A 57671-nucleotide genomic window follows, 5' to 3' on the forward strand; every position below is an offset into this window, starting at 1 on the left:
AGTGTCGGCACAGCGGCGCCGTTGCCGCCGAGCGCTAACGGTCAGATGACCGACGCACAACAACGCCCTAAAGTGAGCGACCAACAGCGCGATGAAATGAGTCGCTTGCGTCAAGAGAACCAACGCCTCAAGTTGCAACTCAAAGAATCGCAAGCCGCCTCGCTGCAGGGCCTGTTCACTGAACAGCAACAGTGGTTCGTTGCGGGTGGCGGTGTAGCAACAATTGCCCTTCTCTGCGGTATCTTTGCCACAGGCTGGCGTCGACAACGTCGCCAGTGGCTAAATTGAGTGAGTCATGAGCGAACTGTTACTGATTGATGATGACGAAGAGCTGTGTGAGCTTCTGAGCAGTTGGCTGAGCCAGGAAGGCTTCCAGGTGCAGTCTTGCCACGATGGCAGCAGCGCCCGCCTGGCACTGGCGCAAACACCGCCGCCGGCCGCCGTGGTGCTGGACGTGATGCTGCCCGATGGCAGCGGCCTGGAGTTGCTAAAGCAACTGCGCACTGACCATCCGGACCTGCCGGTGCTGATGTTGTCAGCTCGGGGAGAACCGCTGGACCGTATCCTCGGCCTTGAGCTGGGAGCCGATGATTACCTGGCCAAACCGTGCGACCCTCGGGAACTCACTGCCCGGCTGCGCGCTGTGTTGCGGCGCAGCCACCCTTCAGCGGCCGCCAGTGTGCTGGAATTGGGCGATTTGTGTTTCAGCCCGGTGCGCGGCGTGGTCACCATCGACGAGCATGAATTCACCCTGACCGTGTCGGAAAGCCGCTTGCTTGAAGCACTGCTGCGTCAACCTGGCGAACCACTGGACAAGCAAGAACTGGCGCAACTGGCACTGGGTCGCAAATTGACCCTGTACGACCGCAGCCTGGACATGCACGTCAGCAACCTGCGCAAAAAAATCGGTCCTCACGCCGACGGCCGCCCAAGAATCGTCGCCTTGCGCAGCCGCGGTTATTACTACTGCGTGTGAGTGCCGGCCGGCCAACTATCTGTAGAAGCCAACGTGTTGGCGAGGCGTCCTGGCAGACCAGACGCGTCAAGCCTCTCGCCAACAGGTTGACGCCTACAGACTGTGTGTATCAATCATTTCACAGATATGTCAGGCCTCGACCGTTTTGTCTTTACCCAAGCTTTACCGTCAACTGACCGCCGTTGACCTTGTTCTCCCTACACTGGCCTCAACCGGTATCGAGCCGGATTCGAGACAAGGAGATTCACCATGCGTAAAACGTTAATCGCCCTGCTGTTTGCTGCTGCCCTCCCTACTGTCGCAATGGCAATGCCACCTGAAGACGGTGGTGGCCACGGTGGCGGCATGCATGGTCACAGCCCATACAGCCAACTGAACCTGACCCCGGATCAACGCCAACAAATCGGCCGGATCATGTTCGAGCAAAAACGTAGCCGTGACGAAACCACCCAACGCTACCTGCAAATGCTGCCCCCAGCTCAGCAGAAAAGCCTGCAGGATGAGCTAGAGGCGAAACACCTCAAGGCTCAAAGCGATGTCCGCGCGCTGCTCAAGCCTGATCAGCAGAAACAGTTCGACGTGATCCAACAGCGAGAAGCCCAACGTCGTGCCGACCATGCCGAGTTCCAGGCCTGGAAAGCACAAAAGGATCAACAAGCTAAATAATGATTGGTTTGTCCCCCCGCCCGGCGCATTAAAGTGCGCCGGGTTTTTACGTTTGAGGAATCCACGTGCGTTCATTGTTCTGGCGAATTCTAGCGAGCTTCTGGTTAGCCATAGCCCTGGTGGCTGGGCTCTCGATTTTGCTCGGGCATATGCTCAACCAGGACGCCTGGATTCTCAGCCGCCATCCGGGCATCGCCAAATTGGCGCAGAACTGGACCGAACTCTATGAAGACAAGGGTGAGGACGCCGCACAGGAATACTTGCAGCAACGTAAACGGCGTTATCACGTTGACGTTCAAGTGCTCAATGACAGCGGCGAAGCGGTAGTTCGTGGCACCTTCCCGCCCCGAGCCGCAGCGTTTGAAGCCCGTCAGCACAATGACCCCGAGCAGTTACCATGGCGTCGTTTAACCACCGAATACACCAGTCCGAAAACCAGCGAAACCTATCTGTTTATCTACCGAATTCCCCACCCGGAACTGAATGCCTGGCATCGGCAAAGTTTGCTATGGCCGCTCAGCGCGCTAGGCATTGCATTGGTGGTGCTGACGCTGTTCAGCTTATTGGTGACACTCTCCATCACTCGGCCTCTTAGCCGTTTGCGCGGCGCGGTGCATGATTTGGGACAGACCACCTACCAACAAAACAGCTTGGCGCAGCTGGCTAACCGTCGTGATGAATTTGGCGTATTAGCCACTGACTTCAACCGCATGGGCGCCCGCTTGCAAGCGCTGATCGGTAGTCAGCGTCAGTTACTGCGTGACGTCTCCCACGAACTGCGCTCACCCTTGGCGCGGCTGCGGATTGCACTGGCCCTGGCCGAACGTGCCGAACCGGCTGAGCGCGAGAAGCTTTGGCCGCGGCTGGCGCGGGAATGTGATCGACTGGAAGCGTTGATCAGCGAAATTCTGGTACTGGCGCGTCTGGATGCAGATTTCGGTGATGCCGAGCCGGTGGACCTGGACGAGATGCTACAGCACTTGAAAAACGACGCGTTGCTCAGCGCTGCGGACCAGCAGGTGCGTATCGATATTCACGATGACGTTGAGCTGCAAGGCTGGCCCGACATGCTTGAGCGAGCGCTGGATAACCTGCTGCGCAACGCGTTGCGCTTCAATCCGGAAGGGAAAACCATCGATTTTCTCGCACAGCGCGAGGGTGATCGATTGCTCATCAGCGTGCGTGACCATGGCCCCGGCGTCGCGCCCGAGTTTTTGCCGCAGCTAGGGGAGCCCTTTTACCGCGCGCCGGGCCAGACAACGCCGGGTTACGGCCTGGGACTGGCCATCGCCAAACGCGCCGCAGAACGTCATGGCGGTCACCTGACGCTGGCCAACCATCCCCAAGGCGGGTTTGTGGCCAGTATGGATTTACCCCTCGAACCGATTATTTCAGGGATATCCTGAGGCGCAGCTCGGTAAACCACACTCCATCTGTAGGAGCCAACTTGTTGGCGAGGCGATTAACCGGGTATCCCGCAAGGACCTCTCGCCAACAAGTTGGCTCCTACGGGATTTGTGGTTAAGCCCCCCATCCACGCACAAACTCTGCCGTATCCAGCTTCGGCGCTGGGCGTGGTTCGTTTTGTGGCGTGCCAAGGTAAAGGAAGGCAACGACTTCCTCGCCAGCTGTCAGCCCCAGGCCCTTGGCGACATGGGCTGAATACGCCAGTTCGCCGGTGCGCCACACGCCGCCTACCCCCAGTGCAAAGGCTGCATTCAGAATCGCGTGCGCTGCGCAGGCCGCTGTGATTCGTTGTTCTTGCTTGGGCACTTTGAAGTGATCCTGCAGTTTGGCGATCACCACCACCACCAACGGTGCGCGCAAGGGTCCCAGGCGGGCTTTTTCCAGCGCCTGGGCATTTGGCTCGGTGCCGCTGAGTTTCAATGCCTGTGCCAGCAACTCACCCATTTGCTCACGGGCCGCGCCTTCAACTGTCAGGAACCGAAACGGCCGCAACTGACCGTGATCAGGTGCGCGCAGTGCAGCCGCAAACATCACCTCCCGTTGCGCTGCGTCCGGTGCCGGATCAACCAGCCGAGGAACCGAAACACGGTTGAGCAAAGCGTCGAGCGCTTCCATGGGTTTCTCCTGAAAAAATGATCGGCCATTCTAGGGTGGGTACATCGTTAATAACGAGTGATCTGCAAATTTAATTAATACCATTTACATCCGAGCGCGGTATTCCCCGGGGGTTGCATCGAACCAGCGACGGAACGCGCGGAAGAAGTTGCTAGGGTCAGCGAAGCCTAACAGGTACGCGGTTTCCAACAGTGTCATCTGCGGTTGCGCCAAATATTGCTCAGCCAACTCACGGCGGGTGTCATCGAGCAACGCCTGAAAACTGGTGCCCTCGTCTTGCAGGCGGCGCTGCAAGGTGCGCTGTGACAAATGCAGGGACTGCGCCACCATTTCCCGCTTGGGCTCGCCTTGGGGCAATAACCGACACAACACCTGTCGAGCCTGATGTGTCACGCGGCTTCCGGAAAAGCGCGCCAAATACTCCCCGGCAAAACGATCATGCAACTGCGCCATGGCTTCATTGGCAGTGGGCAACGGCGCTTCCACGTCAGCGCGCTCGAATACCAGCGCGTCATACGGTGCATTGAAGGTCAACGGTGCATGAAAGGCCCTTTTGTAGGGTTCAAGATTCTTCGGTTGAACACCCTGAATCAGTACCTGGCGCGGTTGCAAGGTCCGTCCGCTCAGCCAACTGCAGAACGCCAGCGCCGAGGCCATTGATGCTTCAGCGCTTTGCCGGGTGGGCGGTAAATGATCGCCATGCACAGTCAGAATCAACGCATAGCCTTCCGGCAACAATCGAAAACTCAGGTCAGCGCTTTCCGAGATAATTCGCTGGTAGCGCACCAGCCGTGCAAACCCCTCTTTGAGCGTCTGGCTGGACATCAGCGCATAGCCAGCAACGCTGAACGAGCCAGGCCGCACGACCTTGGCCATGTTCAAACCAATCGCCGGATTACCGGACATTTCCACCGCCCGCTGCCACAGTCGGGTCATGCCGTCCTGCGGAAAGCGCGCGTCGGGGTTATCCAGGTCGGCATAGTCGAGCCCCAGTTCTTTGAACAGTACACGGCAGTCCAGGCCGTCCAGTTCCAGTGACTTGACGATACCCATTGCCCAGCCGGCAGAAGTCGTTCTTTCGCTCATGATTTCTTATTCTTGATTAGCGCGTCCCGCAGCTATTGCGGCCAAGGATACTATCGTGGCGCGCAATGTCACTGCCGGAAAATGTGTAGCGCCTAAACTAAGTCGGTCCGCTACTAATAACGACAGGACTGACGATGAACACTCATGCCCGTTTCACCCATATGCAGGACGGCACTCAAGAAGACTGGATGATAATTGCCAAGGATTTCGCCGCCTACGCCAAGCAATTACCGGGGCGAATCCTGACTCACTTGCGATTACTGGACGGTGACTTTGGCGGATTCCCGGTTGATCGCTTGACCCACTCGCTGCAAACGGCGACCCGGGCTCATGAAGATGGCCGCGACGAGGAATACGTGGTCTGCGCGCTGCTGCATGACATCGGCGATACCCTGGGATCCTATAATCATCCAGACATCGCGGCGGCTATTTTGAAACCCTTTGTCAGTGCAGAAAACCTGTGGATTGTGGAAAAGCATGGGGTGTTTCAGGGCTACTACTTCTTCCACCATTTAGGCATGGATCGACTGTTGCGTGAGCAGTTTGCCGAACATCCTCAGTATCTGCGGACCATCGAGTTTTGCGCGAAATATGACGCGGCAGCCTTTGACCCGGCCTACAAAAACCTACCCTTAAGCTTCTTCGAACCGATGCTGGAGCGGGTGTTTGCGTATCCGAAGAATTCGATTTATACCGCTGCGCAAACCGCCTCGTAACAGCTCCTACAAAGGTTTGCGGTCGTTGTGGCCTAGATCCCGTTGCGGGTCGATCTGATCCCGCACGCGTTGCTTGAGCACTTTGGCTTCGGGAAAACCACCGTCAGCCTTTCGTTCCCAGATTTGCACGCCATCGCAGGTAATGCGGAACGCGCCGCCGGTGGCAGGCTCCAGGGAAACCTTGCCCAAATCATCGGCAAAGGTGCTGAGCAACTCTTGGGCAAGCCAGGCGGCACGCAGTAGCCACTGGCACTGCGTGCAGTAAGTGATGACGATTTCAGGCTTGGTGGCAGGCATGCTCAGTCTCAGCTGATGGTGGCTAACAAATCCTGCGCAGTACGATGGTGTTCGTGGTCGCCATCCAGGAGCACTTCCTGTAACAACGCCCGGGCACGTTCCAGTTCACCGTCATCAATCAACAGCTGCGCCTGGTTGATTTTGCTCAGGGGCTCGTCCTCAACCAAGTCCAGCAAATCAAATTCAGACGAATCGCTCATGAAACCATCCAGAAAGTCGTCATCCAGGGAATCGCTGTTGGACTGAATAATCGGCCCGGGCTCAAGTTCCACCTCAGGCTCTGCAAAGTCGCTGAGGTATTGCTCATCGGGCATTTCGAAAACTTCAGGAAACTCCGTGAGGTTGGTAGCAAAGTCCGGCTCGATTTCGGGCGCCTGTTCAGGCTGTTTTTTGCTGCGCGCAGCCGGCTTGGTTTCGAACGGATCGACCAGATCCCAGTCGGCGTCCATCGACAGGTCATCCAGGTTCAAATGGAACTCGTCCACCGGTTGTGCGGTGGCTACCGGGGCTTCGGGTTCAATGAACCGTGAGTCAACGGGATCGGGCGTCAACCCAGGCGCGAGGACGACAGCGCTTGGCGCTTGTGTCGGCAGCCCGGCTGTCTGCCCAGGCGCGGACACAGGCTTGACCTCTAGTTTCGGGTAACGCTCGCGAATTTCTTGCACGGTTTCGGCGCTGATACCGTGACTTAGCAAGGCTTGCTCTTCGCGGGCAAAACCGTCGACGTCGCCTTGCTCGCCCAACAGTTCGAGAATTCTCAGCCGCAGGTCGGTGCGTTGCGGCTGTTTCACCGACGCATCGCGCAAAATGCCCAATGCCTCGGTAAAGCGACCGTAAGCGATGTAGATACTCGCACCGTCCAGCGCATCGGTCGCGGTACCGGCAAGGCGCTGGCCAGTGGATGTCGGGGCAACCGCGACCGGCGCTGCCGGGGCGACCACAACCCTCGGCGGCTCGACCACCGGAGCAACCTGAACAGGTGCAATCGTAGGCTCCACCGACCGAGAAACCGGCTGCGCAGAGGTCACGTTTTTCATTCGCTTGCGACGGACCGAATAGGCCAGTGCCAGCAGCAATAACAGTATCAAAACCGCCCCTAGCAGCAGAGGCATGCTGACCAACGAGTCATCCTCGGGTGCCGCCGCAGCCACCGGTGCAACCGCTACAGCCGGCGCTGGAGCAACCGCTGCAAGCGGCTTGTTGGCAACAGCTTTCATCTCAGCCAGGGCGGTTTGTAATTCGACGACTTGCTTGTCTTTACCAGCGACTTGTTCTTGCAGGCCCTGCAATTGCCCTTTCAGGTCGCCGACGGATTTGCTCAACTGTTGGTTTTCGATGGCATTGGCCGCCAGTTGCTCAGCGGTTTTTTGATCTTCGGCGGACAGCGGCAGCGCTGCCGGGGCTTCGGTAACAGGCAGCGGCGCAGGTGCAACCGCAGCGGCCGGCGCCGAAACCGCAGTCGGCAACACTGCCGTATCGGGCAATAACAGGCTTTGGCCGGCTTTCAGCCTGGTGGTGTTACCGTTGGGAAATGCCTGGGTATTAAGCGCTTGTATCCCTCGAGCAAGCTCTGCCGCTGAGGTTTTACCCCCTGGCCCCTGCAAGTGCCGGGCGATGGAGGCCAGATTATCGCCTTTGACGACGGTGTAATGATTACCTTGTACCGCCTGTGGTGGCGCAACTGGCATATGCGAGTCGGCAATAGTATGTGCCGCAGGCTCAATCCATCGGCCACGGGACGCAGCGATGCCTTGGGCCGAATCAGGCGGATCTATGAGCAGCGTGTAGGCATGCACCGAATCGCCGTTCGGACGGGCCAATCGCACCAGAAAACTCAGGTAAGGCTCGGTAACCGGCTTTCTTGACACAACATGTACAACCCCACGATTGCCATTGATGACAGTCGTGAAGCGCAGGTCATTGAAAAAGAACAGACGGTCGACGCCCGCGCGGCTGAACGCTTCCGGCGAGGCCAGGCCAACGTGGATTTCATCGGCGCTCAAGCCGGCTGTATCAATCAGCTCAATGTCGGCGTTGAATGGTTGTTCCAACGCGGAGTGCAGCGTGATCTCACCAAGGCCCAAGGCCGAAGCCAGTGCTGAGTACATGAGTGATGTCGCAGCCGCAGCCACGCACCAACGACGAACGAAGTGCCGCGACGGGCGCTTGGCCCGCGCGAGCGCTACCTGAGAACTCTTCAGCATGTAAATCCTTATAAAACCCAAAGCTGGCTTCTCGGCACACTCAACATCTACTCGTAGATGGCGCGAGTATGGGGGCAATTCGAGCGTGATGCTCGCACGCGTTCAAGAATATTGAAGCTTATAAGCCTCTGACTGTCGCTGAATACTCAATGCTCAGGATTTCTCGAGGTTTGCCAATATTTTTGAGTGAACCTGCATGCAGGTACGCAGTTCCGCTTCATCAATGCCCGCGAACAACTCGATGCGTAGCGCGGTAGCAATGGTTTCGATCTTGTCGATCAATGGGCGGGCCGTGGCACTTAGCAGAATCTTTTTTGCGCGACGGTCTTCAACTACGGCCTGGCGCCGAACCAACCCTTGGGTTTCCAGGCTATCGAGCAGGCGGGCCAGGGTGGGGCCTTCTACGCCGACGCTTTGCGCCAGTTCACGCTGGGTCGGCGGCTCGCCGAAACGCGCCAGGTGCAGCAGCACCAGCCAGCGCGCTTGCGATAACCCAAGGTCGGCCAGACGTCGGTCCAGTTCGGCGCGCCAGCCGCGGGACATGTGCGCCAGTTGCATACCGAAGCGATGTTGATCAGTTAAGGGCATAGGAAACTCATGGTTGAAGGCTTGTACTAATTATTAGTCAGCTAACCATGACCCTTGAATGTAGGCAAGTGCCTCGCTGTCGCAGGAAGGGAATTTCAAGATAGAGGATTTACCGGAATTTCGCGCCATGCCGAAATTCGGTGGGAACTAACGTGTTCGCGAGGGCAACAACGCGGTGTACCTGATACACCGCAAGGCACGCCTCGCCAACAAGAAATCGACAGGGATTCAGACTTCAAATTCGGATTGCAGCGCAGCCCGTACGCAATACAGCACGCCTTCGGGCACGCGACCGGTGAACTGCTCAGCCACGGCAGACACCGGCGGCAGTTCACCCTCACCATCGAGAAACGCATCTTGCACTTCGCTGAGCAAATCTTCAGGAAGGTCCAACGCCTGCTCCAGCGACAGTTGCTGCTTGCCGATAGCCTCGGCCAGCAGGGTGTAGACGTTTTTCTCCGAGCACTGCAACTGTCCGGCAATTTGCAGCGGGGTCATTCCGGCACGGGCCAGACTGATCAGCTCGTGACGCAGGTCAGCGACCACCCTCGGCGCCTCTGCCGTACCGCCGAGGACTTCAAGGAATGCTTCGCCGTAGCGCTCCAACTTGCGCGCACCAACGCCGCTGACCTGGGCCATTTCCGACAAAGAACCGGGCTTGCTGCGAAGCATTTCAAGCAGTGTCGAGTCGGGGAAGATGACGTAAGGCGGCACACCGTGTTCTTCGGCCAGTTTGCGCCGCAGGGCACGCAATGCTTCCCACTGCTCGCGCTCTTCGCCACGGACCAATTGACTGGCCGGACTCGAACCACTTTTCGCAGTGGTCTGTGGTTTCAGGTCCCGGCGTAACTCAAGGGTCACTTCACCGCGCAGCAACGGCCGGCAGGTATCGCTCAAACGCAAGCCACCGTAGCCTTCCAGATCGATATCAGCCAACCCTCGCGCCACCAATTGGCGGAACAGCGACCGCCATTCGTTTTCGGCGCGGGCCTTTCCAACCCCGAATACAGCCAGGTGCTGATGGCCAAAGCTTTTCACTTTGTCGTTGTCACGGCCCAACAGTACGTCGACCAAATGACCGACGCCGTAGCGCTGGCCGGTGCGGTAAATGGCCGACAACGCCTGACGCGCGGGCTCGGTGGCGTCCCAGGTCTGCACGCCGTCAACGCAGTTGTCGCAATGGCCGCAGGGCTTGGGCATGTCTTCATCGAAATACGCCAGCAGGGTCTGACGACGGCAACGGGTTTCTTCACACAGCGACAACATGGCGTCGAGCTTGTGCTGCTCAAGACGCTTGTGGCGCTCGTCGCCTTCGGAGTTCTGCAGCATCTGCTTGAGCATCAACACGTCTTGCAGACCGTAAGCCATCCACGCATCGGCTGGCAGACCATCACGACCCGAACGGCCGGTTTCCTGATAGTAGGCTTCCAGTGATTTAGGCAAATCCATGTGCGCGACGAAACGCACATTGGGTTTATCAATGCCCATGCCGAAGGCAATGGTCGCGACCATGATCAGGCCTTCCTCATTGAGGAAACGCTTTTGGTTGGCCGCACGGGTTTCGTTGGGCAAACCGGCGTGATACGGCAGCGCTGGGTAGTTGTTCTCACAGAGGAAGGCCGCGACTTCATCGACCTTTTTGCGCGACAGGCAATAGACGATGCCTGCGTCACTGCGCCGCTCGGACAGGAACGCCAGCAGCTGTTTGCGTGGCTGTTCCTTGGGCACGATGCGGTAAAAAATGTTCGGGCGATCGAAACTGGACAGAAAACGCTCGGCTTTCTGCAAATGCAGGCGCTCGACGATTTCTTCCCGGGTGCGTTTATCGGCCGTGGCGGTCAGGGCGATGCGCGGTACGTCCGGAAACAACTCGGCAAGCTGACCCAGCTTCAGGTATTCAGGACGGAAATCGTGACCCCATTGCGACACGCAGTGGGCTTCGTCGATGGCAAACAGGGCGATCTGCAGGTTTTGCAGGAACGCCAGCATGCGCGGCTGGACCAGGCGCTCGGGGGCCAGATAGAGCATTTTGATCTCGCCCAGACGAATCCGGTTGGCCAGGTCACGCTGTTGCTCGGCGCTCAGGGTGGAGTTCAGTGCAGCCGCCGATACCCCGAGTTCTTCAAGAGTCGCCACCTGATCGTCCATCAGGGCGATGAGCGGTGAAACCACCACCGCCAGGCCGTCCCGCAACAGCCCAGGCACTTGGAAACACAAGGACTTTCCGCCACCCGTGGGCATCAGCACCAAGGCATCGCCGCCGCGAGCAACGCGTTCAATAATGGCACCCTGGCGACCACGAAAACTGTCGTAGCCGAAGATGTCTTTAAGTACGCGTTGAGCCTGTTCGAGCATAGAAACCCCACAAATTGCAGAAACCATTGCAGAAACAACCCTGCTACAGCCTGTCGCGACCCCGAGCAGCATCGCAAAGCGCGGCATTATACCCGAGGGTTTCCTGGCAAAGGACAGCAGTGACATCAGTGGTCGAAATTAAACGAGTAGCAGCTTCTAACAGCTGACTCGCTGGCGCGCGGGCCTTACACAGCCTAGAATTCAGCATCGTTTATTCCCAAGGTAATTTTTCAATGTCCTTCGCCGAGCAACTAACCCGCCTGCAAGTCTTCCTCGATGCTGACGAACTGCACGACGAAGCGTTGGATTATGTGGCCGCCCACGGCTTCCTGACCGCGCTGTCGATTTGTGCCGAAACAGTGCCAAGCCGTGAGTGGATCGACGCGCTGTTTTCCGAGCCGCCGCCATATGAAAACGACGCGCAGCGCGAAGAAACCGAAGCCACGCTGATTCAGTTGCAGGCGCATATCGCTCGCCAACTGGCATCAGACGAAGAATTCGAACTGCCGTGTGATCTGGACCTGGGCGATGACCCGGACGATTCGGAACTGCGCGGCTGGTGCATTGGCTTCATGGAAGGCGTGTTCCTGCGTGAAAACGCCTGGTTCGAAAGCGCTGAAGACGAAGTCAGCGAAATGCTTCTGCCGTTGATGGTTGGTTCAGGTTTATTCGATGAGCAGCCAGAATTCGAAGACATCGCCAAAGACGCGAACCTGATGGACGACATGATCGTTCAGATCCCGGAAGCACTGACAGCGCTTTACCTGCTGTGCCAAGCCCCCGACGAAAAACCAGCCCCGGCAATTCTTAAGCCTCGTCATCACTGATAAAGGCTGCCCTGGGGCATTTTGCACTGATCCACATTCTGTGCCCCGCCGAGATCCCGGTGGGCCGGAACCCACCGGATCGCTGCTATATTCGGCAACTCGCACCGTCAAACCGTATCCACCTTCAACGAATGGTCGCTGATCATGCCGTTGATGATGGATGCGGTGTCGTGTCCGCTGGCGATCATTCCGCCTGACCCCGGCGCGACGCCGTAATGGTTGGCCAGATCCACTCCGGCCAGGGCGATGGTTTGCGTCGGGGCTTGGCCCACTATGGGGTTCACTTCAATGGTGGTGACCACGCTTGCGCCGCTGCCGCTGACGCTGAAGTGCAGGTAGCTGTCCAGCGACGCAGTGCTGGAATTTTCGCCTTGCAGCAGTTGCGACAAATCCAGCTTGTCGACGCCGATACTGAAATCGGTCACCAGATCATGCCCGACATTGCCCTGTTCCCATTTGAAAGTGTCGTTGCCGGTGCCACCGGTCAGGGTGTTGTTACCCAGGCCGCCAATCAGTATGTCGTTACCGCCTGCGCCGTTGAGGATGTCGTTGCCCAGACCGCCATTGATGATGTTGTTATCAAAACCACCGGTGAGGGTGTCGTTGAAATGCGAACCGATCAGGTTATCGATGTTGGCCAAAGTGTCGACCCCGGCGCCCACGGTGTTCTGCGCAGTGATGATACTCAGATCAACGTGCACACCCGCCGTGGCGTTGGCATAACTGGCGGTGTTGTTCCCCGCTCCGCCATCGAGCAAATCGTTGCCCGGACCACTGATCAGGATGTCGTTGCCGTTGTCACCGAACAATTCGTTATTACCCTTACCGGCCTGCAACACATCATCGCCATCGCCGCCATGCAAATGGGCATCACCCGGGCCGCCGATCAGCACGTCGTTGTGATTAGTGCCTTGTAACGTATTGCCCGCCTGATACTGAATATTTACCTCAGCCACGCTGCTGCCGCCGTGGCCGTCATTGGCGGTGTACGTGCCGTGATAGTCCGGTGTTACGTCTTGGGCGGCGGAATAATCAACCAGCACTTTAAGTTGATAATTTTCTGCCACCGTCACGTTATGGCCGCTGCTGTTATCAATATTTCTTACCTGAAGGTGATATACCCCATCGTCAGCAGCCGTAAACGTACCGCCGTCAGCGATGGTGTGAAATGCACCGTTGACGTCTTGCCATTGCATGGCGACGTGGGCGTCATCCCTGGAATTATCCAGGGTGACCGTTTCGCCCTTGTGCAGGGTAACGCTGTACAAGTCTTGGGCATTGGCCGCCGAAGCGTGGGTCGCGCCCAGATAACCGTTGAGCACCACCAGCGCCGTCAACGCCCCCGCGCTGTTGAAGAAGTCACTGCGTTCAATGGTTTTCAACTGATTAACGCTGTTGTCGCTGGTGCCGGTGAATTTGATGGCTGACGAATTGGCAGCGGTAAAGTCAGCGCCTTTTGCCGCCCAACCGGTGTTGAACGTGGTCGGCGAGGCCGTCAGCTTGTCGCCATTGGGATCAGTGTCATTGGCCAACAGCACCTCGGCCGACACACTGATGTTCGGCGCCAGAATGTTGGTGATCACGTTGTCAGCCACCGCCACTGGAGGTCCGTTGCCGTTGACGTGGACCACCAGGTTTGCGCCGGCTACATCGCCGTCGTTGTCACTCGCCACATAACCGAAGGTTTCGGTAACGCCCGTGCTGCCGACCTTGGGTGGCGTGTAGGTGTATTCGCCGGTATCCATGTCCACCACCAGCGTGCCGCCATTGTGGCTGGTAACCGTAACGCTGTTGGACGCGGTGTCGAAGCTGCCGTGGCTGGCACCCACCACGTTCATACCGCCCTGCCCGTGATTGGCTTTCGGGTCATACAGGTAGGATGTGCCATCGACGACGATGGCCTTGATGAAACCACCATCGGCGCCAAAGGTGCCGCCAGTCATCAGGCTGCCAGTGATGGGAACGCCTTGCACGGTGCCGGTCAGCACAGCATTAAGACCGTTCAAATCGGTGACTAGTACCGCATGGGTGTTGGTCCCCGTTTCACCGTCATAGGCCAGCGGGTCGAGGTAGTTACTGCTGATCCCGGAGCCAAGACCGATGGCGTAGGCCTTGATGTGATTGGCGTCAAGAAAGGCTTTCCATGCGTTTTCGTCGGTAATGCCGATATTTTCGTTGTGGGTCGGGTTGCCGTCCGACAGGAAGTACGCGACGTTTTGCGCGCCCGCTATCGCACCGTCGGTGGGGAACGCCAGCTTGGCCGCAGCAACCGCTGCGTCGTAGTTGGTATTACCGCCCGCCGACAGCGTGCTGATGATCGACTTCGCCGTGTCGATATCGACCCAGACCGGCGTGTTGTCGGCCGCGCCCGTGCTGAAGGTAACGATTTGCACCTTCACATCGCCCATTTCCTGGTACTTGTCGAGCAAGGCATCGATGGCTTGCTTGGCCAGATCGAGACGGGAAAGACAAGGCACTCCAGAGGCGTCCGCCATGCTCCCGGAGACGTCGATCACCAACAGCAGGTTCGAATTGACCCCGACTACCGCCGACGTGCGTTCGCTGCATACCGCAGTCGGGACGTCGTCGACGATGTTGACCACAAGTGTATTCGTCACGGTGTTGCCCAAGGCGTCCGTGGCTTTGTACGTAAAACTGTCGTGCTCGACGTTGGCACCATCGTTGGCCGTCGGCGAGGTTTTCGGCGCCGAGGTCAGGGTATAGGTATAGCTGCCGTCGCTGTTGAGGTGGATTTCTCCGTAGTGGCCGACCGACGTGCCGTTATTGCTGCCCACCAGACTGAAGCTGACCGCCCCAGCGCCCCCGGACACCGAACCTGCCAATGTGCCAGACCCGGTTTCCCCTGGGGAATGGGGATTACTGCCGACCACCGTTCCCGGGGCAAGGTCGTGGCCGCTTTGGTTCAGGTCCAATGCGTTCTCGAACACCGTGACGCCCTGCGCGGAGACCGCTTTGAGGCAAGAATTTTCCACAGTAATGGTGATCGTGGTGGTGCTGACGTCGCCGTCCGCATCGCGAATTGAATAGGTAAACACGTCATGGGCGCCTGGCCCACTCACTGAATCCGGGTTGCTGTGGTAAGTCGCGTTGCCGTAGGCGTCCAGAACCAAGGTGCCATAGATCCCGGCAATCGAAGTGCCCAAGCCACCGTAAGCCGCCTGGGAAGTATCACCACCCGCACGCACGCCTACCACCGGCTCGCCACCACCGGGACCATCCGCGCCCATCGTGTCATTGCCCAAGACGTTGCCACGGACAGTGCCGCCTTCGACGATCTGGGCGTGGTCGGCGTGTGCAGTGGGTACGTCATCAACCACTTTAACGTCGATAACACCTGTGGCTGAGTCGCCATCGCCATCGGTCGCGACCACGGTAAAGTGTTCGCTTATGCTGTTGGCGCCGTTGCCGTTTGCCTCCAAAGCATTGAGTTGCAAGGTGTAGCTGTAACTGACCACGCCGGTTTCGGCGTTGTAACCGGTCACCGTCAGCACACTGCCGATGACGGTGTCGACAGACACCGGAAAGCCTTGAATGACCCCGTTGAGGACCACGTCAATTCCGCCAACGTTGAGGTTTTGCAAGCCATCAGGGGCATGCACCACGAACTCGCCGCGCTGGGTCAGCGCGTCGGCATTGGGGTGGCTACCGTCGCACAGGTTTTTCTCATAGACCGTCAGTTCGCCGCCTTTGACGTGGAGACCATCCAGGGTGACCCGGTCGTCGTTGTTATGAACGTTCAGCACCAGATTGGCCTGACTGGTATCGCCGTCGGCATCCTTCAACGTGTAGGTGAACACCTCGGTGCCATTGCCACCGCCGTGCAGAGCGACGAAATCAGGGTCATGGGCGTTCAGGGTGTAGGTGTAGGAACCGTCCGCAGCGAGTACCAAAGTGCCGTAGGTTCCGACAAACGTACCGCCAACAATCGGGCCGGTCGGAATGCGGTCAGCGTCCTGGGTGTCATTGAGCAACACATTGCCGCTGAGGGTCACTGCACATTCTGAGGCGGTGTGAGCGTTGCTGTCATCGCGGGCGGTGGGCACGTCGTCAACCACATTGACGCTCAGCGTGCTGTTCGCGGTGTCACCATCGTTGTCGGTTGCGACGACGTTGAAATGCTCGGCGAGTCCATTGGCATCGTTGCCGGTGGGGTGCAGGTCGGCACTGTTCAACGTGTAGCTGTAGGTTATTTCGCCGGTTTCAGCGTTGAAGCCAGTGATGGTGAATGTGTTGCCCAAACCGGTAGTGAACGACTTGCCTACGCCGCTGATCAGGCCGCCCGCCACCAGGTCGATGCCGCCGATGGACAGGCTCTTCAGGCCGTCCAGGGCGGTCACATTGAAATGGCCGGTTTGAGTCAATGCTCCCGCGTCAGGGCTGCTGCCGGTGCCGAGATTTTTTTCATACACCGTGACCCCGGCGCCGTCACCACTCAGGCCGGTAATCAGTACCGGGTCGTTGTTGTTATGTACCTGTAACACCAGATTGGCCTGGCTGGTATCGCCGTCGGCATCCTGCAGGGTGTAGGTAAACGTCTCCGTGCCACTACCGCCGCCATGCAAGGCAATAAAGTCCGGATCGTGGGGATTCAACGTGTAAGTGTAGGAACCGTCCGCAGCGAGGACCAATGTGCCGTAGGTTCCTGCAAAGGTGCCGCCGATAATCGGACCCGTGGGGATTCGGTCAGCGCCCTGAGTGTCGTTGGGCAAGACACTACCAGTCAGGGTGACCAGACTTTCAGATGCGGTGTTGGGGTTGCTGTCGTCAACCGCTTTCGGCACGTCATCGATGATGTTGACGTCCAGAATGCCACTGGCAACAGTGCCGTCGTTGTTGGTCGCCACCACGTTGAAGTGGTCGCCGATGGCGTTGGCGCCCTGTCCTTCCGGATGGGTATCAGCACCGTTCAGCGTGTACGTGTAAGTGACCACGCCGGTTTGCGGATTGTAGCCAGTGACGGTCAGGGTATTGCCCAACCCGCTTTCGATGGATTGCGGGACACCACTCGCCGTGCCGTTGGTGATCAGGTTGACGCCATTGATGCTGAGGTTTTTCAGGCCGTCCGCAGCATTGATCGTGAAACTTCCGCCTTGGGTCAAGGCGGCCGGGTTGGCCGATGAGCCCAGGGGCAGGTTGGCTTCGTTGACCGTCAGCTCACCACCAGCGACGTCCAGCCCAACGATGTGAATGCTGGTGTCTGGCGGCGGCGGAGCTACAGGAGGCGGGACAACAACCGGTGCGTCCGAACCGTCGCCGGTACGTGGCGCAACGTCACCTTCAGGAAATATCGGCGCGCTGCTCAAGCCGGCAGTGGAGAAACCAATCACCGGGTCGACATGCCCGCCGACGGCTTCCAACAGCACAAACGAGTGGCCGCCGCCTAACGCGCCCGCGACCTTGGGAGCGGCAGGACCTGCGGCTGTCGGGTCGGCCGTTTTGCTTGGGTCATCGCCAGCGGCAATGGCTCGTTGCAACTGCTGCACATCGGTCAACTGCGCCTGAGTTGGCGTCAAGGTGTCCGGGGTATCGATGTGGGTCGCGTGATTGGCCAAAATCTCGGGGGACAGCGGCATGCTGCTGTCGCGCCCGAGCGTCAATTCGCCCCCGCCGGCCAAGTGCACGGCAACAGCCCCCACGGCTCCGGTTTGCAGCTGCTCACCGGCAAATACCCGATCTCCTTGCACCAGCGCGCGACGACTGCCATCACCCGCAACCGCGAACACTTCACCGACAACCTGCGTGACGGTACCGATCAACTTGGCCATACCCACTCCTCCATACCGACAATGGTCGGCGCTTGGTTTCGTAGAAAAAGCGCAACTGCCCTAAAGGTGGCTTCTCTTACAAAAACAGAAATTAAAACGTTACAGATTTCGGGGGAAACAGTGCTTAAACCCAGCAAAATGGCACTCCGCCAGCACTACGTGACAAAAAACCGCCACCTTGCAAATCTGCTTATTTGCCTGTTTACCGCCGTTTTTCAAAAACTTTTTCGTGTCACGTTGAACTTTTTAAAAACCGTCTAAAACCCGCAGTATCTAGCCATAAAGCGTTTTGAGATTTGAACAATGTCTGGAAATCGGAACGGCGCATAAGTTTTTTTTCGCATAAGGGTTATGAAAAAATCGTCTTAGCAGACCGTGAATAATTTCTTATTCTTGCTGTTACAAATCTGATACGGTTTTACCTGAGATTTTCGCCAATTTATTGGCGATCCAGCCCGCCACCAGGCATTAGGGAGAAGTACATGCGCGTTTTAAACCCCATCTGTAGCGCAATCCTGCTAGCAATGAGCTGCGCAAACGCGCATGCCATGTCAATAACCCAGGCGGTCCAGCACACGATCGAATACCACCCTGAGGTTCTGGCGAATTCCAACAGTCGCCTGGCTGCAGGTGAGGACGTAAAAATTGCCAAAGGTGGATACTTGCCCACCGTGGACCTGATTGCCGGCTATGGCCGCGAAGGCACCAACAGCCCAACCACCCGGGCAATCACTGGCCACGACAAACAAACGCTCAATTACACCCAATCTGAATTGCGCTTGCGGCAAATGCTGTTCGATGGCTTCAACACCCCGAACGAGGTTCGCCGCACTCAGGCGGTGGTCAACTCCCGTGCGTATTACGTTCAGGGGGTCTCGGAAGACGTCGCGCTACGGGCGATCGAGGTGTACCTGGACGTGCTGAAACGCCGGGAGCTTTTGACCCTGGCCAAGAACAATCTTCAAGCGCATCTACGCATCAACGACCAGATCGGTTTGCGCAGCACCCGAGGCGTGGGCACCAATGCCGACCTTGACCAATCCAAAGCCCGCCGCGCCTTGGCCGAAGACAACTTCTACACCGCACAGGTGGACCTGGCCGACGCCGAGGCAAATTTCTTCAGCGCCGTAGGCCGTATGCCGGACGAGCTGGAAACACCGGCCACGATCAAGGGTCAAGTCCCGGTCAATCTGGTAGACGCCCGGCAATCGATGCTGGTGAACAACCCTTACCTGAAATCCGCCCAATCGGACGTGGCCTCCGCCGAGAGCCAGTACGAAGGTGCGAAGTCGCCGTTCTACCCACGCTTCGATGCCGAACTGGCCACCGGCGCCAATGAAAATCTGCAAGGCGAGCCCGGCTACGACAACGAATGGCGCGCTGCTGTGGTGATGAATTACAACCTGTTCAACGGCAACCGCGACAAGGCCCGTTTGCAAGGCGATGCGTACCGCGTCAATCAGTCCATGGACGTTCGCAACAACGCGCTGCGCACGCTTAACGAAAATCTGGCGCTGGCCTGGAATGCCATGACCAACGCCCACATCCAGGCGCCCATCGCCCGGGAATATGCCGAAACCACGACCAAGGTTCGCGCCGCCTATCAAGACCAGTTCGGCCTCGGCCAACGCACCTTGCTCGACTTGCTGGACAGCGAAAACGAACTGTTCAACGCCGCCCGCCGCTACACCGAAGTGCGCTACACCGAGGAGTACTCGATGTATCGCGTACTGGCCACCACTGGCGATTTGTTACGTCAGTTACGCGTAGTTTTACCCAATGAAGCAGTTGCGCTCTCGGACGTCAAAAGCGAAGCCCATTTGCCAGAAATGAAGTAACAGCTGTCCTGGCGGAGGGGAATTCCGCGCGGTCTCAAAACAAACACATGGCCACCGACCACCGTAAGAGCCAACGGGTTGGCGAGGCGACCTAAGGCATAGCCCATCAGGCCTATCGCCAACAGGTTGGCCCCCACAGGTTCGGTCTCCTGTCGATGGGCGATGTGTTGCTGGAAAGGGGATTATTTTGACTACCATGGAAACCTTGTCCGTCGACCCTCGGCTGAGCTTCGACGACCCACTGCTCGATGGTCTGCTGATACTCTGCAAGCTGCACGACTGCACCGTCAGTCGAGCCAGCCTGAGCGCGGGTCTGCCGTTGAAACAGCAGCGTTTGACCCTTGACCTGCTGCCTCGGGCCGCTGCCCGCGCCGGGTTGCAAGCGCGCACCCTGCGGCGCGAACTGAACGATATTTCTACCCTGAGCCTGCCCGTGCTGTTGCTGCTGAAAAACAGCCGCTGCGCCATCCTCAGGCGCTGGTCGGACGACGGCCGTGCGCTGATCCTGCCCAGCGAGGCGCAAGGCGGCGAGCAATGGGTCAGCCGCGAAGAACTGACTGAGAACTACAGCGGCCAAGCGCTCTTTGCCCGGCCGCGGCATGAGCTGGAAGACCTGCGCTCACCTTTGGTGCCACGGGTTGACGCCTGGTTTCGCGACACCTTGAAGCTGTCGCGCTGGCTGTACAGCGATGCCCTTCTCGCCAGCCTGTGCATAAACCTGCTGGGGTTGATGGTGCCGCTGTTTGTCATGCAAACCTATGACCGCGTGGTGCCCAATCAAGCGACATCGACGTTGTGGGTGCTGTCCATCGGGCTGCTGGTGGGCACGGTTTTCGAACTGGTACTCCGGGTGGTTCGCGCGCACTTGCTGGACCAGGCCGGCAAGAAAACCGACATCATCCTCTCGGCCACGTTGTTCGAACGAATCACCGGGATGTCGATGAAAGCCAGACCCGCCAGCATCGGTGGCTTCGCCCAAAGCATTCACGATTTCCAGGGGCTGCGGGAATTCCTCACGGCGGTCACGCTCACCAGTTTGATCGACTTGCCGTTCGCCGTGCTGATGCTGGCCGTAATAGGCCTGCTCGGTGGTTGGCTGGTGGTGATTCCCATGGTGGCGTTTCCCATCACCGTCATCTTCGCCCTGCTGATTCAAGCGCGCCTGCGCGACACCGTGCAACGCAGCTTATCTTTGGGCGCCGCACGTCAGGCACTGCTGATCGAAACCCTCGGCGGTCTCGAAACCCTTAAAGCCTGCAGCGCTGAAAGTGAACGCCAGCATACCTGGGAAAGCACCCACGGCGCCCTTACCCGCCTCGACAGCCACGCGCGAAATCTGGCGGCGCTGGCCAGCAATGGCACGCTGTTCATCCAGCAGTTTTGCGGCATGGCCACCATTGTCGCCGGGGTGTACAGCATCATCGCCGGTAATCTGAGCGTCGGCGCGCTGGTCGCCACTTATATGCTTGGCAGCCGGGTACTGGCGCCGCTGGGGCAAATCGCCGGGCTGATCACTCGCTATCAACAAGCGCAACTGACAATGAAAAGCACCGATGCGCTGATGGCCCTGCCCCAGGAGCGCGATGCCAAACAACGCCCGCTGGAGCGGACGCAACTCAAGGGTGCGCTGGAGCTGCATCAAGTCACGTTTCGCTACAGCGGGCAAAACGCACCGGCGCTGCACAACGTCAGTTTTTCAGTACGACCCGGTGAACGGATCGGCATCATCGGCCGCAGCGGTTCGGGCAAAAGCACCCTGGCGCGGCTGGTGATGGGTTTTTACGCACCGGAAGACGGCCAACTGCTACTGGATGGACTGGACTTGCGGCAGCTGGACGTGGCGGATTTGCGCCAACAAATCGGTTATGTGGCCCACGACCTGCCGCTGCTCGCCGGCAGTTTGCGCGACAACCTGACCTTGGGCGCGCGCTATATCAGCGACGCACGAATGCTCGAAGTGGCGGAAATGACCGGCGTCAGCGAACTCGCCCGCCAGCACCCCCAAGGCTTTGATCGACCCGTGGGCGAGCGCGGCCAGTTGCTGTCTGGCGGGCAACGCCAAGCGGTGTTGATGGCCCGGGCATTGTTGCTGGACCCGCCGTTTTTGCTGCTGGATGAACCCACCAGCGCCATGGACAACAGCAGCGAAGAAGCCCTGCGTCAGCGCCTGCAGGACTCGATACACGGCAAGACCTTGCTACTGGTGACCCATCGCACCTCGATGCTCAGCCTGGTGGATCGGTTAGTGGTGTTGGACAACGGCAGAATCGTTGCCGATGGCCCGAAAGATATTGTCATCGAAGCATTACGCAAGGGCCGTGTCGGCTCGGCAGCGGTTTAGGAGCTCTTCCCCATGTCAGCGACCACCGGCCCCCGCGGCTACTTTCATTTCGGTAAACCTGCCGACACCGAATTCATGCCTGAAGTGGCCGGCGTGGCCGCCCAGGACTCGCCTCGGGGCTCACGATTGACGGTCTGGATCGCTGCCGCGCTGATGGTCGCGGCGTTGGTCTGGGCCAAATTTGCCGTGCTCGAAGAAGTCACCATGGGCGAAGGCAAGGCGATTCCATCAAGCAAAGTACAGGTTATTCAAAACCTTGAAGGCGGGATCGTCACTGAGATTTTTGTCCGCGAAGGGCAGATGGTGAACAAGGGCGATACCTTGCTGCGTCTGGATGACACGCGCTTTCTGTCGAACAAGGGCGAAAGCGAAGCCGACCGTTACGCGCTGATGGCGCAGGTAGAACGTTTGTCCGCCGAAGCCGAGGGCCGCCCGTTCAAGCTCTCGGACGAGGTGATCAAAAAGGCGCCACAAGTGGCCGCCGATGAACTCTCGTTGTATGAGTCCCGGCAACGGCGCCTGAGCAGCGAACAACGCACGCTGAACCAGCAATTGCTGCAAAAGAATCAGGAACTGGCCGAGTTTCGCTCGAAGCAGGAGCAATACCGCAACAGCCTCGGCCTGCTGCAACAAGAGATGAATATGTCAGCGCCGCTAGTAGGCTCGGGGGCGGTATCGCCGGTGGAGATTCTTCGTTTGAAACGCAGCGCGGTGGAAGCACGGGGGTCGATGGATGCGACAACGCTGGCAATCCCTCGGGCTGAGGCGGCGATCAATGAGATCAAAAGCAAGGTGCAGGAGTCGGAATTTGTGTTCCGCTCCGATGCGTCGAAAGACCTCAATGAGAAGCGCACCGACCTGTCGAAACTCACCGCTACCAGCATCGCCATCGACGACCGAGTCAGCCGAACCACCGTGGTGTCTCCGGTGCACGGCATTATCAAAGTGATGAAGGTCAACACCATAGGCGGTGTGGTCCAGCCCGGCAGTGACATGGTGGAAGTGGTGCCGCTGGAAGACAATCTGTTGATCGAAGCCAAGGTCCGGCCGCAGGACGTGGCTTTTCTACATCCGGGACAGGCGGCGATGGTCAAGTTCAGCGCGTACGATTACACCATCTATGGCGGCCTGAAAGCCAAGCTGGAACTGATCGGCGCCGACACCATCACCGACGACAAGGGCAACAGCTTCTATCTGATTCAAGTCCGCACCGACAAAAATCACCTGGGCAGCGACGCCAAACCGCTGCTGATCATCCCTGGCATGGTCGCCACCGTAGACATCATCACCGGCGAAAAAAGCGTTATGGATTATCTGCTCAAGCCCGTGTTGAAAGCCCATACCGAAGCGATGCGCGAGCGGTAGCCTACCGCGAACCTTGACACGCCACGCGCCCTGCAGGAGCCCGTTGGCCAGACGCAGCGCTGCGCAGCAAACACAATCTGTGGGAGCAGTTTATTTTTGTGTAGTTCAGTGATCATGTGCCCATCCGTTACTCAAAAGCCTCAAACAGCCCGGTAGCGCCCATTCCGCCCCCCACGCACATGGTGACGATGCCGTAACGCAGATTGCGCCGTTGCAGTTCGCGAACCAGATGGCCGACTTGACGTGAACCGGTCATGCCAAACGGATGGCCGATGGAGATTGAGCCGCCGTTAACGTTGTATTTTTCGTTGTCGATACCCAACTGGTCCCGGGCGTACAAGCACTGCGAAGCGAAGGCTTCGTTGAGTTCCCAAAGGTCGATATCGGCAACCTCAAGGCCCTTGGCTTTCAGCAGTTTGGGCACTGAATACACCGGACCAATGCCCATCTCATCCGGCTCGCAACCGGCCACGGTAAATCCGCGGAAGAACGCCTTGGGCTTGAGCCCCAACTCCAGGGCTTTCTCCAGGCTCATCACCAGGGTCATCGAAGCGCCGTCGGACAGCTGCGAGGAATTACCAGCGGTCACCGAACCGTCTTCAGCGAACACCGGTTTCAATCCTGCCAGACTTTCCAACGTGGTGTCCGGGCGGTTGCAGTCATCGCGATCAACAATGCCTTCCACCAGGCTGATGGCACCACTGGCCTTGTCCTCGACCCGGTAGGTCGCCTTCATCGGCACAATTTCATCAGCGAACAGCCCCGCAGCCTGAGCTTGCGCCGTGCGCTGTTGGCTCTGCAATGCATAAAGGTCCTGCTGTTCGCGGCTGACGTTATAACGCCGGGCAACGATTTCAGCCGTCTGGCCCATAGGGAAATAAATTCCCGGCACCTGGGTTTTCAACAGCGGGTTGATCAGGTTGTCCATGTTGACGCTTTTCATCGTCAGGCTGATAGATTCAACCCCACCGGCGACGATGACGTCGCTGCACCCGGAGGCGATTTGGTTGGCCGCAATGGCGATAGCTTGCAGGCCCGATGAGCAATATCGATTGAGGGTCATGCCGGGAACATTGATCCCCAACTGCGACAGTACCGCCACGTTACGCCCGATGTTGTAACCCTGGGCGCCTTCGTTAGAACCCGCACCGACGATGCAATCTTCCACCAGCGCGGGGTCCAGGCCGTTGCGCGTGAGCAATGCATTGACGCAATAGGCCGCCATGTCATCCGGGCGAGTCTGGTTGAACTTACCGCGAAACGACTTGGCCAGGCCGGTCCTTACGCTGTCGACAATCACCACTTCACGCATGGCATTTCTCCGTTCTTATTAGTAGGCAGGGATGGTTGATGAAAGCTCCCCTGAGCATAAGACCAGGTCCCTGCGGTCGGCGATGATCATTCATTGGCTGTATGGAAAATCATCGATTCACTTGGATTTTCTGTCCTTGGCGAACGCCGCTTCCAGCGCCTCGTTAATGGTGCGCAGTACTTTGACCCGTGACCAATGTTTATCGTTGGCTTCCACCAGCGTCCACGGGGCGATTTCGGTGCTGGTGCGGTCAACCATGTCATTCACGGCGGTACGGTATTGCGGCCACTTTTTGCGGTTGCGCCAGTCGTCATCAGTGATTTTGAAGCGTTTGAACGGGACCTCCTCCCGCGCTTCGAAGCGCTCCAGCTGAGTCTTTTCATCGATGGCCAGCCAAAACTTCACCACCACGATGCCAGCGTCGATCAGTTGCTCCTCGAAATCATTGATCTCGCTGTAAGCACGCATCCAATCCGTCGGGCTGCAAAACCCTTCGACCCGCTCCACCAGTACCCGGCCATACCATGAACGGTCGAACACGGTGAATTTGCCCCGCGCCGGAATCTGCCGCCAAAAGCGCCACAGATAAGGCTTCGCACGCTCGTCTTCGGTCGGCGCAGCGATCGGCACAATCGCGTATTGACGGGGGTCCAGCGCCGCGGCGACCCGGCGAATGGCGCCGCCCTTGCCTGCCGCGTCGTTGCCTTCGAACACTGCCACCAATGAATGCCGCTGCATGCGTTTGTCGCGCATGTTCCCGGAGAACCGCGCCTGCTCGGTGATCAACTGTTCTTCGTAATCATCCTTGTCCAGGTGCAGGGTCATGTCGAGGCTGGTCAGCAGGCTCAACTCGTCGGTAATCGGCGCCTGTGACTCGAAGGGTGCTGGCTCCTCTTTGGCTTTGCCATTGGCCAACGCCACCTGCATGCCCTGAAGTAACAAACGCCCGGCGGTCAGGCTGCGGTAATGAGGATCAACCCCTTCGATCACGTACCAGGGCGCGTAATCATGGCTGGTACGGCGCAGCACGCGCTCACCGTAACGGACGAATTTGTCGTAGGTTTTCGACTGCTGCCAGTCCAGCGGGCTGATGCGCCAGCTGTGCAGCGGGTCATCCTCAAGCGCCTTGAGCCGAGCTTTCATTTGCTTTTTCGACAAGTGAAACCAGAACTTGAAAATCAGCGCGCCTTCGTCGACGAGCATTTTTTCCAGACGTTCGGCGCTATTGATCGCCTGATCAAGCCTGGCATCCTTGAATTCACCATGAACCCGGCCTTGAATCATCTGGCTGTACCAGTTGCCAAAGAAAATCCCCATACGGCCTTTGGCGGGCAATTGCCGCCAGTAACGCCAGGCCGGTGGATGGGCCAGCTCCTCGTCGGTCTGTTGATCGAACGAGCGTACCTCGATCAGCCTTGGGTCCATCCACTCGCTGAGCAGTTTGATCGTCTCGCCTTTACCGGCGCCTTCGATGCCGTTGATCAACACGATCACCGGAAAGCGCGCCTGCTTCTGCAGTTCGTATTGAGCCTCAAGCAACGCTTCACGCAGCGCAGGCACCTCGGCGTCGTAGGTTTCTTTGTCGATGGCGTGACCGATTTCAGCGGATTCGAACATGCACACTTCCCCTCTCAAGATCGCTCTAGACTAGCGGATCGAATGAATCAGTGTCGGTTAAGACAGCCAATACCTGCGATGGGTCAACTCAAGCTTGATTTCATCCGTATCGTCCAGTACGCCCGCCCTCGCCGCCGGGACGATTACGTTAATATGTCGCGTTTCTGACCCCTGCCGAGCCCACCATGACCCTCATCCGCCACGCCAACATTGAATGGGACGAACAGGGCAATCCTCATTCCCATGCGTTTTCGGATGTCTATTTCGCCACGCAATCGGGCCTCGATGAAACCCGTCATGTGTTCCTGAAACAAAACGACCTGGAACAGCGCTTCACTGCACTGACGGCGGGTTCGCGTCTGGTGATCGGTGAAACAGGCTTCGGCACCGGTCTGAATTTTCTCTGCGCCTGGCAACTGTTTGCCCACTGCGCGAAGGCCGATGCGCGGCTGCATTTCGTCAGCGTCGAAAAGTTTCCGCTGACGTTTAGCGACTTGCAGCGCGCCTTGAACCTGTGGCCGGAACTGGCAGCCTTTGCCGAGCCGTTATTGGCGCAATACGTTGCGGTGCACGAAGGGTTTCAGCGTTTTGTGTTCGACGGCGGTCGGGTAACCCTGACCTTATTGATCGGTGATGTGCTGGACATGTTGCCGCAACTGGACGGGCAGATTGACGCGTGGTTTCTCGACGGGTTCGCGCCAGCAAAAAACCCGGAGATGTGGACCCCTGAGCTGTTCGCCGAACTGGCACGACTGGCGGCACCCGACTCGACCATCAGTACGTTCACCAGCACCGGCTGGGTACGCCGCGCGCTCAACGCTGCCGGGTTCAAGATGAAACGCACGCCAGGGATAGGCCATAAGTGGGAGGTGTTGCGCGGGGTGTTCGTTGGTTGGCCTGAGGGCGCTGTAAAACCTTTGCCGGCAAAACCGTGGTTCGCTCGACCTGCCCCGCTCACTGGACAACGTAAAGCGCTGGTGATCGGTGCCGGACTCGCCGGTTGCGCCACCGCCGCCAGCCTAGCCGCGCGGGGTTGGCAGGTGAGTCTGCTGGAGCGCCGCAGTGGTCTGGCCCAGGAGGCCTCGGGCAATCCCCAGGGCGTGTTGTACTTGAAACTGTCGGCCCACGGCACCGCACTGTCCCAACTGATCCTGAGTGGTTTCGGCCATACCCGGCGCCTGCTGGAAAATTTGCAACGCGGTCTTGAGTGGGACGCGTGTGGGGTGTTGCAGTTGGGCTTCAACGACAAGGAAGCCGAGCGTCAAGTGCAGTTGGCCCAGGCATTTTCTGCTGACTTGCTGCAGTTGGTGGACCTGCCACACGCCCAAACCCTGGCCGGAATTAACCTGGCCAGTGGCGGTTTGTTCTTTCCCGAAGGCGGCTGGGTACATCCGCCAGCACTGTGTCGGTTTCAGGCTTCCCACCTCAACATTCAGTTGCTAACCCATTGCGACGTGGTCGAATTGCGCCGCGACGGCAACCAGTGGCAGGCCTGGGACGGTGAACGCATGCTCGATCAGGCACCGGTAGTGGTGCTGGCTGGCGCGGCTGAGGTCAAACGCTTCCCGGCCAGTGCCGAGCTGCCGTTGAAGCGCATTCGTGGGCAAATCACTCGCCTGGCCGAGACCCCGGAAAGCGCGGCACTGAGCACCGTGGTTTGCGCCGAAGGCTACGTCGCGCCAGCCCGTTCTGGCGAACACACATTAGGCGCCAGTTTCAACTTCAAGAGCGATGACCTGACGCCGACCGTTGCTGACCATTTGGATAACCTGCAGCTGCTGCAGGAAATTTCTACCGACCTGGTTAAACGTCTCGGCGCAGACCGCATGCCGCCTGAAGAGTTATTGGGCTTCGCCGGATTCCGCTGCACCAGCCCGGACTACCTGCCCATCGTCGGCCCGCTGGCGGACAGGAGCGCATTTGTTGAGGCATACGCCGTCCTTGGAAAAGACGCACGCCAGGTGCCGGACATCCAATGCCCTTGGCTTGAAGGCCTGTATATCAATAGCGGCCACGGCTCACGCGGCCTGATCACCGCGCCGCTGTCCGGCGAACTGCTCGCCGCCTGGCTCGACAACGAACCACTGCCGCTACCAAGAAGCGTCGCCGAAGCCTGCCATCCGAATCGCTTTGCGCTGCGCGGATTGATACGCGGCAAAGCCTGAGGCCAAACACAGGGCTCCTGTAGAAGCCAACGTGTTGGCGAGAGATTGACCCGGTCTGCAGCCGAGTCAACTACGACTTAGCCGCCACCAGCGGTGGCAGCTTCCACTGTCCATTGGTGACCTCAGGCTTGGGCATGTAGATCCGCAGAACACCGTAGAACGGCCCACTGGGCGCTGGCAGCCAGTTGGATTCTTTATCTTTCCCGGGACTGTCATGCTGCACATAGAGCGTAATGCCGCCATCGGCGTCGGTCTTGAGGGAGCCGAGCATTTGCGAGTTGATCAGATAACGATTCAGAGGGTTATCCACCAGAAGCTTGGTTTTTCCGTCGTACATCGTCAGTGACCAGAACGCTTTAGCAGGAGGCAATCCGCCTTTATTGAAATGCAATGTGTACTTGTCGGTGCCGGCATTAACCGGCTTACCTTGGCTATCGACGAAATAACCCAAGTAGTTTGCTTCAGCCGCGGAGTTGCCAAAGATCCCTACATTGGCGCCGACGTAGCGGTATAGGTAATTGTTCTTCAAATGTTCGCGGCTGCCGAAGAATTCCCCACTAGTGACTAGATGGGTATCGATTTTGGCTTTTTTGAACGCTGCGAACTCAGCCTTCCCGTCAGTAATACCTTTTTGAATAATTTCCGTCTGGGACGGCGTCAGCTTGGCCTCGTCGAAAGGCAAGCCAGGGCCAGCTCCAATTTCAGCGAAGCGCTTCATCAGCTTCTTTTCGCTAGGATGGGTCGGGGCGAATGTCAGCATGAAATTCAGATAGCGAATCAACGCGGGGCTGTCTGTCATCCCGTCGATCGGCTTCGGCCAGTCGACTGGACGTGCAGCAGCCGAAGCGGGCTTGCCGACAAACTCGCTCAACGTTTGCACCGCGTACCCCGCCTGAATCGCCTTGACGCGGTTCAGGTCTTTTTCATCGAACAATTGGGTACGGTACAGCGCGTACGCAATATTGGTTTCGGTACGGATGACCTTATCGATACCCGCTGGTGTTTCGCCTTTCCAGGCGGGGCCCGCGATTAGAAATTTGCCGCCTTTGTTGCCCGTAGTACGGCTGCCGAGGTAGCCCAGATTATGGGTATAGATATCTATCAACTGAACCGAGTAATAACGGCTCTTTTCAATGGCCGGCAGGGTCAAGACAATAGGTTCGGCACGCAGGTCAAGCCAGACAAACGAATACGGGGTGTCCGAGTTTGGGGTAATGATGGCCGTGTCTTTGGGGCTGAAAACGTTCGCTGTGTTGCCGATGGTGTTGAAGGGTGCTTTGAAATTTGGCCCGCCTTGGTCAACTGCCTGCGCGTACAGTGTTTTGTACATCTCAACGACCGGGTAACCATAGAGATAGACCTCTTTCGCAATAGCCTGGGCTTGTTCGGGAGACGCTGTAGGGGCCGCGACAGCAACATTGACCACCCATGACAACAACCCCGCGGCCAGAAAACTACTATTCAACTTCATGTTCATTTACCCCGAAATTTTTCGACTTACATCGATAGCGGCCATGTCGCCGAATGAGGCACGGTTGATATTTCGATTCATCCTTGCTGGCCTTTTAATTTGGTGACTCACCGTCAATCAGCGAACGACTTGAGGCTCGGGGAAATTCCATGCGCCACTGATGATTTCTGCTCGTGGACGGTATAAGCGAGTGGTGTAATTCCAACCTTTTACAATCGGCAAGCAATTCGCAATCTTAGCCTCGCAGCCACCGAATTGAATGACGATTGAACCGTCACTGGATTTTTTGGCAGTGAGGTTATTAAGGGAATAGGCATTGGCCGCGTTTTTCTCGTAATAACCATCGGCGTTATAGAGACTGACGGACCAGAAGCCATCAACGGGCACGTCTTTAACCGTAAGCGTGTAAATCGTTTTGCCGTCATTCTCAGCCGGCGTTACGTTCAGATAGATCGCATCCTTGTCCGGATTCCCGCCCCACGCAGCGGCAGAACCCACCAGGTGGCGAACGGGGTCAACTTGCTCTTTGGTACCAAACGCTTTCTTGAAATCAGGAAGGGTTGAAGACAAAACCAACAACGCGTCCCGGACTTTTTTCTGACTGGCAGCGTCCCACGCCGGGAACTTGAGGGTGCCAGCACTGTTTTGGTTGACGGTGACGGCATCCTGCAGGACATGCACGTGTTTAATGTCGTCGGGGTTGGTTGGGTCAACCAAGGTGCGGATGGCCGCCACCGCATAGCGGGTTCCAACATTCTCACGGGTGAGGGTGTAAGTGCCTGCGCCGTAAAATACGTTCGGCACATAATGGTCTTCGTTGATGACTTGCAAGGCCATATAACGTTTGCCCGGGTCAGGCAACGTTAGTGTTACCGGGCCGGCGTCCAAGTCGAACACTGCCGAAGAGTAAAGCGTGTCGCGATTAAGCCGAATCACGGTCTGATGCTCGATGGAGGCAGGTTCACGGCGATGGAGAATTTTGCCCAGGCCACCTTGTTTGGCCAAAGCCCCGATATATAAATCGCTTTCAGCACGCACGAAGTTGTCGACGGTTACTGGCACCGTATCTGCCGCGTAAACAGAGCTGATGGCGGCGACGGTAGCGCCTATACAGACGGGGACAAAAGTCTTCTTCATATGATTCCTACTCAGAACGTGAATGACGAACACTGCGAAACGCCCCTGAACCATAGCTCATGATGTTCGAGGTGGAAGTTCGAAACTCTTCGCGAGCACTAATGCAATTGCCCAAGGGCCGTTGCCAACACGTTGCACCGTTGTCAGCGCCAACATCAAATAAACCAAAGCACAAAACCCAACTCTCCAGCTATCCTCTGCCCACCCTTCTCCCCCAGGCACCCCCCATGCTGCAAGTGCAAGCCGTGTACAAAAGCTATGCCACACCGCAAGGTCCATTAGCGGTATTGCAAGGGGTTGATTTGAACCTCGAACACGGCAGCAGTCTGGCGTTGATGGGCGAATCGGGCAGTGGAAAAAGTACCTTATTGCACCTGGTCGCCGGCCTCGATAACGTTGATCGCGGCATCATCCGCATCGGCGGTCATCGCCTGGACCAGATGAGTGAAACCCAACTGGCCAATTGGCGGCGTACCGAAATCGGCCTGGTGTTTCAACAATTCAACCTCATCAGCAACTTGAAGATTGAAGACAACCTGGCATTCCAGGCCCGACTGGCCGGTCGCTACGATCCGGTCTGGCAAGCGCAACTGGTGGAAAGATTGGGACTCGGCGAATTGCTCAAGCGCTACCCCGAACAACTCTCCGGGGGGCAACAGCAGCGCGTCGCCCTGGGCCGTGCCCTCGCCTCGCGGCCGGGTCTATTATTGGCCGACGAGCCCACTGGTAACCTGGACGAAGCCACCAGCGACGAAGTCTTGCAACTGCTATTGGATCTACTGAACGACAGCCCCACCAGTCTGTTGATGGTCACCCACAGCCCTCGGATCGCGGCGCGTCTGGCGAACAAGGTGGTGTTGCATGGCGGGCGTTTAGCCAACCCAGGTGCGCGCTGAGGTGCGGGTTTTCTATTGGACACTGCGCGCGCTGCTGAGCCACTGGCGTCGCCACCCTGTGCAGTTTTTCAGCGTGCTTACCGGGCTGTGGCTGGCGACCAGTCTGCTCACCGGGGTTCAGGCGCTGAACAGTCAGGCACGAGAAAGCTATGCCCGTGCTAGCCAACTGATCGGCGGAGAACCTCAGGCCAGCCTCAGCGCACCTAACGGCGCAACCTTTCCCCAAGCGTTATTCGTCAGCCTGCGCCGCGCCGGCTGGCCGGTGTCCCCGGTGTTGCAAGCGCGGCTGACCCTCAAAGGCCATGCCGACCAACGTTTGCAATTGATGGGCATCGAGCCGGTCTCACTGCCCGGAGGTTCAGCGGTAGCGGGTAAAGCTCTGGACATCGCACAAATGGTCGGTTTTTTCAGCGCGCCGGGCAGCACCTGGGTCGCGCCACAGACCTTGCAGACCTTGGGTCTTCACGAGGGTGACACTCCCCTCAGTGAAAGCGGACAAGCCTTGCCACCGCTGCACAGTCAGCCGGATATGGCGCCCGGTTTGTTGCTGGTGGACATTGGTTTCGCGCAGCAATTGCTAGGCCTGCCGCAACAGGTTTCACGCCTGTTGCTGCCCAAGGAGTTCGCCGCCAGCAAGCCGGTGCTGCCTGCTGACATAGACGGGCAACTGGTGTTGAAAACCAGCGGCGAAGAAAATAACCTCGCGCGCTTGACCGAAAGTTTCCACCTGAACCTCGATGCGCTGGGGTTTCTGTCATTTGTGGTCGGTTTGTTCATCGTCCATGCGGCCATCGGCCTGGCTCTGGAGCAACGTCGTGGCCTGCTAAGAACCTTGCGCGCGTGCGGCGTCGGTGCGCGGCTGTTGATTATCAGCTTGAGTGTCGAACTGGGTTGTCTGGCCCTGCTCGGCGGTATTGCCGGGGTCATCAGTGGTTACTTCCTCGCCAGCGTTTTGCTGCCCGATGTCGCCGCCAGTTTGCGCGGCTTGTACGGTGCCGAAGTGGCCGGGCAACTGAGCCTGAGTCCATGGTGGTGGGCCAGCGGCGTCGGTTTAAGCCTGCTCGGCGCGCTGCTGGCCGGGGCCAATAGCTTGTTGCGCGCGGCACGCCTGCCGTTGTTGGCCCTGGCCATTGCTCAAGCTTGGCACCAGGCGCACAGCCGCTGGTTGCGTCGTCAGGCCTGGGTCGCGGCCCTGGCGATTGTCGTGGCATTAATGGCGTTGTTTTTCGGCGACAGCCTGACCAGCGGTTTTGTACTGATGGGCACTTTGCTGCTGGGCGCCGCATTGGGATTACCGGTGCTGCTCAATGGCCTGCTGGACACACTATTAGGTCGCAGCCGCTCAGTGCTCGGGCAATGGTTTCTCGCCGATTGCCGCCAGCAACTGCCGGCCTTGAGCCTGGCGTTGATGGCGCTATTACTTGCGCTGGCAGCCAATATCGGGGCGGGCAGCATGACTTCCGGTTTTCGTCAGACCTTTACTAACTGGCTGGAGCAGCGACTGACCGCCGAGCTGTACCTCAATCCGGCCAACCCCGCGCAGGCGCGGGACATGCAAATCTGGCTCGGCCAACAACCCACGGTTACAGCGGTGTTGCCGAATTGGCAGGTGCCGGTGCAATTACAAGGCTGGCCCGCGGATGTGTTCGGCATCATCGATCACCCGACCTATCGCCAACACTGGCCGCTACTGCAATCGGCGTCCGGCGACCCTTGGGACCAACTGGCTCAGGACGACACGCTGATGCTCAGCGAACAACTGGCGCGCCGCTTGAACGTCAGCGTCGGCGATCAACTGCCTATCCCGACCCCCCAAGGGCAATGGACGCCGAGGATCGTCGCGATCTATGCCGATTACGGCAATCCCAAAGGCCACATTCTGGTCAACGCACGCCACTTGCTGCGGTACTGGCCGCAGCTTTCGCCCAACCGATTCAACCTGCGCATCGCCCCGACGGCCGTGCCGGTGCTGGTGCGTGAGCTGCAAGCGCGCTTCTCTCTGGAAGACAGCCACATCGTCGATCAAACCCAACTCAAAGGCTGGTCAACCCAAGTCTTTGAGCGAACGTTCGCCGCCACCGCCGCGCTCAACAGCCTGACATTGGGGGTGGCCGGTGTTGCGCTGTTTATCAGCTTGCTGACCCAGAGCCAGAGCCGTCTCGGGCAATTGGCGCCGCTGTGGGCGCTGGGCGTGACCCGTCGACAACTGATGCTGCTCAACCTCGGGCAGACCTGGCTGCTGGCGGTACTGACACTGGTGCTGGCGTTACCGCTGGGCCTGCTGCTGGCTTGGTGCCTGGACGCGGTGATCAACGTGCAGGCATTCGGTTGGCGCCTGCCGTTACAGATATTCCCGGCACAATTGGCGCAGTTGATGGCGCTGGCATTGTTGGCGACGTTACTGGCCTCGGCCTGGCCTCTGATCAAACTGTATCGCAGCCGTCCGGCCGATCTGCTGAGGACGTTTGCAAATGAAGATTAATCGGCTGCTAGTGGTTAGCATGCTTTTGTTATCGGGCTTTTTAACCGGGTGCGATGAAGACAAAACCCCAGCCGAAGGGTTTGCCGGACTGGGCAATGCAGCGTCGGCATTCGCTCAAGTGGTCCCGGGAAAAGTCTTCAGTTTTCCCCAGGATCACGGCCCGCACGAGGGCTTTCGCATCGAATGGTGGTACGTCACCGCCAACCTGAAAGACGACCAAGGCCATGACTTCGGCGTGCAATGGACGCTGTTTCGCAATGCGCTGAAAGCGGGACCCGACCCAGCGGGCTGGGGCAGTCAAACCCTCTGGATGGGTCACGCCGCAGTCACCTCTGCCAGCCAGCACTACGCCGCCGAACGCTATGCTCGCGGCGGCGTTGAGCAAGCGGGGGTCAACACCGCGCCCTTCAAGGCATGGATAGACGATTGGACCTTCGACAGTCATTCCACCCGCGACGACCCCCTGGCCGACATGCAATTGCACGCCCGAGGGCCGACCTTTAGCTATCAATTGCACCTCACCTCTACTCAGCCGTTAGTGCTGCAAGGCGTCCAGGGTTTCAGTCAAAAATCGGAGCAGGGCCAAGCGTCGTATTACTACAGCCAGCCCTATTTTCAGGCGTCGGGCAGCCTGATGATTGATGGCAAAACCTTTCATGTCAGCGGCCCCGCATGGCTCGACCGCGAGTGGAGCAGCCAACCCCTGACTGCCGAGCAAACCGGCTGGGACTGGTTTTCCGTGCACCTGGAAAGCGGCGCCCAATTAATGCTGTACCGCATGCGTCAAAAGTCCGGTGAGCCGTATGTCACCGGCACCTGGATAGACGCCGATGGCCAGACACAATTGCTCAAGGGCTCGCAGATGCAGCTCACACCGTTGGCCAGCAGCGACGTCGCCGGGCATGAAATGCCGACCCGTTGGTCAGTCAAGATCCCCAGTAAACAATTGGACATCGTAACGACAGCATTGAACCCAAAGGCATGGATGGACTTGCGCATCCCTTATTGGGAAGGCCCGGTAACCGTGACGGGGAATCAGAAAGGCATCGGGTACCTGGAGATGACCGGGTATTGAAGGGAAGCCGACTGTACAGGCTGTGTAGGAGCGCGCTTGCCCGCGATGGAGCGCCAAGCGCTCCCAACTGCCCAGCCAAGTACAACAGTACAACTGGCAGAACCGAGCTGCCCGCTGGCTTATAACCCAACGATCTAAAACATTCATAACCCTCACTGGTCAGTTTCTGGTGTAGGCGACTCATCGTCTGCCCTCCCCAACGGAAACCCGGTAAGGACTTATGTGCGGATTAGCAGGTGAAATCAGATTTGACCATCAACCAGCGGACCTCACTGCTGTTGAACGAATTACTCATAATCTGGCCCCTCGCGGGCCGGATGCCTGGGGCTTCCACTCCCAAGGCCCGGTCGCGCTCGGTCATCGGCGGCTGAAGATCATGGACCTGTCGCAGGCCTCAGCGCAGCCGATGGTTGACCACTCTCTGGGCTTGTCGCTGGCGTTCAACGGCGCTATTTATAATTACCCCGAGTTACGCACTGAACTGGAGATCCTCGGTTATACGTTTTATTCCGGCGGCGACACCGAAGTGTTGCTCAAGGGCTATCACGCCTGGGGCGCCGACCTGTTGCCCAAGCTCAACGGCATGTTCGCCTTCGCCATTTGGGAACGTGACACCCAAGAGCTGTTCATCGCTCGGGACCGTCTGGGCGTCAAACCGCTGTATTTGTCGCGGACCGATAAACGGTTACGCTTTGCCTCAACCCTGCCGGCGCTGCTCAAAGGCGGTGACATCAACCCGCTGCTGGATCCCATCGCCCTGAACCACTACCTGAATTTCCACTCAGTAGTGCCCTCGCCGCGCACGTTGTTGGCTGGCATTGAAAAACTGCCACCAGCCACTTGGCTGCGTATCGACGCCAGCGGCAAATCGGAGCAGAAAGTCTGGTGGCGCTTGCCTTACGGGCAAAATGCCGATGAAGCCAACCTGACCCTGGAAGACTGGCGCGACCGTGTATTGGACAGCACCCGTGAAGCGGTAGCGATTCGACAACGAGCCGCAGTGGACGTGGGGGTTCTGCTGTCGGGCGGTGTCGATTCAAGTTTGTTGGTGGGCCTGCTGCGTGACGTCGGCGTAGAAGACTTGTCGACGTTCTCCATCGGTTTTCAGGACGCAGGCGGCGAGCGCGGCGATGAGTTTCAATATTCGGACCTGATCGCCAAACATTACGGCACCCGGCATCATCAACTACGGATCAATGAAAGCGAGATCATCGAGCAATTGCCCGCGGCGTTCCGTGCCATGAGCGAGCCGATGATCAGCCACGATTGCATCGCGTTTTACCTGTTGTCTCGGGAAGTTGCCAAGCATTGCAAAGTGGTGCAGAGCGGCCAGGGCGCGGACGAACTGTTTGCCGGCTACCACTGGTATCCGCAAGTGGACGGCGCCAGCGATCCTTATGCAGCGTATCGCGGGGCCTTTTTCGACCGGACCTACGATGAGTACGCCGCCACCGTACAGCCGCAATGGCTGACCAGCAACGACGCTGCGGGCGATTTCGTGCGAGAACATTTCGCCCAGCCGGGTGCCGATGCCGCTGTGGATAAAGCGCTGCGGCTGGACAGCACAGTGATGCTGGTGGATGACCCCGTGAAGCGCGTCGACAACATGACCATGGCGTGGGGCTTGGAAGCACGTACACCGTTTCTCGATTACCGCCTGGTGGAGCTGTCTGCTCGGGTGCCAGGCAAATTCAAACTGCCCGATGGCGGCAAACAGGTGCTGAAGGAAGCCGCTCGGTTGGTGATTCCTGCTGAAGTGATCGACCGCAAAAAAGGTTATTTTCCGGTGCCGGGATTAAAGCACCTGCAAGGCGACACGCTGCAGTGGGTGCGTGAGCTGTTACTTGACCCAAGCCAGGATCGCGGCCTGTTCCGTCCAGAAATGCTCGACAGCCTGCTGACCGATCCCGACGGCCAGCTGACACCACTTCGCGGTTCCAAGCTGTGGCAGCTCGCAGCGCTGAACCTGTGGCTCAGCGAACAAGGACTTTGACTGATGAAACACAATGCCTCCGTGTTTAGCCAGCGGCTGTTACGCGGTCAGTCGCCCTCCTACGAACGGTTGCAGGCGCGCCTGGCCGAAGATGGCAGCGAACTCGATACCGAGCCACTGGCGTTGCATTGCGGCTGGGGCCGGTTGCTGATCGGTCACACCTACCGCGACCCGGCCGCCTTGGCCCATGAGCTGCTTAACGAAAAGCCCGGTGAACGTGACATCGCGTTATATGTTGCGGCGCCGCAGCAAGTACTGGCGCAATCGCCGCAGCAGCTGTTTCTGGATCCGTCCGACACCTTGCGCCTGTGGTTCAGCGATTACCGCCCTGCCCAGAAGATCTTTCGCGGATACCGCATTCGTCGTGCGCAAAACGCGGCCGACTGGCAGTCCATTAACACTCTGTACCTGACCCGAGGAATGTTGCCCGTCGACCCTGCCCTGCTGACGCCGCGCCATCAAGGTGGACCGGTGTATTGGTTGGCCGAGGATGAGAGCAGCAACGCGGTTATCGGCAGCATCATGGGGCTCAATCATCAAAAAGCATTTAACGACCCCGAGAACGGCAGCAGTTTGTGGTGCCTGGCGGTTGATCCGCAGTGCACTCGTCCTGGCGTCGGTGAAGTGCTGGTGCGGCATTTGATCGAGCATTTCATGAGCCGCGGGCTGAGCTACCTCGACCTCTCGGTGCTGCACGACAATCAGCAGGCGAAAAACCTGTACACCAAGCTCGGTTTTCGCAACCTGCCAACCTTTGCCATCAAGCGCAAGAATGGCATTAACGAACACTTGTTTTTGGGTCCTGGCCCACAAGCGAACTTCAACCCGTACGCACGAATCATTGTTGAGGAGGCGCATAAACGCGGCATTGATGTGCAAGTCGATGATGCCGACGCCGGTCTGTTTACGTTGAGTTACGGCGGTAGACGGGTGCGCTGCCGCGAGTCGTTGAGCGACCTGACCACGGCGGTGAGCATGACCTTGTGCCAGGACAAAAGCCTGACCCATCGCACGCTCAAAGCCGCAGGTTTGTGCCTGCCGGTGCAGCAGTTGGCCGGTGAAACGGATGCGAACAGGGCGTTCCTCGAAGCGCACCGACACATCGTGGTCAAGCCGCTGGACGGCGAACAAGGCCACGGTGTTGCGGTAGATTTGCGCACGATGGAAGAGGTCGACGCGGCCATCGAGCGCGCTCAAGGGTTCGACAGCCGAGTATTGCTTGAAAGCTATCACCAGGGCCTGGACCTGCGCGTGGTGGTGATTGGTTTCGAAGTGGTGGCGGCGGCCATTCGCCGCCCGGCTGAAGTGGTTGGCGACGGCAGCCACACCATTGGCGAACTGATCGAAGCACAAAGTCGTCGCCGATCAGCCGCCACGGGGGGCGAAAGCAAGATTCCCCGGGATGAAGAGACCGAGCGTACGTTGCATGATGCCGGGTATGACTACACCAGCGTGTTGCCCGCTAACGAACGCCTGGCCGTGCGGCGCACCGCCAACCTGCACACTGGCGGCTGCCTGGAGGATGTCACCGCAATTCTGCACCCAGTGTTGGCTGACGCGTCGATTCGTGCCGCGAGGGCCTTGGACATTCCGGTGGTAGGCCTCGATTTGATGGTGCCGGCGGCCGATCAACCGGAGTACGTTTTTATTGAGGCCAACGAACGTGTCGGCCTCGCCAACCATGAACCACAACCCACTGCCGAACGCTTTGTCGATCTGCTGTTTCCACACAGTTTGCCAGCGCACAGCTGACGTCCTGACTACCCCTATGCTGTAGGAGCCAACGTGTTGGCGAGAGATTTGCGCAGCGTACCCAATCAGACGCCTCGCCAACAAGTTGGCTCCTGCAGAGCATTGGATCTGCCTTTCATCCCGTATTAGGAGCTACCCATGACAGCTGCAACTGTCCCAGAACCGGACCTGAAGTACCTGCAGAAAGTCCTCCTGGAAATGCTCGCGATTCCCAGCCCGACCGGATTTACCGACACCATCGTGCGCTATGTCGCCGAGCGACTGGAAGAACTCGGCATTCCTTTTGAATTGACCCGGCGCGGGACCATTATCGCCACCTTGAAGGGCAAGCAAAAAAGCCCAGACCGCGCTGTTTCCGCACATTTGGACACCATCGGTGCCAGCGTACGTGCGGTGCAGGAAAATGGACGACTGTCGTTGGCGGCCATTGGATGCTGGTCCAGCCGTTTCGCTGAAGGCAGCCGCGTCAGCGTGTTCACCGACACCGGGGTTATTCGCGGCAGCGTGCTGCCATTAATGGCCTCCGGGCACGCGTTCAATACCGCTGTGGACCAAATGCCCATCAGTTGGGACCACGTGGAATTGCGTCTGGATGCCTACAGTGCAACCCGCGCCGACTGTGAATCGCTGGGCGTTAACATTGGCGATTTCGTGGCCTTTGATCCGCTGCCGGAATTTACCGACAGCGGGCACATCAGTGCGCGCCATCTGGACGACAAAGCCGGTGTCGCGGCGTTGCTCACGGCGTTGAAATCCATTGTCGACAGCGGCGCCGAACCGCTGATCGATTGTCACCCGCTGTTCACCATCACCGAGGAAACCGGCACAGGTGCGGCGGCCGTATTGCCGTGGGACGTCAGTGAGTTTGTCGGCATCGACATTGCGCCTGTGGCACCGGGTCAAGCGTCCAACGAACACGCGGTTAGCGTGGCGATGCAGGACTCTGGCGGTCCTTACGACTATCATTTGTCTCGGCATTTACTGCAACTGGGACTTGAAAACCAATTGCCGATCCGTCGGGACGTGTTTCGCTATTACTTCAGCGACGCCCATTCGGCGGTGACTGCCGGGCATGACATTCGTACCGCCCTGCTCGCGTTTGGTTGCGATGCGACCCACGGCTATGAACGCACCCACATCGACAGCCTCAGTGCATTGAGCCGCCTGCTAGGCGCCTACATCCTCAGCCCGCCGGTATTTGCCAGCGATGCGCAGCCGGCCAAAGGCTCCCTTGAGCGCTTCAGCCATCAGATTGAACATGATGCGCAGATGGAGTCCGATACCCGCGTGCCCCCCGTAGAGAGCCTGATCGGCCAGCGCAACGACGAGCCCTAAGCCCTGGGATAAGCCCCTCGGGCGACGTGAAACCGCGCGTCGCCCTGACGCAAAGCTCGACATGGGTTGTAGCCTGCCGCCAGCAAGCGCGCTAGCATCGCGATAATTCATGCGAGAAGACCATGCTCATTCCCTACGACCAACTTGAAGCCGACACCCTCACTCGATTGATCGAGGACTTCGTCACCCGTGACGGCACCGACAACGGCGACGAAACACCGCTGGAAACCCGGGTACTCAGGGTCCGACACGCCCTCGGCAAAGGCCAGGCAGTGATCGTGTTCGAACCGGAAAGCGAGCAATGCCAGCTCATGCTCAAACGCGACGTGCCCAAGGAATGGCTTGATTGAGGGCAAAGATCCTGTGCAGGCCTGTGTAGGACCGAATCTATTCGGGAAGGCCGCCACTCGGTGTGTCTGATAAACCGAGGCGTGGCAGTCGCGAGCACGTTCGCTCCCACCGAGATACGAATGGCCCTTGGCTCCGCGTCCTACAGAGATTCAGTGTTACACGCAAAAAAACGCCCAGCTATCGTCACAAGACCGGGGTTTTTATGGGCGTTGCCATAAGCTTGAGTATCCGCTGGTAGACCTCGGCACGGTTGATTTTGACGTCTTTTGGCGCGTTGATGCCAAGCCGAACCTGTTTGCCGTTCACGCCGAGAACCTGCACGGTGATGTTGTCGCCGATGGAAAAGGTCTCTCCGACCTCCCGAGTCAATACAAGCATTTGTCTGCCCTCTTTGTTACAAAAGAACGCAGATTGCCCTGCTAAATCGTCCCCTTCAATGCACTGATGGCAAATCAGTTATGCCCTTCAACCTCACCGGAGAGTTCCTACGGAATCGCCCTATATTGGCTAAAAACATCGGTCAGGATTGGGAGAATCGCGGACCGAACAAGATGATGCTGGCGCCGATGACGCACAATGCGGCGCCCAGCCAGTCAGAATTCAGCGGCCGGACCCGTTCGATCAAACCCAACCAGCCGATGGACGCAACAATATAGATTCCGCCATACGCGGCGTAGGCACGGCCGGCGTATGTGGCTTCAACCCGAGTCAGCAGCAAGGCAAACAGGGTCAGGCTGAGCAACGCGGGAATGACCCATAGCATGCTTTTTCCCAGGCGCAGCCACATCCAGAACGCGTAACAGCCGGCGATCTCAAATAACGCGGCGAGGAAGAACCAAAGGTAATTGAGCACGGCAGAATCTCGCTGGGTTAAGTGGCGGTAACCCTAGCGAGATGGGCGGGTTAGAGCAAGAAATCCGCGGTAACTGACATGATCGTGGCTTTACAACTTTGCCCGCATTTTGTCGGACATCGACGCCATTTCGTCATACAGCATTTGCGGATTTTTCTGCTTCAGCTGCCAAGCCATGCGCCCTTGCTCATGGGGCAAAATCATGAATTCGCCTTGGGCCACGTGTTCAAAAATGTAGTTGGCAATGTCGCCGGCACTGATGGGTGAACTCTCCAACAATTTGCCGACCTGAGCTTTCATCGCCGGGGTTGGGCCACGGAAGGAGTCGAGCAAATTGGTCTGGAAAAACGACGGGCACACCACGTGCACACTGACCTCTTGATGGCGCAGCTCGATCAGCAGGCTTTCTGACAACGCCACCACGCCGGCTTTGGCCACGTTGTAATTGCTCATGGCAGGACCTTGCATCAGAGCTGCCATGGAGGCGATGTTGATGATTTTGCCTTTGCTCGATTCAAGCATCGGCAAAAACGCCTTGCAGCCCTTGACCACGCCCATCAGGTTAATCGCGATCTGCCAGTCCCAATCTTCCAGCGACAACTCTGCAAAAAAACCCCCGGAAGCAACCCCGGCGTTATTGACGATCACATCAATACCGCCAAACTTTTCCTCGCATGCCTGGGCGAAAGCCGTCAGTTGGCTGTAATCACGCACATCGCAGCGTTGAACGAAACCGTCGCCGCCCGCCTCGCGCACCAGCTTCAGGGTTTCTTGCAGGCCGGATTCGTTGACATCCGATAATGCCAATTGCCAGCCTTCGCGGGCCCAACGCAGGGCGATTTCACGACCCAGGCCCGATCCGGCACCGGTGACCATCATGCGATTTTGCATAGGGGAATGCCTTGTTGTTCTGGAGAAGATGAGCCGCAGTGTAGCGAAGGATATCGCTGCCGAGCCCTACCATCAAAATGCTGAATGCCAAGGACAAACCCGCAGACTATAAGGCCTTGCGCTTAATCAGATAACCTCTCAACAACCCGCCATAGACCCCGACGTTGACCAGAACCACCACAGCACCCAGCCACCATTGAGTCTGTGGCGTCAGCCCCGCCGGGTAAATCAATGGGATCAAGTAATGCTCGATGAAATCACCACTGTAACCCCGTTCACCCGCTCGCCATCGCAGGCTGTTTTCCAGCGGCGTGAGCGGGCAATACAGGTGAAAGAACTCAACCACTGCGCCCCAGAGGACCGCAGGCAGATGCAATACCATCAACCAGCGCCAGCGAATGATCAGCAGCCCGCCAAGCACAACGAAGACAATGAATAAAAGATGCATGAACACCACAGCATCGGCGGCGACCCGATAAAGCATATTTCACGCTCGTTTAAATTTTACGTTGAGACTACGGACTTTTTTAAAACGGCTGGAGTCGGACTATTTAAGCAGTACACACTGCACGCATTGAGCGTCAGGCGTGGAATCTGTTGAAGCCATCCAAAGAAAAGAAGGAACTCATCATGGGCATCGGCACTATTCTTATCATCATCCTGATCATCTTGCTAGTTGGCGGCCTGCCAGTATTCCCGCACTCCAGAAGCTGGGGCTACGGACCATCGGGCATCATCGGTACTATTCTGGTGATCCTGTTGATATTGGTATTGCTTGGCCGAATCTAGCGTTTCAAGAGTCAAACCCGCCGTTGAAATTAGACAGAAAAAAAGCAGCCCTAGGGCTGCTTTTTCATGTGCATCACGGCGTATTAGTGAGACACCGCACCGGACGCGCCGAGGCCAGTCTGCGAGCGTACAAACTGCGGGAGGAACAAGGCACGTTCGCCCTCTGCCGCTTTCGACTTATCAGTAATCGAGAAGAACCAGATACCGACGAAGGCCACGGCGATGGAGAACAGCGCCGGGTATTCGTACGGGAAGATTGGCGTAGCGTGGTGCAGGATTTGCACCCAGATGGTTGGGCCAAGGATCATCAGGCCAACCGCCGTTATCAAGCCCATCCAGCCGCCAATCATGGCGCCACGGGTGGTCAGGTTTTTCCAGTACATGGAAAGCAGCAGTACCGGGAAGTTACAACTTGCCGCGATGGAGAATGCCAGGCCGACCATGAACGCGATGTTCTGGTTTTCGAACAGAATGCCCAGGGCAATCGCCACAATAGCAAGGACGATAGTGGTGATCTTCGATACCCGAATCTCATCTTTCTCGTTAGCTTTGCCTTCTTTGATCACGCTGGCGTACAGGTCGTGGGACACCGCCGAAGCACCGGCCAGGGTCAGGCCCGCAACCACCGCCAGGATGGTGGCGAACGCCACTGCCGAGATGAAACCCAGGAACAGACTGCCACCGACCGCGTCGGCCAGGTGCACCGCTGCCATGTTATTACCGCCCAACAGCGCGCCTGCAGCGTCTTTAAAGGCCGGGTTGGTGCTGACCAGCACGATCGCGCCAAAGCCGATGATGAAGGTCAGGATGTAGAAGTAACCAATAAACCCTGTTGCGTAGAGCACCGACTTACGCGCTTCTTTAGCGTCGCTCACGGTGAAGAAGCGCATCAGAATGTGTGGCAGGCCAGCCGTACCGAACATCAACGCCAAGCCCAGCGAGAAGGCCGAGATCGGGTCTTTCACCAGTCCGCCAGGGCTCATGATCGCTTCACCTTTAGGGTGAACTTTGGTCGCCTCGGAGAACAGCGTGTTGAAATCGAAGTTGACGTGTTTCATGACCATGATCGCCATGAACGTTGCGCCGGACAGCAGCAGCACTGCTTTGATGATCTGTACCCATGTGGTGGCCAACATGCCGCCAAACAGTACGTACATGCACATCAGGATGCCGACCAGGATCACCGCAACGTAGTAGTCGAGACCGAACAGCAACTGGATCAGTTTGCCGGCACCAACCATTTGCGCGATCAGATAGAACGCTACAACCACCAGCGAACCGCAGGCAGACAGGGTCCGAATTTCTTTTTGCTTGAGGCGATACGACGCCACGTCAGCAAACGTGTACTTACCCAGGTTGCGCAGGCGTTCGGCGATCAGAAACAAAATGATCGGCCAGCCCACCAGGAAGCCGATGGAGTAAATCAAACCATCGTAACCGGAGGTGTATACCAGTGCGGAAATACCCAGGAAGGAGGCTGCCGACATATAGTCGCCAGCGATTGCCAGGCCGTTTTGCAAACCGGTGATTTTGCCGCCGGCCGCGTAGTAGTCTGCCGCCGACTTGGTGCGTTTGGACGCCCAGTAAGTGATGCACAGGGTGATACCGACGAACAGGACGAACATGATGATCGCCGACACGTTCAACGGTTGTTTATGCACTGCTCCGGTGAGGGCCTCGGCCGCCCACAGGCTCGGTGCGAATACTGCCAGGCCAAGGGCCGTTAGTAGACGCCGGATCATTGCTGAGCCTCCTTGAGAATTGCCTTGTTCAGGTCGTCGAACTCACCGTTGGCACGGTATACGTAGATCGCAGTCAAGACGAACGCTGAAAGAATCAGCCCCACACCGATGGGAATTCCCCAGGTGATCGATGATTCAGGGCTAAGTTTTGCCCCGAGTACATGCGGCCCATAAGCAATCAGAAAGATGAAGGCGGCGTAAAGCCCGAGCATGATCGCCGAGAGTATCCAGGCGAAACGTTCTCTCTTCGCAACCAGCTCTTTAAAAAGCGGGCTGTTTTGAATCGAGAGGTAAATGCTGTCGTTCATTATTTTTATCCTCAGCACAGATGAGATGTAACGCATTGCACTTTAGTCTGCTCTAGCCTGCACTCCAGACGACCTTAGTATTAGAAAGACAGCGGTCGTTGAAGTACCGGGTGCATGTACCAAGCTTAGTGTGCGGAGGGAATCCCGGAAGGGATTAGTGCCAGCAAAAGCACGATGAAAGCAAAAGGCCACCGGGCAATGATGCCCGATGGCCTTGAGAGGTGCGGTCTAGACGCGTTTCAGCGGATTACTTGGTCCACTCAGCAACGCGGTCCGGGTGCTTGGCAACCCAGTCCTTGGCAGCCGCTTCAGGCTTGGCGCCGTCCTGGATCGCGAGCATGACTTCGCCGATTTCATCCTTGGAGGCCCATTGGAATTTTTTCAGGAAAGCGGCCACTTCAGGCGCTTTCTTCTCAAGGCCCAGGCTACCGACGCTGTCAACAGTCTCGGCTGCGCCATAAACGCCTTTTGGATCTTCCAGGAACTTCAGTTTCCACTTGGCGAACATCCAGTGCGGAACCCAACCGGTGACGGCGATGGATTCTTGCTTGTTTTCCGCACGGGTCAGTTCGGAAATCATGGCTGCGCCAGAGCTGGCCTGCAGTTTGTAACCCGTCAGGTCGTAGTCTTTGATCGCCTGATCGGTCTTGAGCATCACGCCTGAACCGGCGTCGATACCGACGATTTTGTTCTTGAAGCTAGTGTCGGTCTTCAGGTCGGCAATGCTGTTGGCTTTGACGTACTCAGGAACGATAAGCCCGATTTTTGCGTCCTTGAAGTTAGGACCGTAGTCGACAACCAGGTCCTTGTTCTTCGTCCAGTATTCGCCGTGGGTCACTGGCAGCCAGGCCGAGAGCATGGCGTCGAGTTTACCGGTAGCAACACCTTGCCACATGATGCCGGTAGCAACCGCTTGGAGTTTGACTGGATAACCGAGCTTTTGCTCGATCACCTGGGCGGCTACGTTAGTGGTCGCAACGCTGTCGGACCAGCCGTCAACATAGCCGATGGACAGCTCGGGTTTAGCATCTGCAAAAGCCAGGGTGGAACTGATCGCCAGTGCCAGAGCGGCACCTGCGCCAAGGATTCTATGCATCTTCATCGTTACTTCCCCAAATGCTGCACCCGACGAGTGTCGGGCATCTTTAACGTTTTTTAAGGGACCGCTGTTCATGCCCGGTTTTGGAGCGCTGCCGCCCTTCACGCCTCACCTGTTCGCAGCTACCTAGGGCAGCAGCGTGCTGGCGCATTGATGATCAACCTGCGTCGGGAACGCTCCTGCTCTGCTAGCGACCTCAAGACAGCGAGAAACGACATCACCATGCTACTAACGACAAACCGACGCAAATAAATGGTCGGGTCCGCCCGAACCTTGCATGGCAATTGGCGTAAAGCTTCTATAGCGGATACAAGCGCTGCTCCAGCGCCAGAGTAAATGCAGGTAACATGCCGGCCTTCGCCCCATTTCGGCCCGATCATGCCTGCAATTTTCCGCTTCCCCGTTGTACCTTATTTACTCGCTTGCTTGCTCGCCGTACTCGCCATGTGTGGTTTTTGGTACGGTTTGGGTAAACCGGTGATCCTGCCGGACGCCGCCACTCCTACGCATAAACTGCAGTGCGCGTCGTATACGCCGTTCGACAAGGACCAATCCCCATTCGATCAACCGTTCAAACTGCGGCCGGAACGAATGGACGCCGATCTGGCACTGCTCGCCACGCGCTTTCAGTGCATTCGCACGTATTCCATGACCGGGCTGGAAGGCATCCCTGCACTGGCGCGCAAACATGGCCTGAAGCTGATGATCGGCGCCTGGGTCAATGCCAGTCCGGTGGACACCGCCCAGGAAATCAAAGCGTTGATTGCGTCGGCGAATGCCAACCCGGACGTGGTGACGGCGGTGATCGTCGGCAACGAAACCCTGCTGCGCAAAGAAATAACCGGCGCGCAATTGGCCAAGCTGATCCTGGAAGTCAAAAGCCAGGTCAAGCAACCTGTGACCTACGCCGACGTCTGGGATTTCTGGCTGCAATACCCTGAAGTCGCGCCGGTGGTGGATTTCCTGACGATCCACTTGCTGCCTTATTGGGAAGACGACCCGCGCGGTATCGACGATGCGTTGCAGCATGTAGAGCAAGTGCGCGAGATCTTTGGTAAACGCTTTGCCCCTAAAGACATCATGATTGGCGAAACGGGCTGGCCAAGCGAAGGCCGTCAGCGGGAAACCGCTGTTCCCAGCAGGGCTAACGAGGCACGTTTTATTCGTGGTTTCGTAGCGATGGCTGAGCAAAACGGCTGGCATTACAACTTGATCGAAGCCTTCGATCAGCCGTGGAAACGAGCGGCTGAAGGCGCTGTCGGCGGTTATTGGGGTTTGTTTGATGCCGATCGCCACGAGAAGGGCGTGCTCGAAGGGCCTGTGTCTAACTTGGCGTATTGGCCGTTCTGGCTGTCGTTCAGCGGCGTGTTGTTCGTACTGACCCTGGCGCTGGCCGGCCGAGTACCGACTGTCCGCGCAGCGTTGGTCTTGCCGTTGCTGGCGGCATTGGGCGCGTGTTGCATCGGCACATGGGGCGAGTTGGCACGGGTCACTACGCGATTTGCAGGGGAATGGGTCTGGGCGGCGTTATTAGTCGGTCTGAACGTGTTGGTGCTGGCCCATGGGGCGCTGGCCTTGTCGGCCAGACAAGGTTGGCGCGGCCGTGCATTCGGTTGGTTCGAAGCCCGGGCAGGTTGGTGGGTAGCGGCCACCGGCTTCGTCGCTGCCGTGATGATGCTGGCCCTGGTGTTTGACGCCCGTTACCGCAGCTTCCCGACACCGACGCTGTTACTGCCAGCGGTGTTCTACCTGTTGCGCCCCGTGCGGGTTCCTCGCCGGGAAATCGCCCTGCTGACCTTCATCATCGGCGCTGGCATCGCGCCGCAGATGTTTCAGGAAGGCCTGCACAGCCAGCAAGCCTGGGGCTGGGCGCTGGTCAGCCTGCTCACTGCCGCGGCACTCTGGCGCTGCTTGCGCGTGCGTAACGTGCGTATGTGAAAATTGTGTTACCGGCCCCACAAAGGCCGGTGCCAACCGTGTAACACGGAAACAAATACTGGTTGAATTGAGTGACAGATTTCATCCGTTAGTTTTTAAGATGTTGATTTGTAAGAAATTTATAAAGTTGGCACGGCTTCTGCTATCTCTCTTGCATAACAAAAACAAAAAACAAAGCAACACACAATAAAAACAATACGTATCGGCTCTGACATAACAAGAACAACACGGACAGAGGCGTAGCTAACAGATTTTTTTGGAGTGGAAGTGCTTTATCGGGATTTCGATCCCACAACCGGGCAGAGAACAATAAAACTACCCTCAGGTAGCTCCCGAACTGGTTGGATCACCCTAGTGATGAAAGCAGGTCAGCGCTCAAAAAAATACGTTTGCTCTTGATCCTGAATGGGGATCACACGAACTGCAGTAAGGGAATGGTCGCCAAAAACAAAAACAGGCCGCCCTATAATAATAAAAATAGAGCACGCAACACTATTAGAGGGGAGCCCAGGCTCCCCTCAGTGCTGTCTGGGGTTTAAGAACCTGCATTTTTCTTGTAGGGGCCAACGTGTTGGCGAAGCTATGTACCTGACATACCGTCTCGCCAACACGTTGGCTCCTACAGTGGTTCAGAGGTTGGATTGCTGTGGATTTGCCCGCACCAACCTCAACCCTGCAATCACCACCGCAAACACCGCCAGACTCGCGCTGTACAAAGCCAATGCCGGAATCCCCAACAACATCGCCAAAACCGCCACTGCCCACCCCGCCCGCCCCGGTACGCAAAACGCCACAACAGATGTTATCAATGCCGCCCAGCCCATGGTGCCGTAGTGAATCATCAGCCCAAGGCTTGAACGAGCCTCGCATTGCCAATCAAGCGCTTCGTTGGCGCAAATCCCTACCCAGCGGGCGTCTTCCATCAACCAATAACGTACGCCATAACTGGCAGCGAGCCACAGCGGCAGAACGACGAGCAATACAATCAAGGGCAAACGGCGGGACATGCAACACTCCAGAAAATCAGCGAACGAACGCAGAACGGCGCTCAGCATAATCGCCCGACGGCGGTATGCAAGACGCCGACTTAGTTTTAGACCACGCGCACTGTCTATCCCGTGGGCAGACCGTGTATCTTCTTGACTATTATTGGGCGCTTCCTTGCAAGTGCGGCACTTTGGCACTACACCCGTGGTCATAGCCTGCGTATCTCATCCTGCACTTTCCTAAGGGATCTAGTCATGCCCCGTTTTCTGCGCTTCGCTGCCTTTATGGGTGGCCTCGTTTTAAGTGCGTCTGCCTTGGCGGTCGATGTTGACCCCGCCACCTATGGCTACCCTTTGACGAACCCGTTTGAAGCGACCATCGCCTCAACCCCGCTGGCCCTGCAACCGAAGGTTCCAGCAGATGCGGACATCAGCCAGGCGGACTACACGCTCAACCTTCGCCCTGAACGTCAATTCACCCTGCCAGATAACTTCTGGGCCGTAAAAAAACTGCGCTACCGTCTGGCCAAACAGGACCACCCTGCCCCATTGATCTTCCTGATAGCGGGTACCGGTGCTCCGTACAACAGCACGATCAACGAATTTCTGAAAAGGCTGTATTACGGCGCCGGCTATAACGTCGTGCAACTGTCGTCGCCCACCAGTTTCGACTTCATGAGCGCCGCTTCTCGGTTCGCCACACCGGGTGTGACCAAGGAAGACGCCGAGGACCTGTACCGCGTGATGCAAGCCGTTCGGGCGCAACAATCGGATTTACAAATTACCGACTATTACCTGAGCGGTTACAGCCTGGGTGCGCTGGACGCAGCATTCGTCAGCCAACTGGACGAAACCCGCAAAAGTTTCAACTTCAAGCGCGTGCTGCTGCTTAACCCACCGGTCAACCTCTACACTTCCATCAGTAACCTCGACAAGCTGGTGCAGACCGAAGTTAAAGGCATCAACAACAGCACCACGTTCTATGAACTGGTGTTGGCCAAGTTGACCCGTTACTTCAAGCAGAAAGGCTACATCGACCTTAACGATGCGTTGCTGTTCGACTTCCAGCAATCCAAGGAGCATTTGACCAACGAGCAGATGGCGATGCTGATTGGCACCTCGTTCCGCTTCTCGGCGGCAGACATCGCTTTCACATCGGATCTGATCAACCGCCGCGGGTTGATCACCCCGCCAAAGTACCCGATCACCGAAGGCACCAGCCTGACGCCGTTCCTGAAGCGTGCGTTGCAATGTGATTTCGATTGTTACCTGACCAATCAGGTTATCCCTATGTGGCGTGCCCGGACTGACGGGGGCAGCCTGCTGCAACTGGTGGATCAGGTCAGTTTGTATGCCCTGAAGGACTACCTGCATAACAGCCCGAAAATCTCGGTCATGCACAATGCCGATGATGTGATCCTGGGTGCTGGCGACCTCGGCTTCCTGCGCAAGACCTTCGGCGACCGTTTGACCGTTTACCCGTACGGCGGCCATTGCGGCAACCTTAATTACCGCGTCAACAGCGACGCCATGCTGGAGTTCTTCCGTGGCTAAACGTCTTTTGTTCATCGCTGCCCTGCTGTGTGCAGGCATTGCTAACGCGGCTGATGTCACCCCGGCTACTCATCCTGCCACGGTTGCCAGAGCCTCTGACCCGGACGGCTTCACCGAGCCGTTGAAGTCACTCAAGTTCAACCCGGGCATGGACCAGACTGAATTTGAACGGGCCTCCCTGAACGCCCTCAACGTTTATGATCCGATTGAGTCGTGGAACCGCAGGGTTTATCACTTCAACTATCGCTTTGATGAGTGGGTGTTCTTGCCGGTGGTGAATGGCTACAAATACATCACCCCGAGTTTCCTGCGCACCGGTGTCAGTAACTTTTTCGGCAACTTGGGCGACATTTCCAACTTGCTGAACAGCCTGTTCCAGTTCAAAGGCCAGCGCTCGTTGCAAACCACGGGTCGCCTGCTGCTCAACACCACCATTGGTATCGCCGGATTGTGGGACCCTGCCACAGCGATGGGCTTGCCGCGCCAAAGCGAGGACTTCGGTCAGACCCTGGGCTTCTACGGCGTGCCTAACGGACCGTATCTGGTGCTCCCATTACTGGGCCCTTCAAACCTGCGTGACACCGGAGGCCTGGTATTCGACTTCACTGCCGAATCGCAGATCAACTTCCTCAACGTGTCTCAGGTCAGCGAAGACCACCCGGAAATCTACCTGCTGCGGGCCATCGACAGACGTTACGTCACCACCTTCCGTTACGGCTCGCTGAACTCGCCGTTCGAATACGAGAAAGTGCGTTACGTATACACAGAAGCGCGCAAGTTGCAGATTGCCGAGTAAGCAACTCGTAAGCCCAGCGCGGTGTGCCAGCCACACCGCGGTGTTTCCTTGGCGAACACGTTCGCCACTGAGTACGGGGCCAATACCCCTGTAGGTTCAGAATCTGGCAGGGCGGCTATCGTCCAACCCATCAACAAACCCGATCAATCCTTCGCAAAAAACCCATCCATCGATCGGCCCATTCGGCATAGCATGTCGGCCATTCCCACTTGATCAGGAGTTGCCGTGATGACTCAATTTCGCAAGGTGCTGGCGATTCATACCGGCCAACCGACGTCCGATGGCGCTGGCGTCAAGTTGACCCGTGTATTTGGCGGGCAGAGCGCAGAGCTGTTCGACCCGTTCCTGATGCTGGACGAGTTCGGCTCAGACACGGCTGACGACTATATCGCCGGCTTTCCATCGCACCCGCACCGTGGTTTTGAAACCGTGACTTATATGATCGAAGGCCGCATGCGCCATGAAGATCACATGGGCAATGTCGGGTTGCTGCAAGGCGGCGGTGTGCAGTGGATGACCGCTGCGCGGGGCATTATCCACAGCGAGATGCCAGAGCAGGAAGAAGGCGCGATGCGTGGTTTTCAGCTGTGGGTCAATCTGCCCGGCAAGACCAAACTCGGCCCGGCCAGCTATCAGGATATTCAGCCGGAAAACGTTCCGAAGCTGACCACTGAAGCAGGCGTGAACGTCACGGTGATGGCCGGCACGTTCGACGACGGCCAGGTACAACACCCAGGAGCCGTGCAACGTCCAGACACTGAACCGTTTTATTTCGATATGCACATGCCGGCAGGTTCCAGCATCAGCCCACGCATTCCCCAAGGACACCGGGTGTTTGTGTATGTGTATGAAGGCACCGTTGAGCTGGCTGGCCAGGCTCAAGCCATTGGCACCAGCCGTATGGCGCGATTGTCCGAGGAAGGCGACCTGCAGCTGCACAGCGCGTCAGGGGCGAAGGTGTTGTTAATCGCCGGCAAACCGCTGCGGGAACCGATCGTGCAATACGGACCTTTTGTCATGAATACCCGGGAAGAAATTGAACAGGCATTGCGGGACTTCAGGGATGACAAATTGACTGCGTAAGCGGTTTCGACCGAACTCCACATAACTGTAAGAGCTGCCGAAGGCTGCGATTCGACCGGGAACCGGTCGCTTTCCAGAAACCGCTGAAGGTCGTTCCGACCTTTTCGCAGCCTTCGGCAGCTCCTACAGAGGCAGTCCCCTCCAGTTCTTGGGAACCATCCAGCCATTACCCCAACCGCAAAAACTTCTTCAGTTGATCACGCTGGGCCAAGGCGTCACGGCGGCCCAGTTCGATCAATTCGCTACAATACCCCGCCTCGAACAGCAAATAGCTCAGCACACCGGCACCGCTGGTTTTAGTCGCACCGGGGCCGCGCAGAAACATCCGCAGCGCAGGCGGCAATTCGTGCCGATGACGAGCAGCGATTTCATCAATGGGTTGGCTGGGGGAAATCACCAGAACTTCGACCGGCGCCAAGCCCAACGTCCGTGCCGGCTGTTCCCCTGGCAGTAGATGGCTCAGCAAATTAAGCCGCTCGAGCAATTCAATGTCGCTTTCAAGGCTGTCGATGAAGGTGCTATTGAGCATGTGGCCGCCAATTTGCGCCAAAGTGGGTTGCGCGCCCACCATCACTCGTTGCACAGGGTTATTGGCTTCAACGCCACGCGGGTTGCCGCTGACCCCTACCACTAGCACCCGATTCGCTCCCAGGTGCAGTGCCGGACTGATCGGCGCGGATTGCCGCACGGCACCGTCACCAAAAAATTCCTGGTCGATTTTAACGGGAGCAAACAGCAGAGGAATCGCCGAACTGGCCAGCAGATGCTCTACCGTCAATTGGGTCGGCAATCCAATCCGGCGATGGCGCAGCCAGGAATCAATCGTGCCTTTGCCCTGATAAAACGTGACCGCCTGCCCCGACTCATAGCCGAAGGCCGTCACCGCCACTGCGCGCAGGTGCTTCTTTGCAATCGCCTGATCAATGCCGTCCAGATCAAGACGCTCGTTGAGCAAATCACGCAGCGGAGAACTGTTGAGCAACGCGACGGGCACTTGCGAACCGATACCTAACAAGCTGTGACCAACAAAGCGACTGGCCTGACCAATCACCCCGCGCCAGTCGCTGCGCAGCACCTGATGGCTACGAAAGCCCTGCCAGAATTCGACCAACTGATGAATGGCCGTGCGAAAATGCGCGGCTCCACTGGCCAGTTTGACCGCATTGATCGCGCCGGCCGACGTACCGACAATCACCGGAAACGGGTTCGGTGCGCCGGCTGGCAGCAACTCGGCAATTCCGGCGAGTACGCCGACCTGATACGCCGCCCTGGCTCCACCGCCAGACAGAATGAGCCCGGTAATCGGCTCGGCAGCGCTGCTGACAGCACTGGCACCGACGAACTCGGTGGCAGGAATAGCGGTTTGTTCTGCAACGCGTGTCGGCATTTTTTATTCTTAGCCTTTCTTTTGAAGATCACGCTTCTTATACAGCTTCGGCTCTCCCGGCGGTCGACTTTTAAAGCGCCGATGTGCCCATAAATACTGGGCCGGACACTCCAATACAGCCCTTTCGACAAACTGGTTGATGCGCAGGCAATCAACCTCGTCGCTTTCCCCTGGGAAATTACTAAATGGCGGATGAATCACCAGCCGATAGCCGCTGCCATCATCCAGCCGTTGCTGAGTAAACGGAATCACCAGCGCCCGGCCCAGCTTGGCGAATTTGCTGGTGGCGGTGACGGTGGCAGCCGGAATTCCAAAGAACGGCACAAACACGCTCTGTTTGGCACCGTAGTCCTGATCTGGCGCATACCAGATGGCGCGCCCGGCTCGCAGAACCTTGAACATGCCGCGCACATCTTCACGCTCTACGGCCAGGGAATCGAGATTATGCCGCTCACGGCCACGGCGCTGAATGTAATCAAACAGCGGGTTGTCGTGTTCGCGGTACATGCCATCGATGGTGTGCTGTTGGCCCAGCAACGCCGCACCAATTTCCAATGTAGTGAAATGCAGCGCCATCAGAATCACGCCCTTGCCGTCCAACTGCGCTTGCTTCAAGTGCTGCAGCCCTTCGATGTGCGACAGCCGCGCCAGACGATCGCGGGACCACCACCAACTCATGGCCATTTCGAAGAAAGCGACGCCGGTCGACGCGAAGTTTTCCTTCAATAACCGTTTACGTTCGTCGGATGACAGGTGCGGAAAACACAGTTCCAGATTGCGCCCGGCGATGCGTCGACGGTCATCAGCGAATCGATACATCACCAGCCCAAGCACACGGCCAATGGCCACAAGCACCCGAAACGGTAACTGAACAACCAGCCAGAGCAAGCCCAGGCCCAGCCACAGGGGCCAGAAACGTGGATGAAGAAAACGAGCTCGAAAACGCGGACGATCCATTAAAGCTTCCGTCAAGACAATGGCCACGCATTCTACATCGTTCGGCTTGGCTTGCGGCTCGCGAGCGTTCTCGTTATAAGTCTCGGCACTTTTAGCGACAAGCTGTTTTATGCCGACCATGAGCCAAATCGAATTGCAAGACCAGGATCCAGTATTCCAGTTGAAGGGCAGCATGCTCGCCATCACGGTGCTTGAGCTGGCCCGAAACAACCTCGAAGCCCTTGATCGCCAACTGGCGGCAAAGGTCGCCCTGGCCCCGAATTTTTTCAGCAATACCCCCTTGGTGCTGGCCCTGGACAAGTTGCCAGCGGGCGAAGGTGCGGTAGATTTGCCTGGCCTGATGCGCGTGTGCCGTCAGCATGGCCTGCGTACGTTGGCGATCCGTGCCAATCGTATCGAAGACATTGCTGCGGCTATCGCCATTGACCTTCCGGTGCTGCCGCCGTCGGGTGCGCGAGAACGTCCGTTAGAGCCTGCCGAAGGTGAAGCGGCCAAGAAAAAGCCGCCGGAGCCAACCATCAAGCCAACCAGGATCGTGACCTCGCCAGTGCGCGGCGGAATGCAGATTTATGCACAGGGTTGCGACCTGGTGGTGATTGCCCCCGTCAGCCCCGGTGCGGAACTTCTGGCCGATGGCAACATCCATGTGTATGGCCCAATGCGCGGTAGAGCGCTGGCCGGCATTAAAGGTGACACCACGGCGCGAATTTTCTGCCAGCAACTCGGCGCCGAACTTGTCTCCATCGCTGGGCAATACAAGGTTTCCGAGGATTTGCGCAGAGATCCACTGTGGGGTAGCGGGGTACAGGTCAGCTTGTCCGGTGACGTGTTGAACATCACCCGTCTTTAACGGATACTGCCGCTTTTTTAAAGCATCTCTGATTTGTCGCAAAATCGTAGCAAAGCACGTTGAAAATCGAGAAAACCAGTGTTATCTGGCGGGTTATGCCTGATCTGGAACTTGAGGTTTTTCAGCAATGTTCGCTATAGCGGCTTCAGGGGATGCCATTCAGGGACTAACTGTCCTTTTCCTCTAGGGGTGAAACACCTTGGCCAAGATTCTCGTGGTTACATCCGGCAAGGGTGGTGTGGGCAAGACCACCACCAGCGCCGCTATCGGTACCGGTCTCGCTTTGCGCGGCCACAGAACAGTAATTGTCGACTTCGATGTCGGCTTGCGTAACCTCGATTTGATCATGGGCTGTGAACGCCGCGTGGTGTACGACTTCGTCAACGTGGTAAACGGCGAAGCGACACTCACCCAGGCCCTGATCAAAGACAAACGCCTGGAAAATCTTTACGTGCTGGCAGCCAGCCAGACCCGCGACAAGGACGCTCTGACCGTAGAGGGCGTTGAAAAAATCCTGATGGAATTGAAGGACACGTTTGAATACGTGGTCTGCGATTCTCCGGCGGGTATCGAAAAAGGCGCACACCTGGCGATGTATTTCGCCGACGAAGCCATTGTCGTGACCAACCCGGAAGTGTCGTCGGTCCGTGACTCGGACCGTATGCTTGGCCTGCTGGCAAGCAAGTCCCGTCGTGCCGAGAAAGGCGAAGAGCCTATCAAGGAACACTTGCTACTGACCCGTTACAACCCTGAGCGCGTCACCAAAGGTGAAATGCTCGGCGTTGAAGACGTTGAAGAAATCCTCGCCATCCGCTTGTTGGGCGTGATTCCTGAGTCGCAAGCGGTATTGAAGGCTTCTAACCAGGGCATCCCGGTCATTCTTGATGACCAAAGCGATGCCGGTCAGGCGTACAGCGATGCAGTAGACCGTTTGCTGGGCAAAGAAGTGGCCCATCGGTTTATTGATATCCAGAAAAAGAGCTGGTTTCAGCGAGTCTTTGGAGGCCGTGAATGAATATTTTTGACTTCTTTCGTGACCGTAAAAAGGAAAGCACAGCTTCGGTAGCGAAAGAGCGTCTACAGATTATCGTGGCGCATGAACGCGGCCAACGCAGCACCCCGGATTATCTGCCAGCGCTGCAGAAAGAGCTGGTGGAAGTGATCCGCAAATACGTCAATATCGAGTCCGATCAAGTGCAAGTCGCCCTGGAAAGTCAGGGCAGTTGTTCAATTCTGGAACTCAACATCACCCTGCCAGATCGCTGATCAGGCGGGTGCCCGCGGCGGTATTTCGCACCTTCTGAGTCATGAGGTGTGACATACCGCCGTTGGCGTTTCTAGCGTTTCGAGGTTCGTTGCACATGCCGTTGTCGAACATCCGCATCATTCACCAGGACGCTGGCGTTCTGGTGGTCGATAAGCCGACCCTGCTGCTATCCGTCCCCGGCCGTGCCGATGACAATAAGGATTGCCTGATTACCCGCCTGCAGGAAAACGGCTACCCCGAGGCCCGGATTGTCCATCGTCTGGATTGGGAAACCTCAGGCATCATTCTGCTGGCCCGGGATGCCGACACCCATCGTGAGCTGTCGCGGCAGTTTCATGACCGGGAAACAGAAAAGGCCTACACGGCGCTGTGCTGGGGCCAACCGGAACCGGACAGCGGCAGCATTGATTTACCCTTGCGTTACGACCCCCCGACCAAACCTCGCCACGTGGTTGATC

47 protein-coding genes (1 of these 47 running past the window's edge) are annotated in these 57671 nt (G+C 57.7%); 26 read left to right on the top strand and 21 right to left on the bottom strand.

Annotation, left to right across the window (positions count from 1 at the left end; all coding sequences use genetic code 11):
• The 4 genes from JWR17_RS15380 to JWR17_RS15395 all read left to right on the top strand — a co-directional run.
• On the top strand, positions 1-288 hold a 288-nt coding region (locus JWR17_RS15380), incomplete at its 5' end, for a translation initiation factor 2 (protein WP_299832782.1).
• Between the two features lie 7 nt (positions 289-295).
• Positions 296-976 (top strand): response regulator transcription factor, encoded by a 681-nt coding sequence (locus JWR17_RS15385; protein ID WP_299832783.1) that lies wholly within the window; start codon positions 296-298, stop codon positions 974-976.
• Between the two features lie 249 nt (positions 977-1225).
• On the top strand, positions 1226-1642 hold the full coding sequence (locus JWR17_RS15390) for an LTXXQ domain protein (protein ID WP_299832784.1): 417 nt from the start codon (positions 1226-1228) through the stop codon (positions 1640-1642).
• A 65-nt stretch (positions 1643-1707) separates the two neighbouring features.
• Positions 1708-3048 carry a HAMP domain-containing sensor histidine kinase gene (locus JWR17_RS15395; protein ID WP_299832785.1) on the top strand — a complete coding sequence of 447 codons (1341 nt, stop codon included), beginning with the start codon at positions 1708-1710 and terminating at the stop codon, positions 3046-3048.
• 115 nt (positions 3049-3163) lie between these two features.
• On the opposite strand, the gene JWR17_RS15400 is transcribed toward JWR17_RS15395, so the two are convergent.
• Both JWR17_RS15400 and JWR17_RS15405 read right to left on the bottom strand, forming a co-directional pair.
• Positions 3164-3724 (bottom strand): nitroreductase family protein, encoded by a 561-nt coding sequence (locus JWR17_RS15400; protein WP_299832786.1) that lies wholly within the window; start codon positions 3722-3724, stop codon positions 3164-3166.
• Positions 3725-3808: 84 nt separating this feature from the next.
• Positions 3809-4810, bottom strand: coding sequence for an AraC family transcriptional regulator (locus tag JWR17_RS15405; RefSeq protein WP_299832787.1), 1002 nt, complete (start codon positions 4808-4810; stop codon positions 3809-3811).
• Between the two features lie 134 nt (positions 4811-4944).
• Here JWR17_RS15405 and JWR17_RS15410 point away from each other — a divergent pair, with 134 nt between their 5' ends.
• Complete coding sequence (locus tag JWR17_RS15410; protein ID WP_299832788.1) at positions 4945-5526, top strand: HD domain-containing protein; 582 nt, start codon at positions 4945-4947, stop codon at positions 5524-5526.
• Between the two features lie 6 nt (positions 5527-5532).
• Here the strand turns inward: JWR17_RS15410 and JWR17_RS15415 are convergent, their stop codons facing one another.
• From JWR17_RS15415 to recQ, 4 genes are all read right to left on the bottom strand, one after another.
• Positions 5533-5823, bottom strand: a complete 291-nt coding sequence (locus JWR17_RS15415) for a SelT/SelW/SelH family protein (protein ID WP_299832789.1) — start codon at positions 5821-5823, stop codon at positions 5533-5535.
• 8 nt (positions 5824-5831) lie between these two features.
• A complete protein-coding gene (locus JWR17_RS15420) occupies positions 5832-8027 on the bottom strand; it encodes a FimV/HubP family polar landmark protein (RefSeq protein ID WP_299832790.1) in 2196 nt (731 codons plus the stop codon).
• Between the two features lie 153 nt (positions 8028-8180).
• The gene (locus tag JWR17_RS15425; RefSeq protein WP_299832791.1) at positions 8181-8615 is read right to left on the bottom strand and encodes a MarR family transcriptional regulator; all 435 of its coding nucleotides are present in this window, start codon (positions 8613-8615) and stop codon (positions 8181-8183) included.
• 228 nt (positions 8616-8843) lie between these two features.
• Positions 8844-10970, bottom strand: a complete 2127-nt coding sequence (gene recQ / locus JWR17_RS15430; RefSeq protein ID WP_299832793.1) for a DNA helicase RecQ — start codon at positions 10968-10970, stop codon at positions 8844-8846.
• Positions 10971-11203: 233 nt separating this feature from the next.
• Here recQ and JWR17_RS15435 point away from each other — a divergent pair, with 233 nt between their 5' ends.
• A complete protein-coding gene (locus tag JWR17_RS15435; protein WP_299832794.1) occupies positions 11204-11797 on the top strand; it encodes a YecA family protein in 594 nt (197 codons plus the stop codon).
• 107 nt (positions 11798-11904) lie between these two features.
• Here JWR17_RS15435 and JWR17_RS15440 read toward each other — a convergent pair whose 3' ends face one another.
• Entirely contained in the window at positions 11905-17583 is a 5679-nt protein-coding gene (locus JWR17_RS15440) for a retention module-containing protein (RefSeq protein ID WP_299832795.1), read from the bottom strand.
• A 482-nt stretch (positions 17584-18065) separates the two neighbouring features.
• On the opposite strand from JWR17_RS15440, the gene JWR17_RS15445 reads away from it, so the two are divergent.
• The 3 genes from JWR17_RS15445 (at position 18066) to JWR17_RS15455 (ending at position 23127) form a co-directional block, all read left to right on the top strand.
• Positions 18066-19421, top strand: a complete 1356-nt coding sequence (locus JWR17_RS15445; protein WP_299832796.1) for a TolC family outer membrane protein — start codon at positions 18066-18068, stop codon at positions 19419-19421.
• Between the two features lie 187 nt (positions 19422-19608).
• The gene (locus JWR17_RS15450; protein ID WP_299832797.1) at positions 19609-21762 is read left to right on the top strand and encodes a type I secretion system permease/ATPase; all 2154 of its coding nucleotides are present in this window, start codon (positions 19609-19611) and stop codon (positions 21760-21762) included.
• 12 nt (positions 21763-21774) lie between these two features.
• Positions 21775-23127, top strand: a complete 1353-nt coding sequence (locus tag JWR17_RS15455) for an HlyD family type I secretion periplasmic adaptor subunit (protein WP_299832798.1) — start codon at positions 21775-21777, stop codon at positions 23125-23127.
• Between the two features lie 127 nt (positions 23128-23254).
• On the opposite strand, the gene JWR17_RS15460 is transcribed toward JWR17_RS15455, so the two are convergent.
• Entirely contained in the window at positions 23255-24439 is a 1185-nt protein-coding gene (locus JWR17_RS15460; protein ID WP_299832799.1) for a thiolase family protein, read from the bottom strand.
• Between the two features lie 117 nt (positions 24440-24556).
• A complete protein-coding gene (gene pap / locus JWR17_RS15465) occupies positions 24557-26056 on the bottom strand; it encodes a polyphosphate:AMP phosphotransferase (protein ID WP_299832801.1) in 1500 nt (499 codons plus the stop codon).
• Between the two features lie 185 nt (positions 26057-26241).
• Between pap and mnmC the strand changes: the two genes are divergently transcribed.
• On the top strand, positions 26242-28221 hold the full coding sequence (gene mnmC / locus JWR17_RS15470; protein WP_299832802.1) for a bifunctional tRNA (5-methylaminomethyl-2-thiouridine)(34)-methyltransferase MnmD/FAD-dependent 5-carboxymethylaminomethyl-2-thiouridine(34) oxidoreductase MnmC: 1980 nt from the start codon (positions 26242-26244) through the stop codon (positions 28219-28221).
• 70 nt (positions 28222-28291) lie between these two features.
• Here the strand turns inward: mnmC and JWR17_RS15475 are convergent, their stop codons facing one another.
• Together JWR17_RS15475 and JWR17_RS15480 are read right to left on the bottom strand one after the other, a co-directional pair.
• Entirely contained in the window at positions 28292-29692 is a 1401-nt protein-coding gene (locus JWR17_RS15475) for a DUF1254 domain-containing protein (protein ID WP_299832804.1), read from the bottom strand.
• A 117-nt stretch (positions 29693-29809) separates the two neighbouring features.
• Positions 29810-30862, bottom strand: coding sequence for a DUF1254 domain-containing protein (locus JWR17_RS15480; RefSeq protein ID WP_299832805.1), 1053 nt, complete (start codon positions 30860-30862; stop codon positions 29810-29812).
• A 194-nt stretch (positions 30863-31056) separates the two neighbouring features.
• Here JWR17_RS15480 and JWR17_RS15485 point away from each other — a divergent pair, with 194 nt between their 5' ends.
• The 7 genes from JWR17_RS15485 to JWR17_RS15515 all read left to right on the top strand — a co-directional run bounded on the left by JWR17_RS15485 (position 31057) and on the right by JWR17_RS15515 (position 40712).
• Entirely contained in the window at positions 31057-31725 is a 669-nt protein-coding gene (locus JWR17_RS15485) for an ABC transporter ATP-binding protein (protein WP_299832806.1), read from the top strand.
• Position 31726: 1 nt separating this feature from the next.
• Positions 31727-34207: an FtsX-like permease family protein gene (locus JWR17_RS15490; protein ID WP_299832807.1), complete on the top strand. Its 2481-nt coding sequence runs from the start codon at positions 31727-31729 to the stop codon at positions 34205-34207.
• Positions 34197-35282 carry a lipocalin-like domain-containing protein gene (locus JWR17_RS15495; RefSeq protein WP_299832808.1) on the top strand — a complete coding sequence of 362 codons (1086 nt, stop codon included), beginning with the start codon at positions 34197-34199 and terminating at the stop codon, positions 35280-35282. The genes JWR17_RS15490 and JWR17_RS15495 overlap by 11 nt, the downstream gene beginning before the upstream one ends.
• A gap of 220 nt (positions 35283-35502) precedes the next feature.
• A complete protein-coding gene (locus JWR17_RS15500; RefSeq protein ID WP_299832809.1) occupies positions 35503-37275 on the top strand; it encodes an N-acetylglutaminylglutamine amidotransferase in 1773 nt (590 codons plus the stop codon).
• Between the two features lie 3 nt (positions 37276-37278).
• Complete coding sequence (gene ngg, locus JWR17_RS15505; protein WP_299832810.1) at positions 37279-39027, top strand: N-acetylglutaminylglutamine synthetase; 1749 nt, start codon at positions 37279-37281, stop codon at positions 39025-39027.
• Between the two features lie 138 nt (positions 39028-39165).
• Positions 39166-40362, top strand: coding sequence for an osmoprotectant NAGGN system M42 family peptidase (locus JWR17_RS15510; protein ID WP_299832811.1), 1197 nt, complete (start codon positions 39166-39168; stop codon positions 40360-40362).
• A 122-nt stretch (positions 40363-40484) separates the two neighbouring features.
• Positions 40485-40712 (top strand): YheU family protein, encoded by a 228-nt coding sequence (locus JWR17_RS15515; RefSeq protein ID WP_297844929.1) that lies wholly within the window; start codon positions 40485-40487, stop codon positions 40710-40712.
• 184 nt (positions 40713-40896) lie between these two features.
• On the opposite strand, the gene csrA is transcribed toward JWR17_RS15515, so the two are convergent.
• The 4 genes from csrA to JWR17_RS15535 all read right to left on the bottom strand — a co-directional run bounded on the left by csrA (position 40897) and on the right by JWR17_RS15535 (position 42941).
• Positions 40897-41091, bottom strand: coding sequence for a carbon storage regulator CsrA (gene csrA / locus JWR17_RS15520; RefSeq protein WP_299832813.1), 195 nt, complete (start codon positions 41089-41091; stop codon positions 40897-40899).
• 142 nt (positions 41092-41233) lie between these two features.
• Positions 41234-41566 carry a YnfA family protein gene (locus JWR17_RS15525; protein WP_299832814.1) on the bottom strand — a complete coding sequence of 111 codons (333 nt, stop codon included), beginning with the start codon at positions 41564-41566 and terminating at the stop codon, positions 41234-41236.
• 90 nt (positions 41567-41656) lie between these two features.
• On the bottom strand, positions 41657-42457 hold the full coding sequence (locus tag JWR17_RS15530) for an SDR family oxidoreductase (protein ID WP_299832815.1): 801 nt from the start codon (positions 42455-42457) through the stop codon (positions 41657-41659).
• 106 nt (positions 42458-42563) lie between these two features.
• On the bottom strand, positions 42564-42941 hold the full coding sequence (locus JWR17_RS15535) for a DUF2784 domain-containing protein (RefSeq protein WP_299832816.1): 378 nt from the start codon (positions 42939-42941) through the stop codon (positions 42564-42566).
• Between the two features lie 146 nt (positions 42942-43087).
• On the opposite strand from JWR17_RS15535, the gene JWR17_RS15540 reads away from it, so the two are divergent.
• Positions 43088-43246 (top strand): DUF3309 family protein, encoded by a 159-nt coding sequence (locus JWR17_RS15540; protein WP_297841942.1) that lies wholly within the window; start codon positions 43088-43090, stop codon positions 43244-43246.
• An 83-nt stretch (positions 43247-43329) separates the two neighbouring features.
• Here the strand turns inward: JWR17_RS15540 and JWR17_RS15545 are convergent, their stop codons facing one another.
• From JWR17_RS15545 to JWR17_RS15555, 3 genes are all read right to left on the bottom strand, one after another.
• A complete protein-coding gene (locus tag JWR17_RS15545) occupies positions 43330-44988 on the bottom strand; it encodes a cation acetate symporter (protein ID WP_299832817.1) in 1659 nt (552 codons plus the stop codon).
• Positions 44985-45296 (bottom strand): DUF485 domain-containing protein, encoded by a 312-nt coding sequence (locus JWR17_RS15550; RefSeq protein WP_299832818.1) that lies wholly within the window; start codon positions 45294-45296, stop codon positions 44985-44987. Before JWR17_RS15550 ends, JWR17_RS15545 begins: the two co-directional genes overlap by 4 nt.
• 247 nt (positions 45297-45543) lie before the next feature.
• Positions 45544-46398 carry a glycine betaine ABC transporter substrate-binding protein gene (locus JWR17_RS15555; protein ID WP_299832819.1) on the bottom strand — a complete coding sequence of 285 codons (855 nt, stop codon included), beginning with the start codon at positions 46396-46398 and terminating at the stop codon, positions 45544-45546.
• A gap of 375 nt (positions 46399-46773) precedes the next feature.
• Between JWR17_RS15555 and JWR17_RS15560 the strand changes: the two genes are divergently transcribed.
• Positions 46774-48333 (top strand): glycosyl hydrolase family 17 protein, encoded by a 1560-nt coding sequence (locus JWR17_RS15560; protein WP_299832820.1) that lies wholly within the window; start codon positions 46774-46776, stop codon positions 48331-48333.
• Positions 48334-48962: 629 nt separating this feature from the next.
• Here the strand turns inward: JWR17_RS15560 and JWR17_RS15565 are convergent.
• Positions 48963-49340, bottom strand: coding sequence for a hypothetical protein (locus JWR17_RS15565; protein ID WP_299832821.1), 378 nt, complete (start codon positions 49338-49340; stop codon positions 48963-48965).
• Positions 49341-49574: 234 nt separating this feature from the next.
• Here JWR17_RS15565 and JWR17_RS15570 point away from each other — a divergent pair, with 234 nt between their 5' ends.
• The 3 genes from JWR17_RS15570 (at position 49575) to JWR17_RS15580 (ending at position 52752) form a co-directional block, all read left to right on the top strand.
• Positions 49575-50873, top strand: a complete 1299-nt coding sequence (locus JWR17_RS15570; RefSeq protein ID WP_299832822.1) for a serine/threonine protein kinase — start codon at positions 49575-49577, stop codon at positions 50871-50873.
• The gene (locus JWR17_RS15575) at positions 50866-51669 is read left to right on the top strand and encodes a VacJ family lipoprotein (RefSeq protein ID WP_299832823.1); all 804 of its coding nucleotides are present in this window, start codon (positions 50866-50868) and stop codon (positions 51667-51669) included. The genes JWR17_RS15570 and JWR17_RS15575 overlap by 8 nt, the downstream gene beginning before the upstream one ends.
• A 228-nt stretch (positions 51670-51897) precedes the next feature.
• The gene (locus JWR17_RS15580) at positions 51898-52752 is read left to right on the top strand and encodes a pirin family protein (RefSeq protein ID WP_299832824.1); all 855 of its coding nucleotides are present in this window, start codon (positions 51898-51900) and stop codon (positions 52750-52752) included.
• Between the two features lie 166 nt (positions 52753-52918).
• Here JWR17_RS15580 and JWR17_RS15585 read toward each other — a convergent pair whose 3' ends face one another.
• Positions 52919-54139, bottom strand: coding sequence for a patatin-like phospholipase family protein (locus JWR17_RS15585; protein WP_299832825.1), 1221 nt, complete (start codon positions 54137-54139; stop codon positions 52919-52921).
• Positions 54140-54148: 9 nt separating this feature from the next.
• On the bottom strand, positions 54149-55096 hold the full coding sequence (locus JWR17_RS15590; RefSeq protein WP_299832826.1) for a lipid A biosynthesis lauroyl acyltransferase: 948 nt from the start codon (positions 55094-55096) through the stop codon (positions 54149-54151).
• Between the two features lie 118 nt (positions 55097-55214).
• Here JWR17_RS15590 and minC point away from each other — a divergent pair, with 118 nt between their 5' ends.
• The 4 genes from minC to JWR17_RS15610 all read left to right on the top strand — a co-directional run.
• Positions 55215-55946, top strand: a complete 732-nt coding sequence (gene minC / locus JWR17_RS15595) for a septum site-determining protein MinC (protein WP_299832827.1) — start codon at positions 55215-55217, stop codon at positions 55944-55946.
• A 199-nt stretch (positions 55947-56145) separates the two neighbouring features.
• Entirely contained in the window at positions 56146-56961 is an 816-nt protein-coding gene (gene minD, locus JWR17_RS15600; RefSeq protein ID WP_299832828.1) for a septum site-determining protein MinD, read from the top strand.
• Entirely contained in the window at positions 56958-57212 is a 255-nt protein-coding gene (gene minE / locus JWR17_RS15605) for a cell division topological specificity factor MinE (RefSeq protein ID WP_002552653.1), read from the top strand. The genes minD and minE overlap by 4 nt, the downstream gene beginning before the upstream one ends.
• 95 nt (positions 57213-57307) lie before the next feature.
• On the top strand, positions 57308-57671 hold the 5' portion of the coding sequence (locus tag JWR17_RS15610) for an RluA family pseudouridine synthase (protein ID WP_299832830.1). The gene runs 272 nt beyond the window's last position; 364 of the gene's 636 nt are visible here — the first part of the coding sequence; it begins with the start codon at positions 57308-57310; its stop codon lies beyond the right edge, outside the window.

The organism is Pseudomonas sp. (genome assembly GCF_028293835.1).
Lineage (GTDB): Bacteria > Pseudomonadota > Gammaproteobacteria > Pseudomonadales > Pseudomonadaceae > Aquipseudomonas.

Excerpts from the sequence above, each read along its gene's own strand:
- JWR17_RS15385 (WP_299832783.1), top strand. The coding sequence starts at position 296 with ATGAGCGAACTGTTACTGATTGATGATGACGAAGAGCTGTGTGAGCTT.
- JWR17_RS15390 (WP_299832784.1), top strand. The coding sequence starts at position 1,226 with ATGCGTAAAACGTTAATCGCCCTGCTGTTTGCTGCTGCCCTCCCTACT.
- JWR17_RS15400 (WP_299832786.1), bottom strand. The coding sequence starts at position 3,724 with ATGGAAGCGCTCGACGCTTTGCTCAACCGTGTTTCGGTTCCTCGGCTG.
- JWR17_RS15405 (WP_299832787.1), bottom strand. The coding sequence starts at position 4,810 with ATGAGCGAAAGAACGACTTCTGCCGGCTGGGCAATGGGTATCGTCAAG.
- JWR17_RS15410 (WP_299832788.1), top strand. The coding sequence starts at position 4,945 with ATGAACACTCATGCCCGTTTCACCCATATGCAGGACGGCACTCAAGAA.
- JWR17_RS15415 (WP_299832789.1), bottom strand. The coding sequence starts at position 5,823 with ATGCCTGCCACCAAGCCTGAAATCGTCATCACTTACTGCACGCAGTGC.
- JWR17_RS15420 (WP_299832790.1), bottom strand. The coding sequence starts at position 8,027 with ATGCTGAAGAGTTCTCAGGTAGCGCTCGCGCGGGCCAAGCGCCCGTCG.
- JWR17_RS15425 (WP_299832791.1), bottom strand. The coding sequence starts at position 8,615 with ATGCCCTTAACTGATCAACATCGCTTCGGTATGCAACTGGCGCACATG.
- recQ (WP_299832793.1), bottom strand. The coding sequence starts at position 10,970 with ATGCTCGAACAGGCTCAACGCGTACTTAAAGACATCTTCGGCTACGAC.
- JWR17_RS15435 (WP_299832794.1), top strand. The coding sequence starts at position 11,204 with ATGTCCTTCGCCGAGCAACTAACCCGCCTGCAAGTCTTCCTCGATGCT.
- JWR17_RS15440 (WP_299832795.1), bottom strand. The coding sequence starts at position 17,583 with ATGGCCAAGTTGATCGGTACCGTCACGCAGGTTGTCGGTGAAGTGTTC.
- JWR17_RS15445 (WP_299832796.1), top strand. The coding sequence starts at position 18,066 with ATGCGCGTTTTAAACCCCATCTGTAGCGCAATCCTGCTAGCAATGAGC.
- JWR17_RS15455 (WP_299832798.1), top strand. The coding sequence starts at position 21,775 with ATGTCAGCGACCACCGGCCCCCGCGGCTACTTTCATTTCGGTAAACCT.
- JWR17_RS15460 (WP_299832799.1), bottom strand. The coding sequence starts at position 24,439 with ATGCGTGAAGTGGTGATTGTCGACAGCGTAAGGACCGGCCTGGCCAAG.
- pap (WP_299832801.1), bottom strand. The coding sequence starts at position 26,056 with ATGTTCGAATCCGCTGAAATCGGTCACGCCATCGACAAAGAAACCTAC.
- mnmC (WP_299832802.1), top strand. The coding sequence starts at position 26,242 with ATGACCCTCATCCGCCACGCCAACATTGAATGGGACGAACAGGGCAAT.
- JWR17_RS15475 (WP_299832804.1), bottom strand. The coding sequence starts at position 29,692 with ATGAAGTTGAATAGTAGTTTTCTGGCCGCGGGGTTGTTGTCATGGGTG.
- JWR17_RS15485 (WP_299832806.1), top strand. The coding sequence starts at position 31,057 with ATGCTGCAAGTGCAAGCCGTGTACAAAAGCTATGCCACACCGCAAGGT.
- JWR17_RS15495 (WP_299832808.1), top strand. The coding sequence starts at position 34,197 with ATGAAGATTAATCGGCTGCTAGTGGTTAGCATGCTTTTGTTATCGGGC.
- JWR17_RS15500 (WP_299832809.1), top strand. The coding sequence starts at position 35,503 with ATGTGCGGATTAGCAGGTGAAATCAGATTTGACCATCAACCAGCGGAC.
- ngg (WP_299832810.1), top strand. The coding sequence starts at position 37,279 with ATGAAACACAATGCCTCCGTGTTTAGCCAGCGGCTGTTACGCGGTCAG.
- JWR17_RS15510 (WP_299832811.1), top strand. The coding sequence starts at position 39,166 with ATGACAGCTGCAACTGTCCCAGAACCGGACCTGAAGTACCTGCAGAAA.
- JWR17_RS15515 (WP_297844929.1), top strand. The coding sequence starts at position 40,485 with ATGCTCATTCCCTACGACCAACTTGAAGCCGACACCCTCACTCGATTG.
- csrA (WP_299832813.1), bottom strand. The coding sequence starts at position 41,091 with ATGCTTGTATTGACTCGGGAGGTCGGAGAGACCTTTTCCATCGGCGAC.
- JWR17_RS15530 (WP_299832815.1), bottom strand. The coding sequence starts at position 42,457 with ATGCAAAATCGCATGATGGTCACCGGTGCCGGATCGGGCCTGGGTCGT.
- JWR17_RS15535 (WP_299832816.1), bottom strand. The coding sequence starts at position 42,941 with ATGCTTTATCGGGTCGCCGCCGATGCTGTGGTGTTCATGCATCTTTTA.
- JWR17_RS15540 (WP_297841942.1), top strand. The coding sequence starts at position 43,088 with ATGGGCATCGGCACTATTCTTATCATCATCCTGATCATCTTGCTAGTT.
- JWR17_RS15545 (WP_299832817.1), bottom strand. The coding sequence starts at position 44,988 with ATGATCCGGCGTCTACTAACGGCCCTTGGCCTGGCAGTATTCGCACCG.
- JWR17_RS15550 (WP_299832818.1), bottom strand. The coding sequence starts at position 45,296 with ATGAACGACAGCATTTACCTCTCGATTCAAAACAGCCCGCTTTTTAAA.
- JWR17_RS15555 (WP_299832819.1), bottom strand. The coding sequence starts at position 46,398 with ATGAAGATGCATAGAATCCTTGGCGCAGGTGCCGCTCTGGCACTGGCG.
- JWR17_RS15560 (WP_299832820.1), top strand. The coding sequence starts at position 46,774 with ATGCCTGCAATTTTCCGCTTCCCCGTTGTACCTTATTTACTCGCTTGC.
- JWR17_RS15565 (WP_299832821.1), bottom strand. The coding sequence starts at position 49,340 with ATGTCCCGCCGTTTGCCCTTGATTGTATTGCTCGTCGTTCTGCCGCTG.
- JWR17_RS15570 (WP_299832822.1), top strand. The coding sequence starts at position 49,575 with ATGCCCCGTTTTCTGCGCTTCGCTGCCTTTATGGGTGGCCTCGTTTTA.
- JWR17_RS15580 (WP_299832824.1), top strand. The coding sequence starts at position 51,898 with ATGACTCAATTTCGCAAGGTGCTGGCGATTCATACCGGCCAACCGACG.
- JWR17_RS15585 (WP_299832825.1), bottom strand. The coding sequence starts at position 54,139 with ATGCCGACACGCGTTGCAGAACAAACCGCTATTCCTGCCACCGAGTTC.
- JWR17_RS15590 (WP_299832826.1), bottom strand. The coding sequence starts at position 55,096 with ATGGATCGTCCGCGTTTTCGAGCTCGTTTTCTTCATCCACGTTTCTGG.
- minC (WP_299832827.1), top strand. The coding sequence starts at position 55,215 with ATGAGCCAAATCGAATTGCAAGACCAGGATCCAGTATTCCAGTTGAAG.
- minE (WP_002552653.1), top strand. The coding sequence starts at position 56,958 with ATGAATATTTTTGACTTCTTTCGTGACCGTAAAAAGGAAAGCACAGCT.